Annotated in this window: 54 protein-coding genes (1 of these 54 only partly in view); 27 read left to right on the top strand and 27 right to left on the bottom strand. The window is 63.7% G+C overall.

The features are described from left to right. The 7 genes from infB to CK215_RS27230 form a co-directional block, all read left to right on the top strand. A protein-coding gene (infB, locus tag CK215_RS27260) for a translation initiation factor IF-2 (RefSeq protein WP_095828019.1) crosses the window boundary here: on the top strand, nt 1-1,259 show its end. 1,309 nt of this gene lie to the left of the window's left edge; the window shows 1,259 of its 2,568 coding nt (coding positions 1,310-2,568); its start codon lies beyond the left edge, outside the window; its stop codon occupies nt 1,257-1,259. A gap of 127 nt (nt 1,260-1,386) precedes the next feature. Beyond that, on the top strand, nt 1,387-1,806 hold the full coding sequence (gene rbfA, locus CK215_RS27255) for a 30S ribosome-binding factor RbfA (protein ID WP_095832760.1): 420 nt from the start codon (nt 1,387-1,389) through the stop codon (nt 1,804-1,806). After that, a complete protein-coding gene (truB, locus tag CK215_RS27250; RefSeq protein ID WP_095832759.1) occupies nt 1,807-2,769 on the top strand; it encodes a tRNA pseudouridine(55) synthase TruB in 963 nt (320 codons plus the stop codon). 167 nt (nt 2,770-2,936) lie between these two features. Further along, the gene (gene corA, locus CK215_RS27245; RefSeq protein ID WP_095832763.1) at nt 2,937-4,031 is read left to right on the top strand and encodes a magnesium/cobalt transporter CorA; all 1,095 of its coding nucleotides are present in this window, start codon (nt 2,937-2,939) and stop codon (nt 4,029-4,031) included. Nucleotides 4,032-4,178: 147 nt separating this feature from the next. Further along, nucleotides 4,179-4,490: a 30S ribosomal protein S15 gene (rpsO, locus tag CK215_RS27240; protein WP_275955123.1), complete on the top strand. Its 312-nt coding sequence runs from the start codon at nt 4,179-4,181 to the stop codon at nt 4,488-4,490. A 384-nt stretch (nt 4,491-4,874) separates the two neighbouring features. Continuing rightward, on the top strand, nt 4,875-7,025 hold the full coding sequence (gene pnp, locus CK215_RS27235) for a polyribonucleotide nucleotidyltransferase (RefSeq protein ID WP_095832758.1): 2,151 nt from the start codon (nt 4,875-4,877) through the stop codon (nt 7,023-7,025). Between the two features lie 81 nt (nt 7,026-7,106). Continuing rightward, nucleotides 7,107-8,117: a class I SAM-dependent methyltransferase gene (locus CK215_RS27230; RefSeq protein WP_095832757.1), complete on the top strand. Its 1,011-nt coding sequence runs from the start codon at nt 7,107-7,109 to the stop codon at nt 8,115-8,117. A 70-nt stretch (nt 8,118-8,187) separates the two neighbouring features. On the opposite strand, the gene CK215_RS27225 is transcribed toward CK215_RS27230, so the two are convergent. The 4 genes from CK215_RS27225 to fabA form a co-directional block, all read right to left on the bottom strand. Continuing rightward, a complete protein-coding gene (locus CK215_RS27225; protein ID WP_095777497.1) occupies nt 8,188-9,741 on the bottom strand; it encodes a bifunctional diguanylate cyclase/phosphodiesterase in 1,554 nt (517 codons plus the stop codon). Between the two features lie 102 nt (nt 9,742-9,843). Continuing rightward, nucleotides 9,844-10,656, bottom strand: a complete 813-nt coding sequence (gene fabI, locus CK215_RS27220) for an enoyl-ACP reductase FabI (RefSeq protein ID WP_066996371.1) — start codon at nt 10,654-10,656, stop codon at nt 9,844-9,846. Nucleotides 10,657-10,668: 12 nt separating this feature from the next. Beyond that, complete coding sequence (fabB, locus tag CK215_RS27215) at nt 10,669-11,889, bottom strand: beta-ketoacyl-ACP synthase I (protein WP_066996374.1); 1,221 nt, start codon at nt 11,887-11,889, stop codon at nt 10,669-10,671. A 127-nt stretch (nt 11,890-12,016) separates the two neighbouring features. Continuing rightward, the gene (gene fabA / locus CK215_RS27210; protein WP_027165888.1) at nt 12,017-12,532 is read right to left on the bottom strand and encodes a 3-hydroxyacyl-[acyl-carrier-protein] dehydratase FabA; all 516 of its coding nucleotides are present in this window, start codon (nt 12,530-12,532) and stop codon (nt 12,017-12,019) included. Between the two features lie 241 nt (nt 12,533-12,773). Between fabA and irrA the strand changes: the two genes are divergently transcribed. The 3 genes from irrA to plsY are packed head-to-tail and all read left to right on the top strand — an operon-like array spanning nt 12,774 to nt 14,285. After that, the gene (gene irrA, locus CK215_RS27205) at nt 12,774-13,205 is read left to right on the top strand and encodes an iron response transcriptional regulator IrrA (protein ID WP_066996377.1); all 432 of its coding nucleotides are present in this window, start codon (nt 12,774-12,776) and stop codon (nt 13,203-13,205) included. A gap of 10 nt (nt 13,206-13,215) precedes the next feature. After that, complete coding sequence (locus CK215_RS27200; protein WP_095832756.1) at nt 13,216-13,596, top strand: DUF4260 domain-containing protein; 381 nt, start codon at nt 13,216-13,218, stop codon at nt 13,594-13,596. Between the two features lie 17 nt (nt 13,597-13,613). Continuing rightward, nucleotides 13,614-14,285: a glycerol-3-phosphate 1-O-acyltransferase PlsY gene (gene plsY, locus CK215_RS27195; RefSeq protein ID WP_095828012.1), complete on the top strand. Its 672-nt coding sequence runs from the start codon at nt 13,614-13,616 to the stop codon at nt 14,283-14,285. A gap of 76 nt (nt 14,286-14,361) precedes the next feature. On the opposite strand, the gene CK215_RS27190 is transcribed toward plsY, so the two are convergent. After that, nucleotides 14,362-14,919 (bottom strand): SH3 domain-containing protein, encoded by a 558-nt coding sequence (locus CK215_RS27190; RefSeq protein WP_066996495.1) that lies wholly within the window; start codon nt 14,917-14,919, stop codon nt 14,362-14,364. A gap of 167 nt (nt 14,920-15,086) precedes the next feature. On the opposite strand from CK215_RS27190, the gene CK215_RS27185 reads away from it, so the two are divergent. Continuing rightward, complete coding sequence (locus CK215_RS27185) at nt 15,087-16,088, top strand: D-glycerate dehydrogenase (RefSeq protein ID WP_066996380.1); 1,002 nt, start codon at nt 15,087-15,089, stop codon at nt 16,086-16,088. A gap of 14 nt (nt 16,089-16,102) precedes the next feature. On the opposite strand, the gene CK215_RS27180 is transcribed toward CK215_RS27185, so the two are convergent. The 11 genes from CK215_RS27180 to CK215_RS27130 form a co-directional block, all read right to left on the bottom strand. Further along, a complete protein-coding gene (locus tag CK215_RS27180) occupies nt 16,103-16,516 on the bottom strand; it encodes a DUF126 domain-containing protein (protein WP_095832755.1) in 414 nt (137 codons plus the stop codon). Then, complete coding sequence (locus CK215_RS27175; RefSeq protein ID WP_095832754.1) at nt 16,513-17,766, bottom strand: aconitase X catalytic domain-containing protein; 1,254 nt, start codon at nt 17,764-17,766, stop codon at nt 16,513-16,515. The genes CK215_RS27180 and CK215_RS27175 overlap by 4 nt, the downstream gene beginning before the upstream one ends. Beyond that, nucleotides 17,763-18,251 carry a GNAT family N-acetyltransferase gene (locus tag CK215_RS27170; RefSeq protein ID WP_095832753.1) on the bottom strand — a complete coding sequence of 163 codons (489 nt, stop codon included), beginning with the start codon at nt 18,249-18,251 and terminating at the stop codon, nt 17,763-17,765. Before CK215_RS27170 ends, CK215_RS27175 begins: the two co-directional genes overlap by 4 nt. 4 nt (nt 18,252-18,255) lie before the next feature. Continuing rightward, nucleotides 18,256-19,011, bottom strand: coding sequence for a molybdopterin-synthase adenylyltransferase MoeB (locus CK215_RS27165; protein ID WP_095832752.1), 756 nt, complete (start codon nt 19,009-19,011; stop codon nt 18,256-18,258). A gap of 239 nt (nt 19,012-19,250) precedes the next feature. After that, nucleotides 19,251-20,411 (bottom strand): DNA replication/repair protein RecF, encoded by a 1,161-nt coding sequence (gene recF, locus CK215_RS27160; RefSeq protein ID WP_095832751.1) that lies wholly within the window; start codon nt 20,409-20,411, stop codon nt 19,251-19,253. 86 nt (nt 20,412-20,497) lie between these two features. After that, nucleotides 20,498-21,616, bottom strand: coding sequence for a DNA polymerase III subunit beta (dnaN, locus tag CK215_RS27155; RefSeq protein WP_066996395.1), 1,119 nt, complete (start codon nt 21,614-21,616; stop codon nt 20,498-20,500). Between the two features lie 175 nt (nt 21,617-21,791). Next, nucleotides 21,792-23,264: a chromosomal replication initiator protein DnaA gene (gene dnaA / locus CK215_RS27150; RefSeq protein WP_245299622.1), complete on the bottom strand. Its 1,473-nt coding sequence runs from the start codon at nt 23,262-23,264 to the stop codon at nt 21,792-21,794. A 909-nt stretch (nt 23,265-24,173) separates the two neighbouring features. Continuing rightward, complete coding sequence (gene rpsT, locus CK215_RS27145) at nt 24,174-24,440, bottom strand: 30S ribosomal protein S20 (protein ID WP_066996401.1); 267 nt, start codon at nt 24,438-24,440, stop codon at nt 24,174-24,176. A 245-nt stretch (nt 24,441-24,685) separates the two neighbouring features. Next, on the bottom strand, nt 24,686-25,459 hold the full coding sequence (locus CK215_RS27140) for an enoyl-CoA hydratase (protein ID WP_095832750.1): 774 nt from the start codon (nt 25,457-25,459) through the stop codon (nt 24,686-24,688). 40 nt (nt 25,460-25,499) lie between these two features. Then, nucleotides 25,500-26,390, bottom strand: a complete 891-nt coding sequence (mutM, locus tag CK215_RS27135; RefSeq protein ID WP_095832749.1) for a bifunctional DNA-formamidopyrimidine glycosylase/DNA-(apurinic or apyrimidinic site) lyase — start codon at nt 26,388-26,390, stop codon at nt 25,500-25,502. Then, nucleotides 26,374-27,621 (bottom strand): phosphopentomutase, encoded by a 1,248-nt coding sequence (locus CK215_RS27130; RefSeq protein ID WP_095832748.1) that lies wholly within the window; start codon nt 27,619-27,621, stop codon nt 26,374-26,376. Before CK215_RS27130 ends, mutM begins: the two co-directional genes overlap by 17 nt. 128 nt (nt 27,622-27,749) lie before the next feature. Between CK215_RS27130 and CK215_RS27125 the strand changes: the two genes are divergently transcribed. Next, nucleotides 27,750-28,676: a PhnD/SsuA/transferrin family substrate-binding protein gene (locus CK215_RS27125; protein ID WP_095832762.1), complete on the top strand. Its 927-nt coding sequence runs from the start codon at nt 27,750-27,752 to the stop codon at nt 28,674-28,676. Nucleotides 28,677-28,680: 4 nt separating this feature from the next. On the opposite strand, the gene CK215_RS27120 is transcribed toward CK215_RS27125, so the two are convergent. The 3 genes from CK215_RS27120 to CK215_RS27110 form a co-directional block, all read right to left on the bottom strand. After that, complete coding sequence (locus tag CK215_RS27120; RefSeq protein WP_095832747.1) at nt 28,681-29,301, bottom strand: TadE/TadG family type IV pilus assembly protein; 621 nt, start codon at nt 29,299-29,301, stop codon at nt 28,681-28,683. 130 nt (nt 29,302-29,431) lie between these two features. After that, nucleotides 29,432-30,031 (bottom strand): TadE/TadG family type IV pilus assembly protein, encoded by a 600-nt coding sequence (locus CK215_RS27115; protein WP_095832746.1) that lies wholly within the window; start codon nt 30,029-30,031, stop codon nt 29,432-29,434. 136 nt (nt 30,032-30,167) lie between these two features. Further along, entirely contained in the window at nt 30,168-30,590 is a 423-nt protein-coding gene (locus tag CK215_RS27110; protein WP_066996418.1) for a pilus assembly protein N-terminal domain-containing protein, read from the bottom strand. Between the two features lie 356 nt (nt 30,591-30,946). Here CK215_RS27110 and CK215_RS27105 point away from each other — a divergent pair, with 356 nt between their 5' ends. Continuing rightward, nucleotides 30,947-31,126, top strand: a complete 180-nt coding sequence (locus CK215_RS27105) for a Flp family type IVb pilin (protein WP_095832745.1) — start codon at nt 30,947-30,949, stop codon at nt 31,124-31,126. A 147-nt stretch (nt 31,127-31,273) separates the two neighbouring features. Beyond that, nucleotides 31,274-31,792 carry a prepilin peptidase gene (locus CK215_RS27100; RefSeq protein ID WP_095832744.1) on the top strand — a complete coding sequence of 173 codons (519 nt, stop codon included), beginning with the start codon at nt 31,274-31,276 and terminating at the stop codon, nt 31,790-31,792. Here CK215_RS27100 and CK215_RS31005 read toward each other — a convergent pair. Next, nucleotides 31,789-31,992, bottom strand: a complete 204-nt coding sequence (locus CK215_RS31005) for a hypothetical protein (protein ID WP_141245548.1) — start codon at nt 31,990-31,992, stop codon at nt 31,789-31,791. The genes CK215_RS27100 and CK215_RS31005 overlap by 4 nt on opposite strands. Nucleotides 31,993-32,074: 82 nt before the next feature. On the opposite strand from CK215_RS31005, the gene cpaB reads away from it, so the two are divergent. The 7 genes from cpaB (at nt 32,075) to CK215_RS27065 (ending at nt 40,185) form a co-directional block, all read left to right on the top strand. Continuing rightward, nucleotides 32,075-32,887, top strand: a complete 813-nt coding sequence (gene cpaB, locus CK215_RS27095) for a Flp pilus assembly protein CpaB (protein ID WP_095832743.1) — start codon at nt 32,075-32,077, stop codon at nt 32,885-32,887. Then, nucleotides 32,884-34,413, top strand: coding sequence for a type II and III secretion system protein family protein (locus CK215_RS27090; protein ID WP_095832742.1), 1,530 nt, complete (start codon nt 32,884-32,886; stop codon nt 34,411-34,413). The genes cpaB and CK215_RS27090 overlap by 4 nt, the downstream gene beginning before the upstream one ends. Nucleotides 34,414-34,427: 14 nt before the next feature. Then, on the top strand, nt 34,428-35,165 hold the full coding sequence (locus CK215_RS27085) for a CpaD family pilus assembly protein (protein WP_095832741.1): 738 nt from the start codon (nt 34,428-34,430) through the stop codon (nt 35,163-35,165). 31 nt (nt 35,166-35,196) lie between these two features. Beyond that, complete coding sequence (locus CK215_RS27080; protein ID WP_170950412.1) at nt 35,197-36,480, top strand: CpaE family protein; 1,284 nt, start codon at nt 35,197-35,199, stop codon at nt 36,478-36,480. 30 nt (nt 36,481-36,510) lie between these two features. Beyond that, the gene (locus CK215_RS27075) at nt 36,511-38,010 is read left to right on the top strand and encodes a CpaF family protein (protein WP_095832740.1); all 1,500 of its coding nucleotides are present in this window, start codon (nt 36,511-36,513) and stop codon (nt 38,008-38,010) included. A 131-nt stretch (nt 38,011-38,141) separates the two neighbouring features. Then, a complete protein-coding gene (locus tag CK215_RS27070) occupies nt 38,142-39,155 on the top strand; it encodes a type II secretion system F family protein (RefSeq protein ID WP_066996441.1) in 1,014 nt (337 codons plus the stop codon). A gap of 13 nt (nt 39,156-39,168) precedes the next feature. Next, entirely contained in the window at nt 39,169-40,185 is a 1,017-nt protein-coding gene (locus CK215_RS27065; RefSeq protein WP_066996444.1) for a type II secretion system F family protein, read from the top strand. Between the two features lie 185 nt (nt 40,186-40,370). Here CK215_RS27065 and CK215_RS27060 read toward each other — a convergent pair whose 3' ends face one another. After that, nucleotides 40,371-41,198: a tetratricopeptide repeat protein gene (locus CK215_RS27060; protein WP_095832739.1), complete on the bottom strand. Its 828-nt coding sequence runs from the start codon at nt 41,196-41,198 to the stop codon at nt 40,371-40,373. Between the two features lie 122 nt (nt 41,199-41,320). Here CK215_RS27060 and CK215_RS27055 point away from each other — a divergent pair, with 122 nt between their 5' ends. The 5 genes from CK215_RS27055 to pdeM all read left to right on the top strand — a co-directional run bounded on the left by CK215_RS27055 (nt 41,321) and on the right by pdeM (nt 47,523). Continuing rightward, nucleotides 41,321-42,685 carry a leucyl aminopeptidase family protein gene (locus CK215_RS27055; RefSeq protein WP_095832738.1) on the top strand — a complete coding sequence of 455 codons (1,365 nt, stop codon included), beginning with the start codon at nt 41,321-41,323 and terminating at the stop codon, nt 42,683-42,685. Nucleotides 42,686-42,759: 74 nt separating this feature from the next. Then, entirely contained in the window at nt 42,760-43,110 is a 351-nt protein-coding gene (locus CK215_RS27050) for a MarR family winged helix-turn-helix transcriptional regulator (protein WP_066996450.1), read from the top strand. A 50-nt stretch (nt 43,111-43,160) separates the two neighbouring features. Continuing rightward, entirely contained in the window at nt 43,161-44,030 is an 870-nt protein-coding gene (locus CK215_RS27045; RefSeq protein WP_095832737.1) for an NlpC/P60 family protein, read from the top strand. 228 nt (nt 44,031-44,258) lie between these two features. Further along, nucleotides 44,259-46,790: a ligase-associated DNA damage response DEXH box helicase gene (locus tag CK215_RS27040; protein ID WP_095832761.1), complete on the top strand. Its 2,532-nt coding sequence runs from the start codon at nt 44,259-44,261 to the stop codon at nt 46,788-46,790. A 16-nt stretch (nt 46,791-46,806) separates the two neighbouring features. Further along, on the top strand, nt 46,807-47,523 hold the full coding sequence (gene pdeM / locus CK215_RS27035; RefSeq protein ID WP_095832736.1) for a ligase-associated DNA damage response endonuclease PdeM: 717 nt from the start codon (nt 46,807-46,809) through the stop codon (nt 47,521-47,523). Nucleotides 47,524-47,530: 7 nt separating this feature from the next. Here the strand turns inward: pdeM and CK215_RS27030 are convergent, their stop codons facing one another. Genes CK215_RS27030 through CK215_RS27020 form a run of 3 tightly spaced genes read right to left on the bottom strand, consistent with a single transcriptional unit; the run spans nt 47,531 to nt 52,141 of the window. Continuing rightward, nucleotides 47,531-48,466: a DmsC/YnfH family molybdoenzyme membrane anchor subunit gene (locus CK215_RS27030; RefSeq protein ID WP_095832735.1), complete on the bottom strand. Its 936-nt coding sequence runs from the start codon at nt 48,464-48,466 to the stop codon at nt 47,531-47,533. A 13-nt stretch (nt 48,467-48,479) separates the two neighbouring features. Continuing rightward, complete coding sequence (locus CK215_RS27025) at nt 48,480-49,214, bottom strand: 4Fe-4S dicluster domain-containing protein (RefSeq protein ID WP_095832734.1); 735 nt, start codon at nt 49,212-49,214, stop codon at nt 48,480-48,482. Continuing rightward, on the bottom strand, nt 49,211-52,141 hold the full coding sequence (locus CK215_RS27020) for a molybdopterin oxidoreductase family protein (RefSeq protein WP_095832733.1): 2,931 nt from the start codon (nt 52,139-52,141) through the stop codon (nt 49,211-49,213). Before CK215_RS27020 ends, CK215_RS27025 begins: the two co-directional genes overlap by 4 nt. 278 nt (nt 52,142-52,419) lie before the next feature. On the opposite strand from CK215_RS27020, the gene CK215_RS27015 reads away from it, so the two are divergent. After that, nucleotides 52,420-53,328, top strand: coding sequence for a LysR substrate-binding domain-containing protein (locus CK215_RS27015; protein ID WP_095832732.1), 909 nt, complete (start codon nt 52,420-52,422; stop codon nt 53,326-53,328). 12 nt (nt 53,329-53,340) lie between these two features. Here CK215_RS27015 and CK215_RS27010 read toward each other — a convergent pair whose 3' ends face one another. The 3 genes from CK215_RS27010 to CK215_RS27000 all read right to left on the bottom strand — a co-directional run bounded on the left by CK215_RS27010 (nt 53,341) and on the right by CK215_RS27000 (nt 56,475). After that, nucleotides 53,341-54,597 carry an Hsp70 family protein gene (locus CK215_RS27010; protein WP_095832731.1) on the bottom strand — a complete coding sequence of 419 codons (1,257 nt, stop codon included), beginning with the start codon at nt 54,595-54,597 and terminating at the stop codon, nt 53,341-53,343. 172 nt (nt 54,598-54,769) lie between these two features. Then, entirely contained in the window at nt 54,770-55,558 is a 789-nt protein-coding gene (locus tag CK215_RS27005; protein WP_067322676.1) for a TIGR02186 family protein, read from the bottom strand. Further along, nucleotides 55,558-56,475, bottom strand: coding sequence for a sulfite exporter TauE/SafE family protein (locus tag CK215_RS27000; protein ID WP_066996707.1), 918 nt, complete (start codon nt 56,473-56,475; stop codon nt 55,558-55,560). Before CK215_RS27000 ends, CK215_RS27005 begins: the two co-directional genes overlap by 1 nt. Between the last annotated feature and the right edge of the window lie 198 nt (nt 56,476-56,673).

Below are 56,673 nucleotides of genomic sequence, written 5' to 3'. Positions count from 1 at the left end.
ACAGCGTCATGCCGCAGACGATCGAATCGATCAATCACGCCAAGGCGGCCGGCGTGCCGATCATCGTGGCGATCAACAAGATCGACAAGCGTGACGCCGACCCGCAGAAGGTGCGCACTGAACTGCTGCGCCACGAAGTGTTCGTGGAATCGATGGGCGGTGAGGTGCTGGACGTCGAGGTTTCGGCGACCAAGGGCACCAATCTCGATAAGCTGCTGGAAGCGATTCTGCTGCAGGCCGAAGTCCTCGACCTCAAGGCCAATCCCGACCGCACCGCCGAAGGCGCGGTCATCGAGGCGCAGCTGGACAAGGGCCGCGGTCCGGTCGCCACCGTGCTGGTGCAGACCGGCACGCTGATGCCCGGCGACATCATCGTCGCCGGCAACGAATGGGGCCGTGTCCGCGCGCTGGTCAACGATCGCGGCGAGCATGTGCCGGAAGCGCCGCCGGCAATGCCGGTCGAGGTGCTCGGCCTCCAGGGCACGCCGCAGGCAGGCGATCGCTTCGCGGTCGTCAACAACGAGGCGCGTGCGCGTGAGATCACCGAGTATCGCCAGCGCCTGGCGCGCGAGAAGGCGGTGGCCAAGCATGCCGGCCAGCGCGGCTCGCTCGAGCAGATGATGTCGCAGTTGCAGGCGAGCGGGCTGAAGGAGTTTCCGCTGGTCATCAAGGGCGACGTGCAAGGCTCGATCGAAGCGATCAACGCTGCGCTCGAAAAGCTCGGCAACGACGAGGTCAGGGTACGGATCGTCCATTCGGGTGCCGGCGGCATCACAGAAACCGACGTCTCGCTTGCCGAGACCTCGGGGGCTGCGATCATCGGCTTTAACGTCCGCGCCAATGCGCAGGCGCGCACGGCTGCTGCCGCTGCCGGCATCGAGATCCGCTACTATTCGATCATCTACAACCTCGTCGATGACGTTAAGGCAGCTCTTTCCGGCATGCTCTCGCCCGAGCGGCGCGAGACCTTCATCGGCAATGCCGAAATCCTCGAGATCTTCGACATCTCGAAGGTCGGCAAGATCGCCGGCTGCCGCGTCACCGAAGGCAAGGTCGAGCGTGGCGCGGGCGTGCGCCTGATCCGCGACAACGTCGTCGTCCACGAAGGCACGCTGAAAACGCTGAAGCGCTTCAAGGACGAGGTTTCGGAAGTGCCGGGCGGTCAGGAATGCGGCATGGCCTTCCAGAACTACGAGGACATGCGCGTCGGCGATGTCATCGAGTGCTTCCGCGTCGAGATGGTGAGCCGGACGCTCTAATTTCGGATATACTTGCCGGAGTTCACCGGGCGGCGGCCGCAAGGCTGCCGCCCGAGATCCTTGTTTCGTAGTTGAGACATGTGGCGCGGTCCCATCCCGCGCTTCACGATTTCAGGACTGAAGAAAAATGTCCCGTTCGACAAGATCAGGCCCCTCCCAGCGCATGCTGCGCGTCGGCGAGCAGGTGCGTCACGCCCTATCCGAGACCCTGCAGCGCGGCGAAATCATCGACCCGTTGATCGAGAACAGCGTCGTCTCGGTCTCGGAAGTACGCATGTCGCCCGACCTCAAGATCGCCACCGCCTTCGTTTCACCGCTTGGTGTCGGCGACACCGATGCCGTGGTCGGGGCGCTCAACAGGCATGCGAAATTCATTCGCGGCCGCGTCTCGGGCGCGCTCAGGCAGATGAAGTACATGCCCGAGTTTCGCTTCCGGCTCGATACGTCTTTCGACAATTTCGCCAGGATCAACGAATTGCTGAAATCGCCCGAGGTCGCGCGCGATCTCGACCACCAGAATAAAAACAACGACAAGGACGAGGAATAGGTGGCGCGCCGCGGCAAGAAAAAGGGCCGGCCGGTCTCCGGCTGGGTGGTGCTGGACAAGCCGGTCGGCATGGGCTCGACCGAAGCCGTCTCCAAGATCAAATGGCTGTTCCAAGCGGAGAAGGCCGGCCATGCCGGCACGCTCGACCCGTTGGCTTCCGGCATGCTGCCGATCGCGCTCGGCGAGGCGACCAAGACCGTGCCTTACGTGCAGGATGGCGCCAAGGTCTACCGCTTCACCGTCGCCTGGGGCGAGGAGCGGTCGACCGACGACCTCGAAGGGCCGGTGACGAACAGCTCGGACCGCCGCCCGGCCGAGGCCGAGGTGCGGGCGCTGCTGCCGAAATACACCGGCGTCATCATGCAGACGCCGCCGCAATTTTCTGCCGTCAAGATTGCCGGCGAGCGCGCCTACGATCTTGCCCGCGACGGCGAGACGGTCGACATTCCCGCCCGCGAGATCGAAATCGGCCGTTTGGACATCGTCGAGCATGGTGTCGATAGAACCGTCTTCGAGGTCGGGTGCGGCAAGGGCACCTATGTGCGCTCGCTGGCGCGCGACATGGGTCGCGATCTGGGCTGCTTCGGCCACATCTCCGAGTTGCGCCGCGTCGAGGTCGAGCCGTTCACGGCGGACGATTTCGTCACCGTCGCCGAGCTCGAAGCGGCGCGCTTCGGCGGCAAGACGGATGAGAATTCGGACGAAGAAGCCGAGGTGTCGGTCGATTTCGGCGCCATCGATGCGCTGCTGGTCGAGACCGCCGCAGCACTTGACTGCTTGCCGCAGGTCGCCGTCAGCGACGACGCCGCGACCAAGATCCGCCTCGGCAATCCCGTCATCATTCGAGGGCGCGACGCGCCGGTCGAGGCCGAGGAGGCCTGTGCCACGGCGCGCGGCAAGCTCGTCGCCATCGGCGCCATCGAACAGGGCATGTTCAAGCCCAAGCGGGTCTTTGCCGGTTGACGGCACTCGGCTAGTTTCGGCTCGCAGTTCCAGGAAAACGTGTAACGGTTCTCGTCGGAATTGCATGAAAACCGACGGTTAGAGCAGCGATCTGCTATGACGTCGCGCCCCAGGGGAGCTCATGGCCCAGAGGAATCATGGCCCAGAGGATTATGGCCCAGAGGATTGTGGCAATGGCTGAGACCGTCGGAAAGCGGGCGCCGCTGAAAATCCGCCGGCCGCCGGTCGGCGCTTCGCCCGGCACCTTGATCGCCGATCCGGCGGCGCGGCGCAGCGAGCTTCGGCTGACGTTGATCTCGCCGGAGAAATGCAAAACCATCGACAATGCCAGCATCGACGAGCTCAACACCCATTGCGACCGCTGGCCGGTCGTCTGGCTTGATTGCACGGGGCTCGCGAACATCCCGCTGATCGAAGAGATCGGCCGGATTTTCGACCTTCATCCGCTGGCGCTCGAGGATGTCGTCAACACCGGCCAGCGGCCGAAGGTGGATTTCTTCGAGGACCACGCCTTCGTCGTCATGCGCATGATCGACGATGTCGCCGCGCATCGCTACGAGCAGATCGCGGTGTTCTTCGGCGAGAATTTCGTCGTCACCTTTCAGGAGCGCGAGGGCGACCCGTTCGATCCAGTGCGCAAGCGCATCGCGGCTCCCATGCCCAACCGGCTGCGCTCGCGCGGCGCCGACTATCTCGCCTATGCGCTGATCGACGCCATCGTCGACAGCTATTTCCCGCCGATCGAGACGGTGAGCGAATTGGTCGACGGCATCGAAGACCAGATGCTCAGCACGCCCCACAAGCACCAGATGCGGCAGTTGCACGAATTGCGGCGCGACGCCAATGTGCTGAAGGGCGTGCTGTGGCCGATGCGCGACGCGCTGGCGACGCTGATCCGCAACGACGTGCTCTTCGTGAAGGCCGAGACCAAGATATTCTTCAACGACACGCTCGACCATGCGCTGCGGCTGATCGAGCTGGTCGAGACCCAGCGCGACATGCTGACCGGCTTGATCGAAATGCATCTGTCGCTGACCCAGGCACGCACCAACGACGTCATCTCCTATCTGACCATCGTCTCGGTGATCTTCATGCCGCTCACCTTCCTCGTCGGTGTCTGGGGCATGAACTTCGACCCGGATAGCTCGCCCTGGAACATGCCGGAGCTGAAGGCCTACTACGGCTACCCGGCGGCACTTTTGTTCATGCTGGTCGTTGCTGTCGGGCTCGTCGTCTTCTTCAAATGGAAGAAGTGGCTGTAGCAGCAGAACCCTCTGTTTTTGCGGCAGGACATGCGACAAGCCGGCTTGACAATTAGGCTGGTGTTTTGCGGGAAATTGCACTATATGCGCGGCAGCTTCGCGCCCTGACGCGCTGCTTGCACCGGCCCCTGCTGGACGACATCCCGGCTGAGGGCGTCCCGTTTCCTCGAACAGATAAGGAAAAACACGATGTCGATTACTGCCGATCGCAAAAAAGAACTGATGGCCGAATTCGCGACCGCGAAGGGCGATACCGGGTCCCCGGAAGTCCAGGTTGCCATTCTTTCCGAGCGCATCAAGAACCTGACGGAGCACTTCAAGGACCACAAGAAGGATAACCATTCCCGCCGTGGTTTGCTTGCTCTCGTTTCCCAGCGCCGCAGCCTGCTTGATTACCTCAAGCGCAAGGATGACACGCGCTATCAGACGCTGATCGACAAGCTCGGTCTCCGTCGCTGACGAATTGACCGGCGGGCTCTCTGCGGAGAGCCCGCCGGTCGCGCATTGGCGGACCGGTCGCTCCGGTGCCCGATGCTGGAGTGGAGCGCGCCGCGCGCTCTCGAAATTCGCATTCGCGCATGGCGCGTCTCGGAAACAGGGGTTTCCGGCGTCGTGCGCAAAAGGCCGGCCGACCGGTCGGCCAGACCCGGTTCCGGAAGCGCAAAGGGCCTTTCGGAACCGCCCATGGACGGTCATGGGGCAGGATTGCAGGATGCTCGCTCGGCAATCGCCACCTGTCGAGCTTCCCGTTGTCTTGCCCGTGGCTGCCCGAAGGAAGCCAGGGAAGGGATGCTCCGCGACCGTTGAGACGGCGCGGCCCTTTCCGCACATGAAGGACAAGATATGTTCAATCAACACAAAGTGGAAATCGAATGGGGCGGCCGTCCGCTCATCCTGGAAACCGGCAAGATCGCTCGCCAGGCTGACGGCGCGGTGCTCGCCACCTACGGCGAGACCGTGGTTCTCGCCACCGTCGTTTCGATGAAGGAGCCGAAGCCCGGCCTCGATTTCTTCCCGCTCACCGTCAACTACCAGGAAAAGACCTATGCCGCCGGCAAGATTCCGGGCGGCTACTTCAAGCGCGAGGGCCGTCCGAGCGAGAAGGAAACGCTGGTTTCCCGTCTGATCGACCGCCCGATCCGCCCGCTGTTTGCTGACGGCTACAAGAACGACACCCAGATCGTCGTCACCGTCGTCCAGCACGATCTCGAGAACGATCCGGACATCCTGTCGATCGTCGCTACCTCGGCCGCGCTCACGCTGTCCGGCGTGCCCTTCATGGGCCCGATCGGCGGCGCCCGCGTCGGCTACATCAACGGCGAGTATGTGCTCAATCCGCATATTGACGAGATGGAGGAATCGAAGCTCGACCTCGTCGTCGCCGGCACCGCCGACGCCGTGCTGATGGTCGAATCCGAGGCCAAGGAGCTCAGCGAGGAGCTCATGCTCGGCGCCGTCGTGTTCGGTCACAAGAGCTTCCAGCCGGTGATCGACGCCATCATCAAGCTGGCCGAGGTCGCCGCCAAGGATCCGCGCGACTTCACCGCGCCGGACCATTCGCAGCTCGAAGGCGAGATGCTGAAGGTTGTCGGCGACGAGCTTCGCGACGCCTACAAGATCACCGAGAAGCAGTCCCGCTACGCGGCCGTCGATGCCGTCAAGGCGAAGGTCAAGTCCGCGTTCACGCCGGCCGAAGGCGAGGATCCGAAATATTCCTCCGAGCAGATCGCAAGCGTCTTCAAGGAACTCCAGGCCAAGGTCGTACGCTGGAACATCCTGGACACCGGCTCGCGGATCGACGGCCGCGACCTGAAGACCGTGCGCAAGATCGTCGCCGAAGTCGGTGTCCTGCCGCGTACCCATGGTTCGGCGCTGTTCACCCGCGGCGAGACTCAGGCGCTGGTCGTCGCCACGCTCGGCACCGGCGAGGATGAGCAGTTCGTCGATTCGCTGACCGGCATGTACAAGGAGAAGTTCCTCCTCCACTACAACTTCCCGCCCTATTCGGTTGGCGAAACCGGCCGCATGGGCTCGCCGGGCCGGCGCGAGATCGGCCACGGCAAGCTTGCCTGGCGCGCGATCCACCCGATGCTGCCTTCGGCGGACCAGTTCCCCTACACGCTGCGCGTCGTCTCGGAGATCACCGAGTCGAACGGCTCGTCCTCGATGGCGACCGTCTGCGGCACCTCGCTGGCGCTGATGGATGCCGGCGTTCCGATCGCCAAGCCCGTGGCCGGCATCGCCATGGGCCTGATCAAGGAAGGCGAGCGCTTCGCGGTGCTCTCCGACATCCTTGGCGACGAGGATCATCTCGGCGACATGGACTTCAAGGTCGCCGGCACCGCCAACGGCGTCACCTCGCTGCAGATGGACATCAAGATCGATGGCATCACCGAGGAGATCATGGGCATCGCGCTCGGCCAGGCCAAGGAAGGCCGGCTGCACATCCTGGGCGAGATGGCGCATGCCATCTCTTCCTCGCGCGCCGAGCTCGGCGAATTCGCGCCGCGCATCGAGGTCATGCACATCCCGACCGACAAGATCCGCGACGTCATCGGCTCCGGCGGCAAGGTGATCCGCGAGATCGTCGAGAAGACCGGCGCCAAGATCAACATCGAGGATGACGGCACGGTCAAGATCGCGTCGGCCAACGCCAAGGAGATCGAGGCGGCGAAGAAGTGGATCCACACCATCGTGGCCGAGCCGGAAGTCGGCGAGATCTATGAAGGTACCGTCGTCAAGACGGCCGACTTCGGCGCCTTCGTCAACTTCTTCGGCCCGCGCGACGGCCTCGTCCACATCTCGCAGCTCGCCAATGAGCGCGTCGCCAAGACCTCCGACGTCGTCAAGGAAGGCGACAAGGTTTGGGTCAAGCTGATGGGCTTCGACGAGCGCGGCAAGGTGCGCCTGTCGATGAAGGTCGTCGACCAGGCGACCGGCAAGGAAATCGTTCAGGAAAAGAAGAAGCCGGAAGGCGAGGAAGACGCCGCCTGATCGGCCTGACCGCATGATTGAAACGGGCGCGCTGCAAGGTCGCGCCCGTTTCTATTTCAAGCGCTCTTCAAGGGTAGGTGAATGGCCGCTGAGCCGCTGAAGACGCTGTTCTATCCGTTCGAGGCCGAAGCGCTGCCTTGGCCGCGAAGCGATGCCCGCATCCTGTTTCTTGGCGCTGAGCCTGGTTTCCGTTTGCCCGGCGGCGTCGCTGCGGCGCTGCATCTCGTGCAAGGCTTTCGGCCGCATTTTCGTGCTCTGCAGGCAGCCGGCTATTCGATCACGCCGCAGGCGGAAGGCTCGGCCTTCGATGCTGCCCTTGTGCTGGCTGGCCGGCATCGCGGCCAGAACGAGCTGCGCATCGCCGAAGCCATCGAGCGCGTCGCGCCCGGCGGGTTGATCGTCGTCGCCGGCGGCAAGGAAGACGGCATCGATAGCCTGCGCAAGCGCGTGGGCGCGCTGGCGCCGCTCGAAGCCCACCTGCCGAAGCATCACGGCGTCGCCTTCTGGTTCCGCCGGGCCGGCATCGATGCGGCCCGGGCGCTTCGCGCCGCCAATCCCGATCTGGTCGTCGAAGTCCGCTTCCGCACCGCGCCCGGCATGTTCTCCTTCGATCGGGTCGACGCAGGGTCGAAGCTTCTGCTGGACAGCCTGCCGCAGGAACTTGCGGGCAATGTCGCCGATTTCTGTGCCGGCTGGGGCTATCTGGCGGCCGAAGTGATGGAAGGCTCGACAGGGCTTTCCGGTCTCGACCTCTACGAAGCGGATTTCGAGGCCCTGGAGGCGGCAAAGGTCAATATCCGCGCAACCGCAGTCGAGCCCCGCTTCTTCTGGACCGATCTGCTGACCGAAACGGTCGAGCGAGGTTACGACGCGATCGTCATGAACCCGCCCTTCCACAGCGGCAGGGCTGCCGACCCGGGCATCGGCGCTGGCATGATCCGCGCGGCGTCGAAGGCGCTGAAACCAGGCGGACGCCTGTTCATGGTGGCGAACCGGCAGTTGCCCTACGAACAGGTGCTGGCGGGAGCCTTCTCCAGTCACGCCGAGGTCGCGCGCGATGGCATGTTCAAGGTGTTTTCGGCGCGGCGTTAAAAGCGATTCCAGGTAAAGCGTGAGACGGTTTTCCGTCCCCGTGATTGCTCCAGGAAAAGAACGCAGCGCCCTACTGCAGGCTGACGAGGCGTGCCGGCTCGCGCCTGGCATGAACAGGGCGCAACGCGCCGAGCTCGATCTCGAGCGGCGCGGGGCGGCCGAACAGATAACCCTGCACGACCTCGCAACCGGCGGCTCTCAGCAGCGTCGCCTGGTTCTCGGTCTCGACGCCTTCGGCGATGATGCCGACGCCGAGCGCCCGCGATAGCCCGACGATGGTCGAGACGACAGCGCCCGAGCTGGAATCGGTATCGATGCGGCTGACGAAGGAGCGGTCGATCTTCAGCTTGCCGAACGAGAAGTCGATCAGATAGCTCAGGTTGGAATAGCCGGTGCCGAAATCGTCGACGGCGACCGAGATGCCCATCTCGGCGAGTTGCCGCAGGATGACGGCCGCGCGGTCGCGGTCCTGCATCATCGCCGTTTCGGTGACTTCGAGTTCCAGCCGCGACGGCTTGATGCCGGTCGATGCCATGGTCTGGCGCACGATGCCGACGAAGTCCCTGGTCATGAACTGGACCGGCGAGATGTTGACGGCGACGAAGCAATCCTCCGGCAGGTACTGGGCGTCGCTGCAAGCCTTGCGCAGCACCCATTCGCCGATCGGGTTGATCATGCCGGTTTCCTCGGCGATCGGAATGAATTCCATCGGCGGGATCATGCCGCGTTCCGGATGCTTCCACCGGATCAGCGCTTCATAGCCGACGACACGGCCGCCCTGCAGGTCGAATTGCGGCTGGTAGTGGAGGCTGAAGTCGCCGCGGTCGAAGGCGGTTTTCAGCTCCGATTCAATCCATTGCCGGTGGTCCGCAACGCGGCCCATGTCGGCGTGGAAGACCGACCAGTTGCCGATGCCGCTCGCGCGCGCATTCTGCAGCGCCAGGTTCGAACGGCGAAGGATGAGCACTGGATCGACGCCGTCCTTCGGCATCGCCACGATACCGACGGACATGCTGACCGACTGCAGATGCGTCTGGAGCTGGTAGGGCTCCATCATGCGGTTGATGAATGTTTCGAGGAACCGTTCGAGATATCCCCGGATCTCACGGTCCGGCAAGAGCACGGCGAATTCGCCGGCGCCGAGCCGCCCGATCACGGCATCCTCCGGCATGCTCTCCTTCAGCCTTTTGGTGAAGGCGCGGATCAGCTCGTCGCCATGACTGTAGCCGATGGCGTCGTTGATCTGCTTGAAGCGGTCGATGTCGATATCGATCAGATAGATCGGTTCGCCGGTCTCTAGCGTTTCCGCTGCCGCCGCTGCGACCTTTCCGACGATCGCCTGGCGCGTCAGCAGGCCGGTCATCTTGTCGAAATGGGTTTCCTTGAAGACGTATTCGGCCGATTCATCGATGCCTGCGAAGAAGGACATCGCGGCGCCGCCGGCGGAAAGGGCACAGAGCGCGGCGATGATACCCGCCATCGTCCCGGCAGACATGCCGGCCAGGCCGTCGCCGAAGCCGAAGCGCAACCCCCAGAGTCCGAGGATAAAACTGCCCATGGCCGAGCTGGCGATGGTGATCAGCCGGAACAGCGGTGTTCGCTTCGGGTTGCTGACTGCAGACATGCAAGGTCCCTGAACTACAGGGCCGTTTAGCGGATACCTCCTTAAAATGGGTTTCCGCCAATGCCTCCAATTTTACTGGAAGGTGCTTTTTTCGTTAGCGAATTATTCGCGGGGGCCGTCGTTCTGCTTCAGTTCCTCTAGCGTCGGCATGGAGACGATGTGATAGCCGGAATCGACATAGTGGATCTCGCCTGTGACCCCCGAAGACAGATCGGACAGCAGGTAGAGCGCCGAGCCGCCAACCTCGTCGATGGTGACGGTGCGCCGCAGCGGCGAATTGCGCTGCTGATAAGAGAACATGTGGCGTGCGTCGGATACGCCTGAGCCGGCGAGCGTCCGCACCGGTCCGGCCGAGATGCCGTTCACCCGAATGCCGCGCGGGCCGTAATCATTGGCGAGATAGCGCACGCTGGCCTCCAGTCCGGCCTTGGCGACGCCCATGACGTTGTAGTTCGGCATGACCCGAACCGACCCGGCATAGGTCAGCGTGATCATCGAGCCGCCATTCGTCATCAGCGCGGCGGCATTGCGGGCGATCTCTGTAAAGGAATAGCAGGAGATCACCATGGTGCGGACGAAGTTGTCGCGGCTGGTGTCGGCGTAGAGGCCCTTGAGCTCGTTCTTGTCGGAGAAGCCGATGGCGTGAACGACGAAATCCAGGCCGCCCCAGACTTCGCGAAGCGTCTGGAAGGTTGCGGTGACCGAGGCGCTGTCCTCGACGTCGCAAGGCACGACCAGCGAGGCACCGAGCTTCTCGGCCAGCGGCTTGACCCGCCGCCCGAAGGCGTCACCCTGATAGGTGAAGGCAAGCTCCGCCCCGTGCTCGGACAGTTTCTTGGCGATGCCCCAGGCGATCGAATGATCGTTGGCGACCCCCATGACAAGCCCGCGCTTGCCCTTCATCAACCCTTCCATAAAAGGCAATCCTTATGCGGAATAGCGCTGGAAAATCAGCGTTGCGTTGGTGCCACCGAAACCGAAGGAATTGGACAGGACGGTGTCGATCTTGGCGTTGTCGATGCGCTTGCGCACGATCGGCATGCCCTCGAATTCGGGGTCGAGCTCCTCGATATGGGCGCTCTCGCCGATGAAGCCGCCCTGCATCATCAGGATGGAGTAGATCGATTCCTGGACGCCGGCGGCGCCGAGCGAATGGCCGGTCAGCGACTTGGTCGAGGTGATATACGGCATCTGGTCGCCGAACACCTCGCGGATGGCGCCCATTTCCTTGGAATCGCCGACCGGCGTCGATGTGCCGTGCGTGTTGATGTAGTCGACCGGCGTCGAGACGGTTGCAAGGGCTTGCCGCATGCAGCGCACGGCGCCTTCGCCGGACGGCGCCACCATGTCGTAGCCGTCGGAGGTCGCGCCGTAGCCGACGATCTCGGCGTAGATCTTGGCGCCGCGTGCCTTGGCGTGCTCCAGCTCTTCCAGCACCAGAACGCCCGCGCCGCCGGCGATGACGAAGCCGTCGCGGTTGACATCATAGGCGCGCGAAGCGGCCGATGCTTTGTCGTTGAATTTCGACGACATGGCGCCCATGGCGTCGAACAGGTCCGACATCGTCCAGTCGAGATCCTCGTGGCCGCCGGCGAACATCATATCCTGCTTGCCCCACTGGATCAGCTCGCAGGCATTGCCGATGCAGTGCGCGGAGGTCGAGCAGGCGGACGAGATCGAGTAATTCACGCCGTGGATCTTGAACCAGGTTGCCAAGGTGGCCGAAGCGGTCGACGACATCGCCTTCGGCACCGCGAACGGACCGATACGCTTCGGGCTGCTGTTCTTGAGCGTCGTTTCGGCGGCTTCCACGATGGTCCTGGTCGACGGTCCGCCGGAGCCCATGACGATGCCGGTCCTCTCATTGGTGATGTCGCTCTCGCCGAGGCCGGCGTCCGCGATCGCCTGATCCATGGCGACATGGTTCCAGGCCGCGCCTTGGCTCAGGAAACGCATTGCGCGGCGGTCGATCATCGCCGACGGGTCGAGCGTCGGCGCGCCCCACACCTGGCAGCGAAAACCGTGCTCGGCGAAGGAATTGGAAAAGCTGATGCCGGACTTGGCATCGTAAAGTGAGGCCTGCACCTCATTGGCGTTGTTGCCGATCGACGACACAATGCCGAGGCCTGTCACTACGACGCGTCTCATTCGCAACTCCTTCCGGCGTAGTTTGGCGAAAAACCTAATTGGTTTCCGCCTTCGATCATACGCAAAATAAACTGCCGCGGCGTCCTTGCGCATCCGTCGGACACGCCAGGCCCCGTGGCGATGGCGATCAGGCGGCGGACTGCTTGGACAGGCCCACCTTCAGATCCGTTGCCGCGTATATGGGTTCGCCATCCGCCTTGAGCCAGCCATCGGCGATGCCGAGCACGAGGCGGCCGCGCATCACGCGCTTGAAGTCGACGCCATATTCGACCTTCTTGACCGATGGCGTCACCATGCCCTTGAACTTCACCTCGCCGGTCGACAGCGCCATGCCTTTGCCGGGTTCACCGAGCCAGCCGAGATAGAACCCGGTCAATTGCCACATGGCGTCGAGGCCGAGGCAACCCGGCATGATCGGATTGCCGATGAAATGGCAGGCGAAGAACCAAAGATCCGGCTTGATGTCGAACTCGGCACGGATGAAGCCCTTGTCGAAGGCGCCGCCGGTCTCGCTGATCTCGGTGATGCGGTCGAACATCAGCATCGGCGGGTAGGGCAGCTGGGCGTTTCCCGGTCCGAACAGCTCGCCGCGGGCGCAGGCAAGCAGTTCCTCGTAGTCGTAGCTGGACTTTTGACCCGCCATTAATTCCGTCCCCGTTCTCGTTCCGGGCGGCAGGGCGCCCATGTCGTTGGTTTCCTAACACACTCTGTTTGTGGCCGGAAACCGGCGTTTGCGCTTAACCCGTGCGCCTGCCTGGGTCAATGCGCGCTATTGATCGCATTTGGGCGACAGAATATATGTCGGGTGGTGTCCAGTTTTTGGCATTGACCTCTTTTTGCCATTCTGGACCGGTCTATGGGGCTTGCAAGCTTAGACGGGATAGATGGATTCGGGCTGCCGGAAGGAAAATGTCGCTGTGGACAAGCGGGTTCGCGAAGCCGGCCTGAGGCCGACGCGCCAGCGCATTGCGCTGGCCGATCTGCTTTTCGCCAAGGGCGACCGTCACCTTTCGGCCGAAGAATTGCATGAAGAGGCGATCGCCGCCGGTGTGCCGGTTTCGCTGGCCACCGTCTACAATGCCCTTCATCAATTCACCCAGGCCGGCATGCTGCGCATCCTCGCCGTCGAAGGGTCGAAGACGTATTTCGACACCAACACTTCCGATCACCACCACTTCTATGTCGAGGGCGAGAACCGGATCTTCGATATCGCCAGCGGCCCGGTGAGCGTCTCCAACCTGCCGGAGCCTCCGGAAGGCATGGAGATCGCCAACGTCGATATCGTGGTGAGGCTGCGCCCCAAGCGCCGCGACTGATCTGCCCGCGATGAGGCCCGTCGATCTGGCGATACGGCTCGAATGGGCCGCAATAGCCGCGGCGGCCACTATCTTCTACAAAATGACCGGGGTGTCCTGGTGGCTGTTGGCGCTGCTCATCCTGGCACCGGACCTGTCGATGCTCGGCTATCTCGCCGGGCCGCGGACCGGCGCGATAGCTTACAACGCCCTGCACATTCTGATTGCTCCGCTCGTTTTGGCGCTTGCCGGCATCCTGCTTGCCGGTCCGGTCGCCATCGCTGTGGCGCTCATTTGGATCGCCCACATCGCCATCGACCGTGCTCTTGGCCACGGCCTGAAGCTTTCCACTGGTTTTCAGGATACGCATCTCGGCCGCATCGGACGCGACCGGAGCGGCGCGGCCGGCTAGAGCGGCGAGGTCAATCCATGGTTTTCTGGATAGCGAGCGCGATTGGACTGTCGATCGGTTATCTCCTCGGCTCCACGCCCACCGGTTATCTCGCAGGGAAACTGCTCAAAGGCATCGACATACGCGAGCATGGCTCCAAGTCCACCGGCGCAACGAACGTCTTGCGAACCCTCGGCAAATGGCCCGCTTTGGCGGTGCTCCTGATGGATGTACTGAAAGGTAGCGCAGCCATCGTTTTTGCCCGCTGGTTTTATTCGTGGCTCTATGGATGGCCGGCCCTCACGCCATCGCAATCGCTTGATCTGCAAACCTTTGTACCTTGGGCTGTCTGCTTGGCCGGTCTTGCCGTCCTGCTGGGCCATGCTCGTTCGATCTGGCTGAATTTCACAGGCGGCAAATCCGCCGCGACGGGGCTCGGCGTATTGCTGGCGATGTCCTGGCCGGTAGGCTTAGGTGCTGCCACGGTTTTTGTCTTTGTGCTGGCTGTTTTCCGGATTGTTTCGCTTGGTTCGATGCTGGCGGCGTTGACGGCCATCGCCCTCGTCTGCGGCTTGGAGCAACCTCTATCCTACCGCTTGCTGGTGGTTGCAGGTGGCATCTACGTGATCGTGCGCCATCGCGCCAACATTCAGCGGCTTCTGGCCGGGACAGAGCCTCGCCTGGGGCAAAGCACGGAACCCCGAGCTTAGTGGTTACATTTCAAGACTGTCGGACAGGCCGCCCGGCGGCGGGCCGGGGCTCCCGATATTTATGACCTCGCTGAGATCAGTTCTTGACCTTTTCGCCCGGGTAGGCGCCCCAGACCTGCGACTGGGCGACCCAGCCGGTATGGCCGTCGAAGGTCATCTCGCACCACTGACCGTCGCACTTCTTGATCGAGCCCATCACGCCTGGCTCGAGGATGGCGACAACGGCGGCGTCCTTGTCGGGATCGTCGAGCAGATTGATTCGGCCGCCCTTGCCGCGCTGCCAGGGGGCGACGATCGCGGTGCGGCGGCCCGAAAGCAGCGACTGGTTGATCCAGCCTTCGGAGCCGTCGGCGTCGCGCACGCGGCGCCAGGTGTCGAATTCCTGGATGATTTCCATCGGCAGTCCGGCCTTCATGTACATCCAGTCGACGGAATAGTTGGCGCCCGGACCGACGCGCGAATTGACGCGTCCGGATTTCAGGCTGACGAAGCGCGGCAGCGGCAGGCCGCTCGGCCCCAGCGTCACGGTCTGCGCCGACGTGGCCGCGCCTTGCGCGGATGTCTGCGGCGCCCAAAGCAGAGTGCCGAGAACGGCTGCGCTGAAAGCCAGGCGGAGCGAGGCGAAACCAGACACGTTCATTCCTTTCGGCGCCGGTCCGTGGGAGGAGCGCCCCTTTTTCTTTGTCTTCGGCGGCACCGCTTGTTACAGGAGTGGCTGATACCGCGACTGGCTTCAAGTTTCGCTTGTCTTGGTTAAAGAGGTCTCAACGAGATCGGTTTCGAGGAAGCTTCGGGGAAACAATGGCAGGTAAAAAACGGCCCCTCGTCGTCATCACGCGCAAGCTGCCCGATCCGGTGGAGACCCGCATGCGCGAACTGTTCGACGCGCGCCTCAACGTCGAGGACCGGCCGATGACCCAGCCTGAACTGGTTGCGGCGGTCAAGGAAGCCGACGTGCTGGTCCCGACCATCACCGACCACATCGATGCCGCGCTGATCGCCCAGGCCGGCGAGAACCTCAAGCTGATCGCCAATTTCGGCAACGGCGTCGACAAGATTGACGTCTCGGCGGCGGCCAAGAAAGGCATCACCGTCACCAACACGCCTAACGTGCTCACCGAAGACACCGCCGACATGACCATGGCGCTGATGCTCGCCGTGCCGCGCAGGCTGGCCGAAGGCGCCAACGTGCTCACCGGCGAGAAGAAATGGGCCGGCTGGTCCCCGACCTGGATGCTCGGCCGCCGCATCTGGGGCAAGCGCCTGGGCATTGTCGGCATGGGCCGTATCGGCACGGCGGTCGCCAGGCGCGCCAAGGCGTTCGGCCTGTCCATCCACTACCACAACCGCCACCGCGTGCTGCCGGCGGTCGAGGACGAATTGGAAGCGACCTATTGGGAAAGCCTCGACCAGATGCTCGCCCGGATGGATATCATCTCGGTCAATTGCCCGTCGACGCCGGCGACCTTTCATCTGCTGTCGGCCCGGCGGCTGGCGCTGATGCAGCCGGCGGCCTACATCGTCAACACAGCGCGGGGCGACATCATCGACGAAGAGTCGATGATCAAACTCATCCAGGACGGCAAGATCGCCGGCGCCGGCCTCGACGTCTACGAGCACGAGCCGGCGCTGAACAGCAAGCTGTTGAAGCTCGCCCACAAGGGCAAGGTCGTTTTGTTGCCGCATATGGGCTCGGCGACGCTCGAAGGCCGCATCGACATGGGCGAGAAGGTGATCATCAACATTCGCGCCTTCTTCGACGGCCATCGCCCGCCGGACCGTGTGTTGCCGCTCAGGACCTGAAAACCACGATTTGTTCAGGCGGCGACGCTCACGGCGCCGTCGTCGTCGACTTTGACGGTGCTTCCGCGATAGGCGTCGAACACACCGCGTCCGAGCCGCACCGCCATAGGCGTTTCCCAGCCCATTTCGCGCGCGACGATCAGGCCGAGCAGAAGAATGGCGTCCGGCTCGTGCAGGATAAGGGCTGCCGGCCCGCGGCCGTTGTGGACCAGTTCCATCAGCACTGCCGAAGCCGACGAGGAGCCGATGGTGCCCGGCAGGAACAGCACCCGGCCGAAAATCACCTCGCCATGCTGCGGGTGGCGGACATCGGCGATGCGCCCTGTCTTCGGGTCGACGCCGCCCCAGAAGCTGATCGGCGCCGTCAGCACCAGCGCTTCGCCTTTACCGGCCTTGCCCCGTACCAATATCTCCGCGGCGGCGCTCATGCGGCGAGGTCCGTGAAGCGCGGCTTGCCGGCGACCGCGCTTTCGACGCAATCGGCGAGCGAGGCATAGAGCACCGCATAGCCGGTGTTGCCTGGAGCGTAATGCGCGAACTTGCCCGAATTGGTCATCAGCACGCCGCCGGAAAGTTCCGGCATGATCGGCGTCACCACCACGCATGTGTCGGCAACGATGACGACGCCGCTTCCTTCGAGCCTCTTCCGCCGGCCGTCCTGCTCCAGCAAGGCAAGCACATGACGGCCGGTGCAGGCATAGATCGGCACGGCGAGCCGTCTTCCGGCAATCAGCCGCTCCAGCATCTCGAACTCGGCAAAGGACAGATGCGGGCTGCCAATGGCGGCCGCATCGATGGTTTTCGGCACCGCCGCGGTCGACAGGCCGGCGCGAGCCTTCGCCGCCATCTGCGGCGTGACGTGGATCATCGCCTCCGGTTCAGGCCCGGCCAGAATGGTTTCGACGTTGGGCGCCTCTGGCGTGACGCCTGCAATGTGGAACAGCCCCACCGCGCCGGATGAAGCGGCCGCTGCGCCGAAGGCCTTCAGCGCGTCCTCGCCGGGGTGACTGGCGATTCCGGCGACGACGCCGATCGTATCGCCGACCTCGCGGCCATAGAGGCTGCCCAGCACCGGCCAGGCGATCTCGGAAGCGAGGAAGGAAGGCGATAGGCCCGAGACGTCGAACACCAGCCGCGCCCGGCGGTTCTCGGCCCGGTGCAGGCCATAATCCGGCGCGCGGCCGGTGATGGCGCAGGCGATGTCGAGGAAATCGCCGTAGCGGTTGGTGCGGGCGCCCAGCACCGAATTGCAGAACACCACCGCATTGGACTCGCCCCAGGCGACATCGCTGCCCTGTGCCGGCCTGTGCCCGGCCTGATAGGGCGCGCAGGTCCAGCTTTGCTCGCAGCCGAGCTTGCGATAGGCATCCATCATCCGCCGCGCCATGCCGCGCTGCGGCTCTTCCAGGCGAATGCGCGAGCAGCCCGTCAGGTCGAGCGCCCCGACATTGAGCGTCGAGCGCACTGCGATCCTGGCGCCGCCTTCGACCAGCCGCTCGGCGAACAGCGTGCCGGAATCGCCGTGATAGAGCGCGCCGTCGATATGCGCCGAACAGATCGGGATCAGCCGCGGCGCTCCGAGCAGGCGCGCGCTCTCGGCGACGATGCGCATCGCCATTCCCGCGCCGTCCTTACCGGCGGCGGTTGCCTGTTCCAGCGGGCTGAGCGCGAGGCTCAAGACAGCACCTTGCGCATGGTGATCGAGGTCGGCCTGTCGTAGCCCGCATGCGCGGTGCGCCCGGTCTCGCGAAATCCGAGCCGGGCGAAGGCCGCGTGGTTCGCCGTAAGCTCGATACGCGTCTGCAGCTCGAGGGCCTGCTTGCTGCGCCGGTGGGCAAGATCGTCGAGGGCCTGCATCAGCCGTCCGCCTATGCCTCGCCCCTGAAGGCCAGGCTCGACGGCAAGCTTGCCGACATAGAAATCGTCTGCCCTCTCCATCGCAAAGACGCAGCCGACGATCCGGCCGTTCTCCATGGCCAGGAACGGCGTTTCTTGCCCGGCCTTGCTCTTGAGGTTTTCGGGTGTGAGCTGATGCGCCGAGGATGGCGGGTCGATGACGCCGTCCATATAGGCGAAGGCGCGCCGGATCAGCGCCAGCAATTCGTCCCACTGCGCGAAGTCCGGCGGAAGCTCGCTGACGAGGAGAGTGGCCATCTGATCCATGCGCTCAGACTGCCTTGTAGCGGACGATGTCGAAACGTGCGGTCAGCCCGTCGTAAAGCAGCAGCCGGCCGACCAGCGGCTCGCCGATGCCGGCGATCAGCTTGATCGCCTCCATCGCCTCCAGCGTGCCGATGACGCCCGTCAGCGCGCCGACGATGCCGGCAACGGCGCAGGATGGCACCAGCCCTTCGGGCGGCGCTTCCGGAAAAAGGTCGCGGTAGCCTGGATTGCGCTGGCCATCGGCGCCCGTTTCAAATGGCTTCAGCACCGTCACCGAGCCGTCGAAGCGGCCGACGGCGGCAGTGACCAGGGGCTTCTTTTCCTGGGCGCAGGCATCGGCCAGAGCATAGCGTGTCTCGAAATTGTCGGAGCCGTCGACCACGATATCGTATTGGGCGACGAGGGCAGGGGCATTTTGCTCGGTCAGCCTGAGGCGATGTAGTTCCACCCTGACATTGGGGTTGATGCGCATGATCGCCGCCGAAGCGCTATCGGTCTTCGCCATGCCGATTGTATCGCTGCCATGGATCACCTGCCGCTGCAGGTTGGACAAGGAGACATCATCGTCGTCGACGATGCCGAGCGTGCCGACGCCGGCCGCGGCGAGATACTCGAGCACAGGCGCCCCAAGCCCGCCGGCGCCGATCACCAGCACCCGCGCCCGCTTCAGCTTCTGCTGGCCGGGGCCGCCGATTTCGGGCAGCACGATGTGGCGGGCATAGCGCTCGAGCTCTTCGTCGGTGAGGGCAGCATTCGTCATGGCCGGACCATATAGCGGGCAGGAAACCTTGTCATGCACATGCAAAGCGAAGCCTTGTCACTGACATGCAAGGCGAAGCCTTGTCACTCACATGCAAGGCGAAGCCTTGTCACTGACATGCAAGGCGAAGCCTTGTCATGCATATGCAAAGCGAAGCTTTGTCACTCACATGCAAAGCGAAGCCTTGTCCCGCAGCACAAAGCCTTGCTCGTGCAAGGCGCTTTGAACTCTTCGACAGTTCAGCCGGTCGGGCCGACGCTGCCGTGATCGACCGTCAGGAATTGCGCCCGCCCGGCAAGGCTGGAAAACAGCGCCGCGTCGGTGCCGGTCATGAAGGCCTGGCAGTTGAGCTCTTCGAGGATGAAAAACAGCGCAGCGCGCCGGCCGCTGTCGAGATGCGCGGCGATCTCGTCGAGCAACAGGATCGGCGTCAGGCCCGACATCTCGCCGGTCAGCCGCGCATGCGACAGCACGATGCCGACAAGCAGCGCCTTCTGCTCGCCGGTCGAGCACAATTCGGCCGGCATCGACTTCGGCCGGTGACGGACCGTGAGGTCGGAGCGGTGCGGACCGTCGAGCGTGCGGCCGGCGGCGCGGTCGCGCTCGCGGCCATTGGCGAGTATGGCGCGGAATCGCTCCTCGACGTCGACTGCCGGTGTGACCGCGATTTCGCTTTCCAATTCGCCGGCGAGGCTGATGTCGGCCTGCGGAAACGGGCCGCTGCCCGGCAGCTTGTCGATCATGGCCGCAAGCAGTCGCACCAGCTCGGCCCTGGCCGCCGCGATCGCCACCCCGGTTTCGGCCATCTGCATCTCGATCGCGTCGAGCCAGCCGCTGTCGCGCGAGCCTTCCGTAAGCAAACGGTTACGGCCACGCATCGCCTTCTCGTAATCGAGCGCGCGCTGCCCGTGGCCGGGGTCGATCGCCAGCACCAGCCGGTCGAGGAAGCGGCGGCGGTCGGCGGCCGGCCCTGGAAACAGCCCGTCCATCGCCGGCGTCAGCCAGACGACCCGCAGCCATTCGAGCATATCCTCGGCCGATTTTGCCGGCGCGCCGTTGATGCGCACGCGCCTGCCGCCTTCCGCGGCACCATCGCCGCCGGCAATGCCGGTGCCGATTTCGACCTGACCTTCCGGTCCTTCGATGCGCGCATGCAAGGCAAAGCCGCCATCGCCGCCCTCGCGGGCGACGTCGGCGTAAGGCGCGCGGCGCAGCCCGCGCCCGGGCGTCAGCAGCGAGACTGCTTCGAGCAGATTGGTCTTGCCGGCGCCATTGTCGCCGGACAGCACGACAGCGCCAGGGCCGAGATCAAGCGAAAGTCCCGCATAGTTGCGAAAATTTGTAAGTGTAAGCTTACTTATATAGCTCTGCTGCCGAAGCTGTTTAGCGTCCGAGGTCACGGCGACATGTGAGGCCTGCTAGAGCAATTCCGGGAAAAGTGCATAGCGGTTTTCCGTCCGGAATTGCGTCAACAAAGAGACAAAGCCTAGACCCGCATCGGCATCAGCACGTAGAGCGCGGTCTCGTCGGCCATGTCGTGGATCAGCGTCGGAGACCCGGCATCCGCCAGCATGAACTTGGCTTCCGAACCGGTGAGCTGGGCGGCGACATCGAGCAGATATTTGGCGTTGAAGCCGATCTCGATCGGGTCGGACGAGTATTCGGCCGCCAGCTCCTCGGTTGCGCTGCCGGAATCCGGATTGTTGACGGCGAGCGTGAGCTGGCCGTCATTGATCGACAGTTTCACGGCTCGGCCGCGCTCGGACGAAATGGTCGAGACGCGGTCGACGGCGGCGGCAAAGCTCTGGCGGTCGATAACCAGCTTCTTGTCATTGCCGGTCGGGATGACGCGCTGATAATCGGGGAAGGTGCCGTCGATCAGCTTCGAGGTCAGGATGACGCTGCCGATGGTGAAGCGGATCTTGGTATCCGACAGCTCCGTCGTCACCGCGATATCCGGGTCGTCGACCAGCTTCTGCAGCTCGCTCACCGTCTTGCGCGGGATGATGATGCCGGGCATGCCTTCGGAGCCTGCCGGCGCGTCGATCTCGGCGCGCGCCAGTCGGTGCCCGTCGGTCGCGACCGAGCGCAGCTTCAGCTTGCCGCCCGCCTCATGCGTGTGCAGGAAGATGCCGTTGAGATAGTAGCGCGTCTCCTCGGTCGAGATCGCGAACTGCGTCTTCTCGATCAGGCCCTTGAGCGCCACCGAATCGAGCCGGAAGATGTGCGAGAAGGAGCCGGCTGAAAGCTCCGGGAAATCGGACTGCGGCAAGCACTGCAGGCGGAAGCTGGAGCGCCCGGACGTGACGGTCATCGCGTTGCCGTCCTCGTCGGTCTTCAGCATCACCTCGGCGCCGTCGGCCAGCTTGCGCACGATGTCGTAGAGCAGATGCGCCGGAACCGTCGTCGCGCCGCCGCGCTCGACCTTGGCCGGCGTGGCTTCGGTCACTTCAAGGTCGAGGTCGGTGGCCTTCATTTCCAGGCTGGCGCCCTCGGCGCTGAGCAGCACATTCGACAGAATCGGGATGGTGTTGCGCCGCTCCACCACGCGATGGACGTGGTTGAGGGACTTCAGGAGATTGGATCGTTCCAGGATAACACGCATGACGAAACAGGCTCGCTTCAATGAATGAGCGGGTCACCGGGCAGCGGCGCCCCGCAAAAGCTCCGAAAAGCTCAGAATCTATGTAAGCTGACAGTAAAAACCCTGCAAACGCAAGCCCGCGGCACCGGTTCCAGCCGGTTGCGCGGGCTTTCTGGGGATAAAGCGGGCTAAGCGCTCAGGCCTGCTCGTTGATCAGCCTTCTGAGCAGTTCGAGTTCCTGCGCCAGCGTGTTGTCGGCGCCGGAAAGATCCTCGATCTTGCGCACGGCGTGCAGAACCGTCGTGTGATCGCGGCCGCCGAAACGGCGTCCGATCTCCGGCAGCGAGCGCGGCGTCATCACCTTGGACAGATACATCGCTACCTGCCGCGGTTTGACGATGGTGCGCGTGCGACGGTTTGAGAGCAGTTCCGTCTTCGAAACGTTATAGTGGCGCGCCACGATGCGCTGGATGTCCTCGATACGCACCCGCTTCGGCTCGCCCGAGCGGTAGATATGACCGAGGATCTCGTCGATGCGGTCGATAGTGATCTGCGGCTCGAAGGACTGGCGAAACAGAAGTTGGTTGAAGGCGCCTTCAAGCTCGCGCCCGCTGCCCGTCACCGTTCTGGCGACGTGATCGAGGATCTCATCCGAAATGTCGAGCGAGGTATCGTCGATCTTGGCGGTAGCAAGGCGCAGCTTCAGCATGCCGAGGCGCATGCCGAAATCCGGCGCCGACATTTCGAGCGCCACGCCGCCGTTGAGGCGCGAACGCACCCGCGGCTCCAATGACTCCAGTTCAGACGGCGGCCGGTCGGCGGCGACCACCACCTGCTTGGCGCTGTCGAGCAGCATGTTGATGAGATGGCAGAACTCGTGCTGGATCGACTTGCCCTGCAGGAACTGCATGTCGTCGATGATCAGCAGATCGATGTCGCGCAGCTGCTCCTTCAGCGTCAGCGCATTGTTGTCGCGGATCGCGGTGGCGAAGCGCCACATGAAATATTCCGCCGTCAGGTAGACCACGCGCGATTTCGGATTGTGCCGCAGCGATTCCGCCGCGATCGCCTGCAGCAGATGCGTCTTGCCCAGGCCGACGGTCGCATGGAGAAAGAGCGGGTTGAAGCGCACCGCGCTCGACTGCGATTCCGCCACCGCCTTAGCCGCCGCGAAAGCAACACGGTTCGAAGGGCCTTCGATGAAGGAAGTGAAAGTGTAGCGCGGATCGAGCGGCGACCCCAGCACATTGTGGCGGAACTCGGTCTCCGCCGGCACGCCCTGGCGGGGCGCCGGCGTCCGCTCCACCCGACCGGCGCTCGCGGTGCCGGCGGCAAGCGCGGTCTGGGCCTGCTTGGTCATCTTGCGCGCCGGCGCGATCTCCGGCTCGACATTGTTGCGGCCCTGCCGCGTGGCGGTCCGCACGACGATCTCGATCTTGAGAAGGTCGGGATCCTCGTGCCTCCACAGTTCGGCGATAAGATCAAGGTAATGGCCGTTGATCCACGACCGCAGGAAGGCCGTCGGTACCGAGATGCGGACCATGCCGCGCGACGCCTCGGCAACCTTCATGCGGCCAAACCAGCTCGAATAGACCTCGGCTCCCAGACGCGCCTTCAATTGGGCCTTGACCCGCTCGAACTTCTGTTCAGCGTCGCTGGATGCCGCCATGTCGTCCCCTCCGACGATAGTTGCTGGGAATGGGAGTTCGCCCGCAATCTCCCCTTCGATGCCGCTCTGCATGATCAAGTTCCTTGTCTCTCGTACCCTTTTTCCGCCGGGAGTGCGCCTCCTGCACCCTGGGTCCGGCGACGTTTTTCGCTGCGCCTCTATCGCCGCCGCCGGCGATATCGTTGCAACGTTGCGCAAGGGACCTCTGCCGGCTCTCGCAAGCCGGCTTGATCATGCCAAGACAATACAACACCGCCCGGCGAAAATGCCGGCCCAACGTCGACTGCCATGTACAATTACGCCAGTCCCCTACCCGCACCGAAGAGACAAACCAAGCCGCACGCGGAATTGCTCCGCGTCATGAATTCCGCCATTTTTTGCTGGCCGATTCAGGCTGGGTTAAGGGCAGGTGCCCGTCCCTTCGATGGATGGACATTACCGAAATCGCTGTGGATAGGGCAAGGCCACGTCTAACGGATTTTTAACGAATCTGGTTACCGGAGACGTGTTCAAAGCAGGTGCCACTGCGGCCCATTTTCATAAAGCCATTGTGATTCAAACCCTTTTCCGTGGAATGTGAAAAAGGCCACACCTTCGGAAATTTTCTGAAATAATTCTCTTGACAGCTACTTGTCCCCCGCCGCTCCTCCGCGAGTTGAACAAGCTGTGGATGACCGTCTGTAAGATTTTGAAAAATATATGGATTTTGTGGCAGGCTCATCTATGGCCGTGCCCGCATCCAGCGGTCGTCGACATGAGCGATTATGTATATGCCGGCAAAACATTGGCTACTTTGAAATTCGGCCCAAGCGTCGTTGTCCGACCGTTCTTTTTAAGTACTTGCCGGCAAACGAAAAAACCCGGCCTGTGCGGCCGGGTTCAAGGATAACGGTTCTAAAGGGAAGTCGGTCAGGCCGACAGCACCTTGACCCGCTGGGCCAGCCGCGAAACCTTGCGGGAAGCCGTGTTCTTGTGGAGGACACCCTTGGTTGCTGCGCGCATCAATTCCGGCTCCGCGGCCTTGAACGCTTCCAGCGCAGCAGCCTTGTCGCCGGCGGCGAGCGCCTCTTCGACCTGGCGAACATAGGTGCGGACGCGCGACCGACGGTTCTTGTTGATCGCCGCCCGGCGGGCGATCTTGCGCGTTGCCTTTTTGGCCGAGGACGTATTGGCCATGATGCCTCTCTTCTGATCTGGTGGGCGCCAGCGGGTCGCAGGGCGCAAAAAACAAACGGGCAGCCACGGGCCGCCTCGGTTGGTGCGGCTTATAGTTCAGCTTTTCCGGCGCGTCAACGCCGCTTCGCGGTCTTTTTGGGCCTGAAGCCGCGCCTCGCTGAAACGGGTCTGCGCGCCTAAAGCCGTTGTCTTGGTGCATGCCCGGCTTCTTGCCAAAATCGCGGCACGCATTAGGCCGACAAGCCCTAGCTGTTGCTGAAATTCGGCTTCCGCTTCTCGACGAAGGCGGCCATACCCTCCTTCTGGTCATCGAGCGCAAACAGCGAGTGGAAAAGGCGGCGCTCGAAGCGCAGCCCCTCGGCAAGCGTCGTCTCGAAAGCGCGGTTGACGGCTTCCTTCGTCATCATCACCGACGGCAGGGAAAACTCGGCGATCTTCGCTGCCGCTTTCAGCGCCTCCTCGACCAGCTCGGCCGCCGGCAACACTCGCGACACCAGTCCGCAGCGCTCGGCCTCGGCAGCGTCCATCATCCGCCCGGTCAGGCACATGTCCATCGCCTTCGACTTGCCGACGAAGCGGGTCAATCGCTGCGATCCGCCCATGCCCGGCATGACGCCGAGCGTGATCTCGGGCTGGCCGAATTTTGCGTTGTCGGCTGCGATGATGAAATCGCACATCATGGCCAGTTCGCAGCCCCCGCCAAGTGCGTAGCCGGCGACCGCGGCGATGATCGGCTTGCGCGCACGGGTGAGCTCCTCCCACCCGACAAAGAAGTCCTGAGTATAGGCGTCGACAAAGGAGATCGCCTGCATTTCCTTGATGTCGGCGCCGGCCGCGAAGGCCTTTTCCGAACCCGTGAGCACCATCGCACCGATGCCGGCATCGGCGCCGAACGCATTCACCGCCGCCACGATCTCGGCCAGCACCTGCGAATTCAGGGCATTGAGCGCCTTCGGCCGGTTCAGCGTGATCAGCCCGACCTTGCCGCGTGTCTCCACGAGAATGGTTTCATAGGCCATGGCATCGTCTCCTCGCTTCGATTGAGGAGACCGGTCTAGCTCACCGCTGACAGGTCCGGCAATAGAAGGTCGATCGGCCGCTCTGCACGATGCGTTCGATATGGCCGCTGCAGCCCGGTTTCGGACATGGCTCGCCTTCGCGGTCATAGACCGCGAAGGAATGCTGGAAATAGCCAAGCGACCCGTCTGCCTGGACATAGTCGCGCAGCGAGGAACCGCCGGCGGCGATCGCGTCGGCGATGACCGAGCGGATGGCGGCGGCCAGGCGTTCGCATTGCTCTTTCGCTCTCTTGCCGGAGCCGGCTATGGTGCCGGCTTCGCGCAGCGGCGACAGGCCGGCGCGCCACAGCGCTTCCGACACATATATGTTGCCGAGCCCGGCGATCAGCCGCTGGTCGAGCAACGCGGCCTTGAGCGGCGATCTGCGGCCTTCGAGCAGCGAGGCGAGCAGGGGACCGTCGAGCGCATTGCCGGTCGGCTCGATGCCCAGCCCTGCCAGCATTGGATGCGTGTCCGGCGCGCCTTCGGCAAACAGCATGAAGCCGAAACGGCGCGGGTCGTTGAAGATGACGCGGGACCGCTCGCCCTTCGGGGAGTCGACATCGAATACGACGTGGTCATGCGCCGCGCTCTTCGAGCGCTCGTGATGGAAGCTGCCGGGAATGTGGCCGTTGCCAGCGGTTTCGACGCGGAACGATCCCGACATGCCGAGATGGCAGATCAGCACCGGACCGTTTTCGATGTGCATCGTCAGATATTTGGCGCGCCTGCCAAGCGCCGTCACGGTTTTGCCGGCAAGCCGCTCCGAGAACCGTTCGGGAAAGGGAAAGCGAAGGTCTGGCCGTCGCGCCTCGACATTGACGAGCCGCGCCCCTTCCAGGACCGGCTGCAGCCCCCGCCGCACCGTTTCGACTTCAGGCAGTTCGGGCATGGCCGCCTATCGTCGCGAGGAAAGAGGTGCCGTGGCGGCCAGGCGCAAGCCCGAGATGATCCGCGATGGTTTCGCCGATATCGGCGAAGGTCGGCCTGAGCCCGATGTCGCCGCCCTTCAGTCCCGGCCCTATCCCGATCACCGGAACGCGTTCGCGGGTATGATCGGTGCCGCGCCAGGTCGGATCGTTGCCGTGGTCGGCGGTGAGGATGAGAAGGTCGCCCGACTTGAAGCGCGACAGCGCTTCCGGCAGCCGGCGATCGAAGGCCTCGAGCGCTCCGGCATAGCCGGCGACATCGCGCCGATGGCCGAACTCGGTATCGAAATCGACGAAATTGGCAAAGACCAGATCGCCTTCGCCGGCGTCGTCCATGGCGGAGAGCGCCTTGTCGAACATCGCCATGTTGCCGCCCGCCTTGCGCACCTCCGCGATGCCGCGATGGGCGAAGATGTCGCCGATCTTGCCGACGGCGATGACCTTGCTGCCGCGCTTGGTCAGCCGGTCGAGCAAGGTCGGCTCCGGCGGCGGCACGGCATAGTCGCGGCGGTTGTGGGTGCGCTGGAAGGTGACGCTTGTCTCGCCGACGAAGGGCCGCGCGATCACCCGCCCGATCTTGAGCGGATCGACCAGCCGGCGCACCGTCAGGCAAAGCTCGTAGAGCCGCTCCAGGCCGAAATGCGTCTCGTGCGCGGCGATTTGCAATACGGAGTCGACCGATGTGTAACAGATGGGCTTGCCGGTCCGGATGTGTTCCTCGCCGAAGCGCTCGATGATCTCGGTTCCTGGCGCATGGCAATCGCCGAGGATGCCCGGCACCTTGCCTTCGCGGATGATCGCGCCGGTCAGCTCGGCCGGGAAGGCGGGCACGGTGTCGGGAAAATAACCCCAGTCGAAACGCACGGGCAGGCCGGCAATCTCCCAATGGCCCGACGGCGTGTCCTTGCCGCTCGAGACCTCCTGGGCAGCGCCATGGAACGACGCGGCAAGCAGCGGCGCGTCGAGGTCGACCGTCAGCCCGCTTGCCGTCTTGGCCGCGCGGGCAAGCCCTAGCGAGATCATGTTGGGGGCGGCGAGCGGTCCGCTGCGCAGGCCTTCACGATCCGCACGGCCCTCGGCGCAAGCTTGTGCGATGTGTCCGAATGTGTCGGCGCCGGCATCGCCGTAGCGTTCGGCATCGGCCGCTCCGCCGATGCCGAAAGAATCGAGAACGAATAGGAAAGCCCGCGCCATAGGGGTGCCATCGTGCCAATCTAACCAGCCAGACATAGAGTTCCGCAGCGGCGTTGGCAAATCGGATGCCAGACCGCAACGGCTTGGTGCAAAGTGGTGCGGATCGAGCGAATGCGGCAAGGATGGGCATGGGCGCAAAATCGGCGGCAAGCCAGGCATTGAGGACCTGCGCGGCGGCTCTCGCGGTGCTCTCCGCGGCCCCGCCGGCGCATGCCGACTGGCGCGACGACATCGGCACGTTTCGCATAGGAATCGTCGCCGAGCCCGGAGGAGGCAACACGGTACCTGATCTGGCCCGCTTGACGGATGCCTATACGAACGCTCTCGGCATGAAGGTCGAGTTCGTGGTTGCTCGCGACTATGCGGCATTGATCGAGGCTCAGGCGAGCGGCCGCATACAGTATGCGGTCTATTCGGCGCTCGCCTATGCTACGGCTTCGGAGCGCTGCGGCTGTGTCGAGCCGCTGGTGGCGCCTGTCGATGCCGATGGAGCCGCCGGCGTCCGTTCCGTGCTGGTGACGCGCGACGGCAAAGTGCCGGGCCTCACAGCGATCGCCTCGCATCGGATCGCCATCGCGCCCGCCGACAATGTCGCCGGTTCTCTCCTGCCGCTGACCGGACTGGCCGGCGAAGGGGTGCAGATCGCGCAGGATTCACCTTTCCTGGCGCGCGCCTCGTCGGCCACCGCGGCCGAGGCGATGCTCGGCGACGGCGAAGCCGACGGCCTGTTCGGCTGGGAGCCTGTCGGCGCCGACGGCCAGCCTACCGACACGGGCGGCACCATCCTGCGGCTTGCGGCCGCCGGCGTCCCGAAGACGTCGCTTCGGGTGCTGTGGAACTCGGCTCCGCTGCGATATGGGCCTCATGCGGTGCGCAGCGATCTCGACGCCGAAGCCAAGCGCCGGCTGGCCGTGTTTCTGACCAATCTCAAGTCGCTGACCCCGGATGTCTACGATCTTCTGGAGCCGACGCACTCCGGCGGCTTCGAACTGGCCGTCTCAAAGGACTATGCAACGGCCCTGGCCATCGTGCGGCGGGAAACTGGCGGGGATTAGTCCGTCAGCAGTCGGTGCAAGGAACCGTAGGACCGCGGCGCGGCCTCAGATAGTATGTTTCGCCCATCGATATGTTGTTGAAGGCCGAGGTCAATCCAAGCGTCGACGAACTGTCGGCGGACCAGGTGATGATCGGCTTATAGCCGAGGTCGCTTTCCACCCGGACAAGGAAGGTGTTGCGGATATTCAGCGTTGGCGGAACGGTGGTGGGACTGGTCTTCGCCGCGTCGGCGCTATAGGTGGTGCCCACAAGCTTGCGCGACCAGGCCACCGTCGCCTTGGGCGATGCCTCGTCGGAGATCTGGATCCCGGTGATGATGATCGTCGGCGTGGAGCGGTTGTAGGGCTGCAGCGTCGAGGTGCCGATCTTCATGATCGCGTCGAGATCGGCCTTCGTGACGCTGGTCTGCTGCGTGACGAGATCCGCCACCATGCTGCCGATGCGGCTGACCTTCTTGCTGGTCTCGATGGCCTGCGAGGCTTCCATCGTGATGAAGTACATGATGAGCAGCACCGGCACGATGAAAGCGAACTCGATTGCCGCGACGCCGCGGCGATCGCGGCAAAACCGTGCCGCCTTCGCCACGAAAGCCGAAATTCGTCGCTGTGCCCCCGCACGGTACATATCCTGCCCCCACACCGCCTCAAGTCTCGGCCGGCCGCAATCTTGAAGCATGTTTCCCGAAAGCGGACCCAGTTTCGGGAGACATGCCGACAATCAAAAAGCTAAAGCAGGTCGCGTCACGCGCCCTGCCTTAGTCGTCAAATGGTTCGTTCTGCCAGGTCACCGATGCGAAGTGCAGCGTCTTGCCGCCATTCAGATTGGCCATTTGTTTGGCCAGGAAATCGGTAATCACCGGCCATTTGTAGAAAACCCGCAGCATGTTCTTCGATTCCGCCAGCCCCGGCGACACCGTGAAAGTCGTCGAGCTCGTGCCTGTCAGCACGATTTCGCCGTTCTGGATTTTGAAGCCCGCCGCCGCGGCGTCGGCGAAGGTCGGATATTCGCGCAGGTCCACCAGAAGTGAAGCATCTGACCCCGACCCGGGGCAGTTCGTGGCGACCATGATCTCCAGCCTGTCGCAGATCAGCGTCTTGATCGAGGCGTCGGTGACGTTGGCCTTCTTGAGCTGGCCGGTTCGCAACTGGCGCGCGATATCGTCGGTGGCGTTGGCCATCACTTCCTGGCCGGCGAACGAGATGCAGCTCTCCAGGATGGCGAAAACGAGCAAGGCGAACGGCATGGCCAGCATTGCGAATTCCAATGCCGTGCTGCCGCGCCTATCGCTGAAGAAACCGGGGCGTGGCTTTGCCTCGGCCTTGCCGTCCATGCCACCCTTGGGCGCCCTGCTCATGTTCCGTTCCTGCCGATCCCTTGCAATGTCGGCTGCAACCTATCGACCACCCATTGAGGTCCGGTTTGGATCAGCGTTAAACTCGGTGGGCGGCCCTTAACCCGCTGTTAACCTGCGGGCGCTTGCGTCCTTAAGCTCAGCGGGCTGCGTTCATTTCCGTTTCGGACGTTTTCTCAGCCTCGCTCTTGTACGAGCTTTCGCAGTAGGGCGTGCAGGACATGGTTTGGACTTCGGCGCGTCGATAGATGCGCACCGAGGACGCGGCTTGCCTGACGACCGTCACCTGCTCATCGATGATCGGGCTGCCATCGGAATCGAGCACGACCAGATTGGTCACCCCGAAACCCTTGCCGGTGAGAACGACCGTCGAGGCGTCCTGCACGGCGGCATCGGCTATGGCCGGATTGCCCACGACGATTGTATCGGCCGCGCGCGACAACTTGACGATCTTTGCTTGATTCATGGTGACCTCGATGCCGGCGCCGGCGCTGGCCGGCATGACGGATGCGGCGACAGCCAACAGCGCGACGACTGAAAATGGCGATCTCGACGAGGTCATTGAAGCGCTCCGGAGCGGCAGACTGTTCAACGGAACATGAACGAAATTGGTGAACCGACGGTTAAGCGCCGCATGGCCGCGATAACGATTGGCCGGCTCGGCGGTCTTAAGCCGAGAGCATACGCTGTTTTAGCGAAATCGCGGATGGGCCCGATCTCCACGCTTTTCCTGCCCGCCGCTCCGCCTCTGGAGGTTTAGGCCACGGTTAACCAAGCAACGGGATCGCCTCCGGAAAGGAATCGGTAAGGGTATTTATTAAGCCGATCGAAAGGGCTTCCCCCTAGATTTGGCACATCCGATCAACCGGCAAGAGAAGTTGACGGAAGTGCTGTAACACGTGGAGTAGGAGCTCTCGAATGTCTAACCTCATCGCACGTTTCGTGAAGGACGAATCCGGCGCGACCGCCATCGAATACGGTCTGATCGCCGCCCTCATCGCACTCGCCATCATGGTCGGCGCCGGCCAGCTCGGCACTGCCCTGAATGCCAAGTTCACGGCGATCGCCAGTGCCGTCCAGACGGGTAAGGCCCCGTAATGGCTGCGTGAGCCAATTGCTTTAGAGATGGAAGGGCCGCCTCTGGCGGCCCTTTTTTGCAATCCCGTGATTTGGACCTCCAAGCTCATCAAGCTCTAATCCAGAATACGTAGACTGCAACTTGCAAATTGCGCCATAGGCTGCCCCATGCTTGAAGCCGTAATCTTCGTCGTCTTTCCTTTCTGCATGCTGTTTGCGGCGATCTCCGACATGCTTTCGATGACGATCGCCAACCGCGTGCCGGTGCTGCTCGTGGCGACGTTCGCTCTGGTCGCTCCGTTGACGGGGATGGATTGGGCCATCTATGGCGGGCATTTCGCCGCCGGAGCCCTGGTGCTGGCCGCGACTTTTGGGCTGTTCGCGCTCGGCGGCATGGGCGGCGGCGATGCCAAGCTGCTGGCCGCGACCGCCGTATGGATGGGGCTTAACATCAATCTCATCGGCTACCTGGTCACCTCGACATTGATCGGCGGCCTGCTGACGGTCGCCATTCTGGCCTACCGGAAATCGCCATTTGCGGCCTACACCGGCCACAACCGTTTTCTGCGCCATTTCGCCGACGAGAGCGCAGGCATTCCTTATGGCGTCGCGCTTGGTCTCGGCGGGCTCCTCAGCTTTCCGGATTCTCCGTTGATGGTCTGGGCGCTGGATAGGCTCACGACCTAAAGCATATCGCCATCTTCAGATGCGCTCGGTGCGCTTTGGAGTTTGGCTTTACGCTTGCCCTGTTCCCAAACAGCTTGTTGCCTTCGGAAAATCCGTTTCTGTGACGCGGGTTCTCGCGGCGCTTGGCCGCCTTTTTCTGTTAACGGCAAGCGGTTCGGTCCAATTTGAGTAAACCTTAAATTAATCACGATCGTAAGCATTGCATTAACCTTGTTTTGACGATTGCGGCTGCAAAGTCCGGCTTGGCGAGGTGGTTTGCCTTGAGGCGAAGGGTCCGGACGAATGCCAGCATCCCGACTGATTATTCTGAGCGTGGCCGTGGCCGCGGCGGGTGGCGCGGGTTATGTCGCGAAGAACATGGTAGTGGCGCCGCCGGCTCAAGTCGTCGTCAACGCTCCCAAGCAGCCGGCGATCGCGCTGCAGGACGTGCTGGTGCTTTCCGGCGATGTCGCAATGGGCAGCCAGCTCGGTAACAACATCAGGTGGGAGCAGTGGCCGGCGAGCGGCATCAACGCCAATTTCATCACCCGTGCGGCCGAACCGGACGCAGTCGAAAAGCTGAAGGGCTCGGTGGCGCGTGTAGCCATGTATGCCGGTGAGCCGTTGCGGCGCTCCAAGCTGGTCGGCGAGGGGCAGAGCTTCATGTCCTCGATCCTGCCGTCCGGCATGCGCGCGGTCGCGACCGCCATATCGGCCGATACGTCCGCCGGCGGCTTCATCCTGCCCAATGACTTCGTCGACGTCATCATGACCCGGCGCGCCGACGCCAGCAATGGCGGCAGCGGCTTCAATACCGAGACCATCCTGAAGAACATCCGTGTCCTGGCCATCGATCAGACCATCCAGGAGGACGAGGAGGGCAAGAAGACCAGGGTCGGCCAGACCGCGACGCTGGAGCTCACGCCGCAGCAGGCGGAGATCATCACGGTGGCGCAGCAGATGGCGGACCGCCTGACGCTCGCGCTGCGTTCGATCACCGACACGAATGAGAAGAACCTGGGCGAGGCCGACTATCTGGTGAACGGCAATGGCCGGCGCGGCACGGTGCGGTTGATCAAGTCGGGCCAGGTTTCCGAAGTGGGAGCAAGGAAATGAGGCTAATCGGCAAACTGCCCGTCATCGCGGCGGCCGCAATCGGCCTGTTCCTGATCGGCACCAATGCGCCTGGGCTCGTCGAGGCAAAAGCCGCGAACAGGGCGGCGGGTGTGACGGCCTCGGCTGCCTCGCAGCGTGTCAAGCTCGGCCTCAACAAGTCGGTGGTCATCGACTTGCCGAGCGACGCCTACGACATACTCGTCGCCAATCCCGCGGTCGCCGACGCAGTGACGCGCACGGCGCGCCGCATCTATCTGTTCGGCAAGGCGGTCGGCGAAACCAACATCTTCGTCTTCGGTCCCAACGGCGAGCAGATCGCCAGTCTCGACCTGGCGGTCGAACGCGACGTGGCCGGGCTGGAAGACTATCTCAAGCGCTTCCTCCCGACGTCGCAGATCAAGGTCGAACTGCTGAACGACAACGTGATTCTCACGGGAAATGTCGATACACCGCTCGACGCCAAGCGCGCCGTCGACCTGGCCACCATCTTCGTCTCGGGCGGTGAAGCGACGACTGGCCAATATTCACAGACGGCCGCCGGCGGGTCCGCCAATGGCGGCGTCGACATCAACAATCCCGACCAGGAGCGCCGCGTCTCCAAGATCGTCAATCTGCTGCAGATCATCGGCGACGATCAGGTGACGCTGAAGGTGACGGTTGCGGAAGTCAGCCGCTCGGTGATGAAGCAGCTCGGCGTCAATATGATCGGCAACGGCGGCAGCAACGGCATTTCCTGGGGCGCTCTCAGCGACAATTTCACCGGCCTCGGCAAGCAGCTGTCCAACTCGAGCTTCAATGTCGGGACGTCCTCGATCCAGGCCTACATCAATGCCATGGAATCGGCCGGCGTTATGAAGACACTGGCAGAACCGACGCTCACTGCGGTGTCCGGCGAGAAGGCGACCTTCAAGGTCGGCGGCGAATACAACATGGTGAACAGCGTTTCGGCCAACGTCTCCACCGACAACCAGACGGGTCTGAAGACCTATTCCATCGAGAAAATCGAATACGGCATCGGATTGGAGTTCCAGCCGGTGGTCCTGTCACCCGGCCGCATCAGCCTGAAGGTGCGGACTGCCGTTTCGGAGCCGACAACCGAGGGATCGGTTTCGCTGTCCGACGGCGGGACAAGCCCCGGTATGAACGCTTTGTCGCTGCGTAAGCGCCTGGCCGATACGACGGTGGAACTGCCTTCCGGCGGTTCGATGATGATCGCAGGCCTTGTGCGCGACGACGTCAGGCAGGCCGTCAATGGATTGCCCGGACTGACCAAGATTCCGGTCCTCGGCGCGCTCTTCCGCAGCCGCGACTTCGTGCGCAACGAGAGCGAGCTCGTGATCATCATCACGCCCTATCTGGCGCGGCCCGTGGCGCGCAACGAATTGGCCAAGCCTGACGACAATTTCAATGCGCCGAGCGACGGCGCCGGCATGTTCCTCGGTCGCGTCAATCGCGTCTACGGCACCATGCAGACCGATAGGCCACCTGGCCGTTACCACGGCGTCGTCGGCTTCATCTACAAGTGAGCGGGAAAGCGGACATGTCCAACTCAACATCGAAGGCCATGACGATCGCAGCGGCACAATCCGGCCGCGAACGATTCCGCGGGTCGTCTCCGGTCCTGGCGATCGCCCTTGCGGCGTCGCTCGCCGGATGCGCCAACTTCCATCGCGACAGCGTGACAGTGGGCTCCATTCCGGACGACTACCGCACCAATCATCCGATCGTTATCGCCGAGAAGAACCAGAAGATCGACCTCCCGGTCGGCGCCGGTGATCGCGGCATGACGGCTTCGCAGCGCGACACTCTGCTCGGCTTCCTCGACGGCTACGACAGGAGCGCCGCGCCGGCGCTGACGATCGCGGCCCCGGTGGGTTCCGCGAACCAGGCCGCCGCCCAGGCCGCGAGCCGCGATTTCGCCAGACTTGCGATGGCCGCAGGCGTCAAGCGCAACAATATCATCATGACCTCCTATCAGTCGGCCGTGCCCGAGGCTTCGGCGCCGGTCCGCGTGGCCTTCGTGGCGGTGAGGGCACAGACCGACAAATGCGGGCGTTGGCCCGAGGATCTGACCGAGACTTCCGAGAACAAGCACTACGCCGATTTCGGGTGCTCCTATCAGAACAACCTCGCCGCCCAGATGGCCAATCCCAACGATCTGCTCGGGCCACGCAAGCAGTCCGACATCGATGCCGAAAATCGCGGCGCGGTGATCGACGTCTATCGGGCGAGAGGCATTTCGGATGAGTTCCTCGGCAATTCGGAAGTGACTTACTGAGCCCGCGGCGGATCACGGAAAGAGCATGACGATGAGCAATCTTGCCTACGACACGCCTGCGGATACCGGCGATCTTTCGCAACAGGACATCGCCGCCATGCAGGCGCTGCGCCCGGTGCCGCGCATCTCGATCCAGGCTTTTTGCGAGACCGAAGGCGTCGCAAATCCGATCGGGCGCGCCGGCGAGGATCGTCGCATGGCCAAGGCCCATCTCAAGGTCCATATGGGCGGCATCGCCACCGCGATCGAATTCTACCAGTCGGCGCCGACGCCAAACCTGATCCTGCTGGAATCGCGCAGCGAGCCGAAACAGCTGCTGGAGCAGCTCGCTCAGCTCGCCGAATATTGCGATCCGACCTCGAAGGTCGTGGTCATCGGCCATTACAACGATGTCGGACTCTACCGGGAGCTTATCCGTTCGGGCATTTCCGAATATGTCATCGCGCCGGTCTCGATGACCGATATCGTCAGCGTCGTCTCGTCGATCTTCGTCGATCCCGAGTCCGATCCGATCGGCCGCTCCATCGCCTTCATCGGCGCCAAGGGCGGTGTCGGATCCTCGACGATCGCCCACAACGTCGCCTGGGCGATGTCGTCCTTGTTCAAGTCCGAAGTCGTCGTCGCCGATCTCGATCTCGCCTTCGGCACCGCCAACATCAACTTCGACCGGGACCCCGCGCAGGGCATCGCCGAGGCGGTGTTTTCGCCCGAGCGCGTCGATGAGGTCTATCTCGACCGGCTGCTCGCGCAATGCGCCGAGCATTTGTCGCTGCTGGCGGCACCGTCCACGCTCGAGCGCGTCTATGATTTCGATCCGGACGCCTTCTCCCAGGTCATCGAAACGGCGCAGCGCAGCGCGCCCTTGCTCGTGCTCGACGTCCCTCACGTCTGGAGCGGTTGGACCAAGAGCACGCTGATCAAGGCCGACGAGATCGTCATCACGGCCACGCCGGAACTCGCCAATCTGCGCAACACCAAGAATATGGTCGACATGCTGAAGCGGCTGCGTCCGAACGATCCGCCGCCGAAGCTGATCATCAATCAGGCGGGCGTTCCCAAACGACCGGAGATCGCGGCATCGGATTTTTCCGAACCGCTCGGCATCACGCCGATGGCGGTGATCAATTTCGAGCCGCTGCTGTTCGGCAACGCCGCCAACAATGGCCGCATGCTCGGCGAGATGGATGCCAAGAGTCCGGTCGTCGGCACGATCAACGAAATAGCGCATGTGCTGACAGGGCGCAGCGAGATCAAGGCGAAGAAGAAGGCAAGCCTTGGCGCCATCCTCGGCAAGCTTTCACGCAGCAAGAAATGACGCTCGCTGAGCGGCATCGGGTAGTCGATCATGTTTGGTAAAAGAGGCACAGACGACGGCAGCCGGGCAGCTCCCGAATTCCGTCCGCCAGCACCTCCTCCGGCCGCTCCCGCTCCGGCTGGGACGATCGCTGTCGATCGGCCGGCCGCGCCCGCGCCGAGCACGCCCGCCGCGTCCCCCGTTCGCCGTCCGGTGGAGGCGCCGCCGATGGCGCCCGAGCCGCCGAAAAGGGTCCAGCGCGAGCGCGGCGAAACCTATTATGACACCAAGAGCCAGGTGTTTTCCGCGCTCATCGACACGATCGATCTTTCGCAGCTCGCCAAGCTCGATCCGGAAAGCGCGCGCGAGGAAATCCGCGACATCGTCAACGACATCATCGCGATCAAGAATTTCGCGATGTCGATCTCCGAGCAGGAGGAGCTGCTCGAGGATATCTGCAACGACGTGCTCGGCTATGGGCCGCTGGAGCCGCTGCTCGCGCGCGACGACATCGCCGACATCATGGTCAACGGTTCAAAGAACGTCTACATCGAAGTCAACGGCAAGGTCGAACCGACCAGCATTCGCTTCCGCGACAACCAGCAACTGCTCAACATCTGCCAGCGCATCGTCAGCCAGGTCGGCCGCCGCGTCGACGAATCGAGCCCTATTTGCGACGCGCGCCTTCCCGACGGCTCGCGCGTCAACGTGATCGCGCCGCCGCTGTCGCTTGATGGCACCGCGCTCACCATCCGCAAGTTCAAGAAGGACAAGCTGACGCTCGACCAGCTGGTCAAGTTCGGCGCCATCTCGCCGCAAGGCGCGGAGATCCTGAAGATCATCGGCCGCGTCCGTTGCAACGTCGTCATCTCGGGCGGTACCGGCTCGGGCAAGACGACGCTGCTCAACTGCCTGACCAACTACATCGATCGCGAGGAGCGGGTCATCACCTGCGAGGACTCGGCCGAGCTGCAGCTGCAGCAGCCGCATGTGGTCCGTCTCGAAACCAGGCCGCCCAATCTCGAAGGCGAGGGCGAGGTGACCATGCGCGACCTCGTCAAGAACTGCCTGCGCATGCGGCCCGAGCGGATCATCGTCGGCGAGGTTCGCGGACCGGAAGTGTTCGACCTTCTGCAGGCGATGAACACCGGCCATGACGGCTCGATGGGAACGATCCACTCCAACAGCCCGCGCGAATGTCTGAACCGTATTGAATCGATGATCGCCATGGGCGGCTATTCGCTGCCGCAGAGGACGGTGCGCGAGATCGTGGTCGGCTCGGTCGACGTGATCGTCCAGGCGGCTCGTCTGCGCGACGGCTCGCGCCGCATCACCCACATCACCGAGGTGATCGGCATGGAAGGCGACGTCGTCATCACCCAGGACCTCGTCCTCTACAACATCAAGGGCGAGGACGCGAGCGGCCGTCTGATTGGCGAGCATGTCTCCACCGGCATCGGCCGGCCGCATTTCTGGGATCGTGCCCGCTACTATGGCGAGGAGCAGCGCCTCGCCAACGCGCTCGAGGCCATGGAGAAACGCGCTGACTAGAGCAATTCCAGGAAAAGTGCGTAGCGGTTTTCCGTCCGGAATTGCGTAAAAACAAATACTTAGAGCGGGTCAGCGCTTTTATCAAAAGCTGAACCGCTCTAGTGCATCTGGAGGTGTAGGGGCCCCGGTCGATGTTCGGAATTGACACCACGGTTCTGGCTTTCGTCGTGCTCGCGGGCCTCAGCGCCGGCGCGATAGCCTATGCTTTCCTGTTCAAGCGCATCGATAACGAAAAGCAGGCCGGCAAGCGGCTTGAAACGATCAAGACGGCCGAGACCGACCGATCGGTGGTGAAGGCTACGCGCGACCGCGCCGCGGAAGCGGTCAGACGGCGCAAGACGCTTCAGGATTCGCTCAAGCAGCTCGATGAAAAGCAGAAAACCAATGACCGCAACGTCAAGAAACCGCCGCTGAGGGCCCAGATCCGCCAGGCCGGCATGACCGTCTCCCTCGAGCGCTTCTACATCTACTCGGTGATCTGCGGCATCGTGCTTACGATCCTCGCCTTTCTTGCCGGCGCGCCGTTGCTGGTCCTGCCTGGCGCTCTCTTGGCCGGAGCCCTCGGCCTGCCGCGCTGGTTCGTCTCGTTTCGTCGCGCGCGCCGGGTGAAGGCCTTCCTGGAGGAATTCCCGAATGCCCTCGACATCATCGTGCGCGCGGTGAAGTCCGGTCTGCCGCTCAACGACGCGATCCGCCTGATCGCCAATGAATCCCCGGAGCCGGTCCGCTCCGAATTCCGCCGTATCGTCGATTCCCAGCAGATGGGTATGTCGATCCCCGATGCCACCATGCGCATGTCCGAGACCATGCCATGCACCGAGGCCGGCTTCTTCGGCATCGTCATCCAGATCCAGTCGCAGGCCGGCGGCAATCTCTCCGAAGCGCTGGGCAACCTTTCGCGCGTGCTGCGCGACCGCAAGAAGATGAAGGCCAAGGTACAGGCGCTGTCGATGGAAGCAAAGGCATCCGCCGTCATCATCGGCGCCCTGCCGTTCGTCGTCGCCTTTCTCGTCTATCTGACAAGTCCGAACTACATCATGCCGCTATTCACCACCAGCGTCGGCAATCTGATCCTCGGCTGCTCCGGCGTCTGGATGTCGATCGGCATCCTGGTGATGCGCAAGATGATGAACTTCGAAGTGTAGGGACGCGGATCCAATGACAGACCAGGTCGTCAAGACGCTAACCGATCCTTCGTTTCTTATCGCGCTCCTGGTCGGCATCGCGGTTTTTGCGACCGTCTTCACGCTCATGCCTGCGCTTGGCGGCAATCAGCTCAAGGCGCGCATGAAAACCGTGGCGCTCGAGCGTGATGAGCTGCGCGCCAAGCAGCGCCAGCGGCTCGCCAATGAAGCCGATCGCCGCCGCAAGGGTTTGCGCGAGGAACAGTCGATCGGCATGCGCAACATCGTCGAACGGCTGGATCTCAAGCGCGCGCTTGCCGACGAAGGCACGCTGCAGAAGCTGAAAGTCGCGGGCTTCCGCGGCCAGAATCCGCTGACGCGCTTCCTGTTCTTTCGTCTCATCCTGCCCTTCGTCGGATTCGCGCTCGCGGCGATCTATCTGTTCCTTCTCGGCGGTCTGGCGCAGCAGCCTGCCTTCATCAAGCTGTTCGTCTGCATTCTTGTCGCCTATGGCGGCTTCTATGCGCCGATCCTCTACGTCAACAACCGCGCCACCAAACGCAAGCAGTCGATCCAACTGGCATGGCCGGACGCGCTCGACCTGATGCTGATCTGCGTCGAATCGGGCATGTCGGTGGAAGCAGCGCTTCGCAAGGTCGCCGACGAGATCGGTACTCAGTCCGTCGCCCTCGCGGAGGAATTCGTGCTCACCAATGCCGAGCTCTCCTATCTGCAGGACCGCAGGGTCGCTTACGAGAACCTGGCAAGCCGCACCGGCCTGGATTCCGTGAAGGCGGTGACCCAGGCCCTGGTCCAGGCGGAGCGCTACGGCACGCCGGTGGCGCATGCGCTGCGCGTGCTCGCCTCGGAAAGCCGCGACATGCGTATGAATGCGGCCGAAAAGAAGGCCGCAGCGCTGCCGCCCAAGCTCACCGTGCCGATGATCCTGTTCTTCCTGCCGGTTCTGTTCGCCATCATTCTAGGGCCGGCCGGCATCCAGGTCAGCCAGCGCGGCATCTTTGGCGATCAGCACAATTCCAGCAGCCAATAGGCGAAGCCATCGAAGTCATGACAGAAGCCGCGTGGCAGGCGCCGCGCGGCTATGCTGTTTGGCCTAACCTTGAAGCAATTCCAGGAAAAGTGTGTAACGGTTTTCCGTCCGGAATTACGGAAAAAACAAACAGCTAGAGCAGTTCGCGGTTTCCGTAAGCCGTGACCTCTCTAGGTGCCGGGCGGTCAGTTGGTCGCGACCTTCGCCTTGCCCTTGTCCTGATCCTTGAGCTGGCTCCAGGCGTTCTGCTGCGCAAGCATCTGGCGCAGATAGGCGATGTTGGCCTGCGCCTGCTCCGGCGAAAGCTCCTGCGAGGCGATCTTTTCGGCCTCGTCGAAGCGGCCCTGCAGGCCGACGACCAGCGCCAGGTTCTGCCGCACCCGGCTGTCTGCGTTAGGCTGCTGCGCGGCCGAGCGCATATAGGTCTCGGCGGTGCGCAGATCCCCCTCCAGCACATAGGACATGCCGAGATTGGAAAGGATCGAGGGTTCGTTCGGCTTGAGCTCGAGCGCCTTCCGGTAGTCCTGACGTGCCTCGTCCCGCTGCCCCATTTGGTCGAGGATGGCGGCTTCCGCCGAAACCAGGCGCCAGTCCGGATATTCCGGCGTCTGCGCGCGGCGCACCGCATCGAGCGCCTGCTCGAACTGCCCGTTGGCGGCAAGCGCCTTGCCGTAGGCGGCGAGCACGTCGCGGTCCTTGGGGTAGGCGATCGCGAGCTTGCGCATCACCGCCAGCGACTGGTCGGCGTCGCCATCCATCTGCAGCGCCGCGGCATAGTTGGTGGCGATGCGTTTGTCATTCGGGTTCCGGGCGTAGGATTCGCCGAGCCTGGTCGTGGCACTGTGCAGGTCGCTGGCCGACATCGTTTCCAGGGGCCGGTTGTCGGAGCGGGAAATGGAGCCAGTCGTGAACTTGCTGGTGCTGCCGCAGCCGGCCACGCTGGCCGCCAGCATCGCCATCAATGCCGTGGTGACCAGACGCTTGCTTGTGAAGGTCAACGCTTTGAGCGGCATCGGCGCCTATCTCCATTCCTGCGCGGCCATTAAGCTGGCCGTCTTCCCTCCCACAGAAATATTCTGTTAACCCTAACGGATCGTTAAGAAGCCGACTCGCTGTGCCGGCCGGAGACCATCGAATGCCTGTTGAACTCGTTGACCAGAAACCGGAAGCAGCCTTGCCAGTCTACCTGGTGGGAAAGGATGGCCTCGACGGCACTGGCCTTTCCCCTTCCGTCATCGCCTGGGCACGGGCCAACGGCTTTTCCGGCGAGGCGGGCCGCACGCTCGTTCTGCCGGGCGAAGGTGGCGGTCTCGCCGGCGCGCTGTTCGGCACCGGCGACGGCGAGAGCCAGCTTGCCGTGGGCGCCCTGGCGCGGTCGCTGCCCGAGGGTGAATGGCATTTCGCCCAGGATCTGCCAGCGCCCGATCTTGCGGCGCTGGCCGTCGTCCTCGGCGGCTACGCCTTCACCCGCTACGGCAAGAAACCCGGCTGGGCGTTGCGCTTCGCGCTGCCGTCGGGCGCCGACGGCGCGCATGTGCGCCGCACCGCCGAGGCTATTTTCCTGACGCGCGATCTCGTCAACACGCCGACGAGCGACATGGGGCCGGATGAGTTGGAGGAGGCCGTCCAGGCATTGGCAGCCGGGCACGGTGCCGACGTCTCCGTCGTCAAGGGTGACGATCTCCTGGCGCGGAATTTTCCGATGATCCATGCCGTCGGCCGCGCCTCGGCCGGCGCGCCGAGGCTGATTGACATGACCTGGGGCCCGAGCGACGCGCCGAAGGTGACGCTGGTCGGCAAGGGCGTCTGCTTCGACACCGGCGGCCTCGACATCAAGCCGTCGTCGGGCATGCTGCTGATGAAGAAGGACATGGGCGGCGCCGCCAACGTGCTGGGTCTCGCCTCGATGATCATGGCGGCGAAACGAAATGTGCGGCTGCGCGTGCTGATCCCTGCGGTCGAGAATTCGATCGCCGGCAATGCCTTCCGGCCTGGCGACGTGCTGAGGAGTCGCAAGGGCATAACGGTGGAGATCGGCAACACCGATGCTGAAGGCCGGCTGGTGCTGGCCGACGCTCTGGCGCTTGCCGACGAGGAAAGGCCGGCCCTGCTGTTCGACATGGCGACCTTGACCGGAGCGGCCCGTGTTGCGCTCGGCCCCGATCTGCCGCCCTTCTACACCGGCGACGAGGCACTGGCGTCCGACCTGGCTGCGGCTTCGCTTGCTGTCGAGGATCCGCTGTGGCGCATGCCGCTGTGGCGTCCCTATGACGCGAAGCTTTCCTCGAAGATCGCCGACGTCAACAATGTCACGACGGACGGCTTCGCCGGATCGATCACGGCGGCGCTCTTCCTCAAGCGCTTTGTCGAGAAGACGCCCGGCTGGGCGCATTTCGACATTTTTGCCTGGAACCCGAATGACCGCCCGCACGGCCTGACCGGGGGCGAGGCGCAAGGCATTCGCGCGCTGGAGCGAGTGATCTCGAAGCGCTTCGGGTGAGTGTGACGAGAAAACTGGCAAAAGCCGCCGCGGACTGAAACGGAAGCGAAACAATTTGCCGTCATGGTTGGCAAATGTCGATCTCGATGCGCCCGAGCCAGGCCTTGCGACTGTGGCAGCAGGTATTGCTGTCGCAGGTGCGCGACGACGCGCCCGACCTCACCATGCGCCAGACCGCCATCCTGCTCACCATCTACCTCGATCCGCCGCCGCATACGGTGCGCGGGCTGGCCGCGAGGCTCAACGTCACCAAGCCGGTCATTACCCGCGCGCTCGACACGATGGGCGCGCTGAAGCTGGTCTCGCGCCACCGCGACGAGCTCGACAAGCGCAATGTGCTCATCCGGCGCACGGTGGAGGGCGCGCTCTTTGTCGAGCGCTTCGGCGATGGTATCGTCGCAAAGGCGCATGAGCTGCCCATCTGACCGACAACTCGTCTGTCTGACCGATAAACTCATTTGACTGGACTACCGATTTGACCGCCAGGGATGCCCGCCTTCACGCCTTTCGTTCCGATCTCGCCGATGCCAGGCTGAAGGGGGAAGTCGCCGCCGATCGCTTTGTCGCCGGTCGCCCAGCGCGGATCACCACCGCCGTCGCCGACCTGCGCAAGGCTCCGCGCCCCGATGCCGGCATCAACACGCAGGCGCTGTTCGGCGACGACGTGCTGGTCTTCGAGGTTGCGGAAGGCTGGGCCTGGGTGCAGGCCGAGCGCGACGGCTATGTCGGCTATGTGGCCGACAATGTGCTCGGCGCACGTGAGCATGCGCCCAGCCACATCGTCTCCGTGCCGCGCACCTTCCTCTATCCCGGACCGGACCTGCGCTCCCCGATCGGCGGGCAACTGTCGATGGGCTCCGCGGTGACGGTGACGGGTTCCGCCGAAACGCGCGGCACGCACTACGCACTGTTGCCATCGGGCCAGGCAGTCATTGCCCGCCATCTGCGGCCGCTCGCCGAGGTGGCAGCCGACTTTGTGACGGTCGCCGAAAGCTTCCTCGGCACGCCTTACCTCTGGGGCGGCGTCTCCGGCTTGGGCATCGACTGCTCCGGCCTCGTGCAACTGTCGATGCGCATGACCGGCAAGGATGTGCTGCGCGACTCCGACATGCAGGCGGCATCGATCGGGACGCCGCTCGAGCCGGGCGAGCCGGGCCCTGACTTTTCCGGGCTGCAGCGCGGCGACCTCGTCTTCTGGAAGGGCCACGTCGCGATCATGACCGACGCGAAGGACATGATCCACGCCAATGGCGACACCATGCTGGTCTCGCGCGAAGGGCTGAAGGAGGCCGTCGAGCGGATCGGCTATCTCTATGGCGGCCCGACCGGGTTCCGCAGGCCTTAGCGCCGCCCTAACCTCTCCCCATGGGAGAGAAGTCGGATTGCCCCGATTTGCTCTTCGCAAATCGGTTGGCAATGGGTGAGGGGTAAGTAGGCCGAGCTGGATCACCCTCATTAGTCTCGGCGCTGCGCGCCGGGCCACCTTCTCCCACAAGGGGGAGAGGGGAAGAATGATCCCCTTTTGTTCCGATTTTCCTTGGCGATCGCTTGCCAGCGCGCTACCTCTTTGCGCGTGACAGAGCAGCCGCGCCTCGCCGAACAGAATGTCGCCGTCCTTCTCCCCGAGCCGTTCGTAAAATGGTTCGCTGCAAAAGGCTGGTCGCCGCGCGCCCACCAGCTCGAACTGCTGGCGAAGGCTCAAGCCGGCCAATCGGCGCTGCTGATCGCGCCGACCGGCGCCGGCAAGACGCTGGCCGGATTCCTGCCCTCGCTTACCGAGCTCGCCAGACGTCCGCGCCGCAGGCCCGGTGGGGCGCACCGTGGCATCCACACGCTCTACATCTCGCCGCTCAAGGCGCTGGCCGTCGACATCGAGCGCAACCTCGGCAAGCCGGTCGAGGAGATCGGACTGCCGGTCACCATCGAAACCCGCACCGGCGACACGCCCTCGCACAAGCGCCAGCGCCAGAAGCTTGCGCCGCCCGACATTCTGCTCACCACCCCCGAACAGCTCGCTCTTCTGATTGCCTCGGCCGACGCCAGGCGCTTCTTCGAGGATTTGCGTTATGTCGTCCTCGACGAATTGCATTCGCTCGTCACCTCGAAGCGCGGGCATCTTTTGGCGCTAGGCCTGGCGCGGCTGCGCGCGTTTGTCCCTGAGCTGCAGACCATCGGCCTGTCGGCTACGGTCGCCGAGCCGGATGAATTGCGGCGCTGGCTGGTCAGCCAGGCTTCCCCTGAGGCCATGTCCGAGTTGATCGTCGTCACAGGCGGCGCCAAGCCCGACATCTCCATTCTCGATTCCGAGGAGCGGGTGCCATGGGCTGGCCATTCCGCCCGCTACGCCACTCCGGAGATCTATCGCGAGGTCAAGAGGCACAAGACGACGCTGCTCTTTGTCAACACGCGCAGCCAGGCCGAGCTGCTGTTTCAGGAGCTGTGGCGCGTCAACGACGACACGTTGCCGATCGCCTTGCATCACGGCTCGCTCGACGTCGCCCAGCGGCGGCGGGTCGAGAAGGCGATGGGCGAAAACGCCTTGCGCGCTATCGTCGCCACCTCGACATTGGACCTGGGCATCGACTGGGGCGATGTCGATCTGGTCGTGCATGTCGGCGCGCCGAAGGGGGCCAGCCGCCTGGCGCAGCGCATCGGCCGCGCCAACCACCGCATGGACGAGCCATCGAAGGCGATCCTGATCCCGGCCAACCGGTTTGAGGTGCTTGAATGCCGTGCCGCGCTCGACGCCAACTATCTCGGCGCGCAGGACACGCCGCCTTTGGTCAATGGCGGGCTCGACGTGCTGGCGCAGCATGTGCTCGGCTGCGCCTGCGGTGCCCCGTTCCACGCCGACGCGCTGTTTGATGAGGTGAGGTCGGCTGCGCCCTATGTCAGCCTAGACCGCCCGACATTCGACCGGGTCATCGACTTCGTCGCCACCGGCGGATACGCGCTGAGAAACTACGAGCGCTACGCCCGCATTCGCCAAACCAAGGAAGGCTTGTGGCGAGTATCCAATCCCCGCGTGGCGCAACAGTACCGGCTCAATGTCGGGACCATCATCGAAGTGCCGGCCCTCAACGTTCGTTACGTCCAAGCTGGAAGCAAGGGCGCGGCCTCGCGCGGCGGCAGAGTCTTGGGAAAGATCGAGGAAGCGTTTCTCGAGACCTTGACCTATGGCGACACTTTCATGTTCGCCGGAAGGGTTCTGCGCTTCGAGGGTATCCGCAACAATGAGTGCTTCGTGTCGAATGCTCCCGGAAGCGAAGCAAAGGTGCCCTACTACGGCGGCGGCAAATTCCCGCTTTCGACTTATCTCGCCGAGCAGGTGCGCGCCATGCTCGACGATCCGCAGCGCTGGAAAAAGCTGCCCGAGCAGGTGGCCGATTGGCTGCGGTTTCAGGCGGATAAATCCGTCCTGCCGAAACGGGACGATCTGCTGATCGAGACCTTTCCACGCGGAAACCGGCACTATCTCGTAGCCTATCCGTTCGAAGGCAGGCTCGCGCATCAGACGCTGGGCATGCTGCTGACGCGCCGCCTGGATCGAGCGGGCGCCAAACCGGTCGGCTTCGTTGCCACCGACTATGCGTTGGCTATTTGGTCGCTGGCCGACATGGGCTGGATGTTCAAAAACAAAAAACCATCGCTGGCTGCGCTCTTCGATCAGGACATGCTCGGTGACGATCTCGAGGCATGGTTTGCCGACAGCTGGCTGCTCAAGCGCACCTTCCGCAACTGCGCGCTGATTTCCGGATTGATCGAGAAACGTCATCCCGGCAAGGAGAAAAGCGGCCGCCAGGTCACCGTCTCGACAGACCTGATTTATGATGTGCTGCGCAGCCACGAGCCCGACCACATCCTGCTCCAGGCGACGCGTGCCGATGCAGCGACCGGATTGCTCGATGTCAGCAGACTTGCCGAGATGCTCTCGCGCATCCGCGGTCGAATCGTGCATAAGGACCTGGAACAGATATCGCCGCTAGCCGTGCCGATCATGCTCGAAATCGGCAAGATGCCGGTGCATGGCGAGGCGGATGAAACGCTGTTGATGGATGCCGCCACCCTCGTTGAAGAGGCCATGGGGCCGGAGATGGCCGACTGAGCGAAGGCAAGAGGGGATGGATTTTTCGCTGTCGCGCGCAACGCTGATCGCCGAGGCCGACTTTGTCGGCATCGCCGGCGAACGCGCGGTTTGCGACCGGCGCGGCGTGCTCTATTTCCCCGATCTGCGGCTGCTTGCGGTCTCCGACCTGCATCTCGAAAAGGGCTCGTCCTTCGCCAGGCGCGGCGCGCTGATCCCGCCTTATGACACAGGTGCGACCTTGCTGCGCCTGCAGGCCGTGATCGCCGACTACGGTCCGCGGATCGTCGTCAGCCTTGGCGACTCCTTCCACGACGGCGGCGGCGCCGAGCGCATGCATCTAAGCTTCCGCGAGCGGCTGGAGGCGATGATGGCCGGCCGCGACTGGTTCTGGGTTGCCGGCAATCATGATCCGGATGCTCCCGCCGACCTGCCTGGCGAGACGGTGAGGGAACTCGCGATCGGTTCGCTTGTCTTCCGCCATGAACCATCCAAGCTGCGGGTGGAGGGCGAGATCGCCGGCCATCTGCACCCCTGCGCCCGCATCGTCCAGCGCGGCCGCTCGGTCAGGCGGCGCTGCTTCGCCGGTGACGGCGGCCGCATGATCATGCCGGCCTTCGGCGCCTATACCGGCTCGCTCAACGTGCTCGACCGCGCCTATGCCGGACTGTTCCGCCTGGAAACGCTTGTTGCCTACATGCTGGGTGCGGAGCGCATCTTTGCCATTTCCGGCTCGATGCTGCGGCCGGGCTGAAGCGGCTTCATCTGCCGTAATAGAGCGTGACGGTGTGCTTTGCCTCGGAGAAGAACAGCCAGCGTTCGACCAGCATGCCCGCGAATTGCATAAGCGCTGCAAGCAGTGATGCGGCTGCTGCGAAAGGCCATGGCAAGGCGAAGGCGATCACGAGCAAGATGGCCGGCACGGCGAAGGCCAGCACCTGCGTGATGCGCCTCAGCTTCGCGCTATGCTTGCGCGCAATGCGAAAACCCATCTCCTTGAGCAGGTAGTTTTCTTCGGTGTGCGGCCATTCGATGGACCGCACCGTGCCGCCGGCGAGGCCGGTCGCCGTGTTGGCCGTGGTCGGTATTTCCAGCCGATCGTTGTAGTGCCAGGTCGCAAGCTTCCAGCCCCACCCGGCGAGCGTGGCAAGCAGCGCGCCGACCAGAACCACGGTTGATCCGGCCCCGAAGCTTCGCAGCAGGCCGTTGAGCAGCAAGCCACCCGTCATTACCGAGAAGATAAGATAAGCCGGCAAAGTATAACGGCTGTGCCACTGCGCGATCGGTTTCAGCGAGGCATAGATCATTCCGGTCGTGCAGACTGTCACGACGGCGCCGGCGGCAGCCAGCAGGCCAACGATGGCGACCCAACCGCCGCTTTTGCCCATCAGCACCCAGCCAATGCCGAACAGCCCGGCCGGGATGAAGGTCGCGACCGAGGCGGCCCCTTCGCGCGACAGCCAGGAGCTTCGCCATTGCGAGAAGGCGCGCCAGGCGCGTTCAGGGCGGCCGAGATGGCCGGTCGAGGAGAGCAGGCCGGCCGCGATCAAGCCAAGCGAAAGCGCCATGCCGACGAGCCCGAGCCAGAAATCGGGTGCGATGAATCCCAGCCCGCCAAGAACGCCGAGCAGCGCCAGCAGGCCGTAACCGGCCCCGGTGGCGGTGGTGAAGAACACGACGGAATAGGCGGGATGCATGGCTGCGCGAATTTCAGTTCGAAAGCATGCGGTCGATCCAGCCGAGGAAGCCTCCGTCGGCCCGGATCGGTTCCAGCGCCGGTGCGTCCACCTTCGCCGCGTGCTCGGTACGGGCGCGCGGGGGAAGGTATTTGTTGGTCGGCTGGTAGCCAAGCTCGGGCATCAACTCGACGCCGCCACGCTCTTCTACCAGGTGCGAGATTGCCGAGGCGGGATCGCCCAGATCGCCGAAATGCCGGGCGCTGGTCGGGCAGGCGGCGACGCAGGCCGGCATGCGGTCCTCTGTCGCCAGATTGTCGTTGTAGATGCGGTCCACACAAAGCGTGCATTTCTTCATCACGCCGACATCCATATCGAATTCGCGCGCGCCATAGGGACAGGCCCAGCTGCACAGCTTGCAGCCGATGCACTTGTTCTCGTCCACCAGCACGATGCCGTCGGAGGCGCGCTTGTAGGAGGCGCCGGTCGGACAGACGGTGACGCAGGCTGGCCGCTCGCAATGCAGGCAGGAGCGCGGGAAGTTCACCGTGCGGCCGCCTTGTTCGGTCGTGTGCTCATAGCTGTGCACGCGGTTGAACCAGACGCCGTCGACACGCCCGCCATACGGATCGATGTCGGTCAGCGGCGCCATGTGTCCGCCGGTGTTCCATTCCTTGCAAGCGGTAACGCAGGCCTGGCAGCCGACGCAGGTGTCGAGGTCGATGACGAGGCCGAGCTTCTTCTCGGTTTGGGCGGGCAGGCAGGTCATTCGGCGGCTTCCCTTTTTATGCGGAATCCATCGCCGAACCGAAGCACATCCGGTGACGGCTCGAAATTTGGCGGCTGCCGCAAGCGCTCGAATTGCGGCTCGGTGAAGCCGGCCTCTTCCGCGGCGCATTTGGCGATACGCACGCGCACGTCGAACCATGCCGCCTGTCCGGTGACGGGGTCGGAGTTCGAATAACGCTTGCCGTTGACGGTAGCCGCGGTCTGGTCGCCGATGATGTGATTGAGCAGGAAGCCGCGATTGCTCTCTGCGGCGTCGTCCTTCAGCCCCCAGCTGCCGCGCCGCTTGCCGATAGCGTTCCAGGTCCAGACAGTGTCCGGGTTGACGCCGTCGATCAGCTTGATCTGACCCTTCACGCGGCCGTTGATGCTTTCGATCCACACCCAGTCGTCGTCGGCCAGCCCAAGCCTCGCTGCCGTCCGCCGGTGCACGAACAGCCGGTTCTGGCTGGTGATTTGTCTCAGCCACGCATTCTGCGAGCCCCAGGAATGGTACATATGCATCGGCCGCTGCGTCAGCGCATGCAGCGGATATTTCTGGAGATCGACGGTGTCGTCCTCGAAGGGCGCGTACCAGAACGGCAGCGGGTCCATATAGGCTTCGATCCGGTCGCGCTCGGCCTCCGGCGGCTGCACCTTGCCATGACCGCGCGCGGCGAGGCGAAAGCGCTGCATCGGCTCCGAATAGAGCTGAAAGATGATCGGATCGGCCTTGGAGATGAATCCCATCTGCACGGCAAAGTCGAGATAGGCGCGGTTGCCCATCTTGTAATAGCGCTGGTCGTCGGCGAACCCGTGGTGCCAGAAACCGCCATTGTCGATGTAGCGCTGCAGCTGGTCCGGGTTCACCTCGCCTTTGCCGATCGCGTCACCGTTCTTACCGCGCCAGCCGGCAAGCGGGCCGATGCCGGGCGTGCGCTCGTGGTTGACGATGTAGTCGGCATAGTCGCGGTGTTTCGCCGAACCGTCTTCGTTGGCGAAACCAGGCAGGCCGAGCCGCGCGCCGAGCTCGATCAGCACCGACTGGAACGGCCGGACATCCCGGTCCGGCTGCACCACCGGGTGACGGATGGCATCGCCCGGCCCGTCGGCATGGCTGATCGGCCGGTCGAGCAGGCTGATGCAGTCGTGCCGCTCGAGATAGGTCGTGTCGGGCAGCACTAGGTCGGCGAACGGCACCGTCTCGGAATAATAGGCGTCGGAATAAATGATGAAGGGGATCTTGTAGTCGCCCGCCTCGTCCCTGTCGGTGAGCATACGAACCGTCTCGACGGTATTCATCGAGGAGTTCCAGGCCATGTTCGACATGTACATCATCAGCGTGTCGATCGGATAAGGGTCGCCGGCCCAGGCATTGCGGATGACGCTGTGCATCAGGCCGTGGGCGGCCAAGGGCGCTTCCCAGGAATAGGCCTTGTCGATGCGGATCGGTGTGCCGACCTCGTCGACGAGCAGATCGTCGGGCCCTGAGACGAAGCCGAGCGGCATGCCCTCCAGCGGCGTCATCGGGCGGACGTTCTTGCCTGCGGGCTTTGGCCCCGGCGGCGCGCAACGCGGATAGGGCGGCTTGAAGCGGAAGCCGCCGGGCACGTCCACCGTGCCGAGCAGAACCTGCAGCAGGTGGATGGCGCGGCAAGTATGAAAGCCGTTGGAATGGGCCGAGATGCCGCGCATGGCATGCATCGACACCGGCCGGCCCTTCATCGTCTCGTGCCGGCGGCCGGCCCAATCGGTCCAGGCGACCGGCAGCTCGATCGCCTGCTCGAAGGCGACATGCGCCAGCTCCGCCGCGATCCGTCGGATGGTGTCGGCGCCGACCCCGCAGCGCTCCGCCACCGCCTCCGGCGAATGGCTTTCGTGCAGGTATCGGTCGGCGATCAGCTGAAATACCGGTGCGCAGCGGCGTCCATTGACGGTGTAGTTGCCGGTCAGTGCTGGTTTGGCATCCGGATCGGCGGCATTGACGGGCGCCTTCGCCACCCTGTCCCAAGCCAACAGGCTGCTGTCGCCATCGAGCATGAACAATCCGTCATCGGCGGAACCGGGATCCTGCACGACAAGCACCGGCGCGTTGGTGTAGCGCAGCAGATAGTCGAGATCTATGCGGCCGGCCTTGAGCAACTCATGGACGAGCGCCAGCACGAACAGTCCGTCCGTGCCGGGTCGTATGCCGATCCAGTCATCGGCAATCGCGTTGTAGCCGGTGCGGCAAGGGTTGATCGACACCACCTTGGCGCCGCGCGCCTTGAGCTTGCCGAGGCCGATCTTGATCGGGTTGGAATCGTGATCCTCGGCGACGCCGAACAGCATGAAGTATTTCGTATTGTCCCAGTCGGGCTCGCCGAACTCCCAGAACGAGCCGCCGATCGTGTAGAGCCCACCGGCCGCCATGTTGACCGAGCAGAAGCCGCCATGGGCGGCGAAGTTGGGCGTGCCGAACTGGCTCGCCCACCAGCCGGTCAGCGACTGCGACTGGTCGCGCCCGGTGAAAAAGGCAAGCTTTCTCGGATCGGTGCGGCGGACCGCCGACAGCCGCTCGGTGGCGATGGTGAGCGCTTCGTCCCATTCGATCTCGCGAAACTCGCCGGAGCCACGAGGCCCTGTGCGCAGCAGCGGCTTCCTCAGCCGCGCCGGGCTGTAATGCTGCATGATGCCGGCGCTGCCCTTGCCGCAGATCACGCCCCGGTTCACCGGGTGGTCTTTGTTGCCGTTGATGTAGCGCACCTTGCCGTCCTTGATGTGGACGTCGATGCCGCAGCGGCAGGCGCACATGTAGCAGGTGGTTTTGGCGATGCGGTCGGACACGCTCGGCGAGGTCTCGACGCCGTCGCCTTCGTCAGGCGCCTGGCTGTCGGCCAGCGGCCGCTGCGAGGGCGCGGAGTTTGCGCCGCGTGGTTCAGCTAGGCTCATTATCCGCGAACGCTCTTGCCGCTTGCCATCTTGGCCTTCGTCTTCGGACCGGGCCCGCGCATATAATGCAGCTCAGGATGGTAGCGGTCGCCGGCGAACTGCCGCTTCAGCTGGCGGCTCCAATGCGCGAAAAGGGATTTGAAGCGCCCGATCATTTCCAACCTTGGCGGCAGAACGGCCAATTTTTTCCAAGCTCGGGTAAAAAGTTAGAACAAAGCGATTCATCTGTCTAACAAGCCGCTCTTGTAATTCCGATCGATTTTGCTTCTTAGTTGGCCATGACCCTCGATCAGCTTCGCATCTTCGTCGCCGTCGCCGAGCATGGCCACATGACCAAGGCGGCCGACCTGCTCGGCATCTCGCAATCGGCCGCCTCTGCCGCCATCCGCGCGCTTGAAAGCCATCATGGCGTGCGGCTGTTCAACCGGGTCGGCCGCAACATCGAGCTCGCGCAGACCGGCCACCGCTTCCTGCCCGAAGCCAAGGCTGTTCTGGAACGGGCAGCGGCTGCCCACAACGTGCTGGAGCATGTTTCCCAGACCATCACCGGCAGCCTTTCGATATCGGCCAGTCAGACCATCGCCAGCTACTGGCTGCCGAGGCGCCTGGCGTCCTTCCACGAGGCCTATCCGGCGGTGCGCCTGAGCGTCACCATCGGCAACACGCGGCAAGTGGAAACCAATGTGCTGGACGGCCGGGCCGATTTCGGGCTGGTCGAAGGCCGAACCGAGTCCGACATATTGCGGCGCGCCACGGTCGATGAGGATCGCCCGATGCTGGTCGTGGCGGGCTCACATCCCGAGCTTCCGATGACGCCGGCGGGAAACCTCGACATCAGGTCGTTGCGCTGGATCATCAGGGAGGGCGGGTCGGGCACGCGCGAAGCGCTGGAGGATTTCGCGCGCAGTGAAGGGGTTCCGCCGGCGGAGTTGCAGATCTTTCTTGTCCTGCCCAGCAACGAGGCTGTGCGTCAGGCGGTGGAGGCTGGTGCCGGCGCGACCATCATTTCCGAGCTCGTTATTGCGCGCTCGCTGGCGGAAGGCAGCTTGCGATCCGTGCCGGTCGTTCTGCCGAAACGCGATTTCGCCATGATTACCCATCGCGACCGGCAGGCGAGCCTCGCGCAAATGGCGCTCAAGGCGCATCTCTCCGGCAAGCAGGACGCGCCGCCAACGGGCAGGGGCTAGAGCAAGGAAGCGTCAGGCAAATTTGCGTCGCGCATCAAGCGCGAGCCCAAGCCCGACCGAGCCGAACATATCGCCTTCGATGACCGAGGCCTGCGGCACCAGCGAAAGGATCCGCCGCTTTGCCAGCGGGATCGCCGTCGAACCGCCGGTGAGGAACACGGCGGTGATGGCCGAAGCGGGAACGCCTGCGTCGGCGATCGTCCGACTGACCGTCGCGGCCACCCGTTCGATGTCGCCGCCGATCGTCTCTTCCAGGCCGGCGCGCGTGATCCCGGCCGCGAAGCGTACGCCGGGCAGCGACACCTTCACTTCGGCCCAGGAATATTCTGTCAGCGCGATCTTGGCCCGTTCGACCAGTCCGGCCATCGCATGCCCGTAACGATGCTCGACAATGTGGATGAAGCGGTCGACGAGATCGGGGCGCTCGGCTTCGAAGCGGATCTGCCTCAAATCCGAGATCGCCTTCGCGGTGTAGATGAGATTGATGCGCTGCCAGGTCGCGAGGTCGATGAAATAACTTGCCGGCAGATTGCGCTTGCCGTCCTTGGTCGGCATCAGATAGCCGAGCTCGGGCATGATATGGGCGATGCTTAGCAGCCGGTCGAAATCCGTGCCGCCGATATGGATGCCGCGATTGGCCAATATGTCGCCCTTGCGGTCGTCCGAGCGGGCGCGCTCCGGCGAGACGCGCACGATCGAGAAGTCGGAGGTGCCGCCGCCCATGTCGACGATCAGCGCCAGCTCTTCGCGGGCGACGTTCTGTTCGTAGTCGAGCGCCGCCGCGATCGGCTCGAACTGGAAGGCGATGTGCTTGAACCCTTGTGCGCGCGCCGCCTTTTCGAGCTCGCTTTGCGCCCTGGCGTCGGCGTCGGCATCGTCATCGACGAACTGCACGGGGCGGCCGAGCACGACGCGTTCGACCGGGCCGCCGGCATCCTCTTCCAGCCGCTTCTTCAAATGGCTGATGAATAAGCCGATGATGTCGGTGAAGCCGATCAGGCGCGCCTTGATGCGCGTCTTCTCGTTGGCGAGCGAGCTGCCGAGAACGCTTTTCAGCGAGCGCATCAGCCGGCCCTCGACGCTGTCGGTGTAGTCGGCGATCGCGCGGCGGCCGAAATAGGTGTGGCCGTCCTCGAAGTTGAAGAAGACGGCGCTCGGCAAGGTGGGCTGTTCGCCCTCCAGTGCTACCAGTTGCGCCCGGCCGTGGCGGATCACGCCCACTGTGGAATTGGACGTGCCGAAATCGATGCCGCCGAATGCTGGATGCATAGCAGCCTCCTGTCATTGGTTTCGTCGCAGCGCATCGCCGGCGTCGAAAAACGCGCCGTCATCCGGTCGCCGGACCGCTCTGCCGAATTGAATGTGTGCTTGTCCCCGAGTTGGGAGGCGGCGACTTATCCCAAATCCGGGAACAGGGGAACCCTCATTCGCGCGAAAAACGTCAATCCTTGCGGAAAACGATGCGTCCGAGCCAGCCGGTGAGCATGGCAAGCGACACGGCGAACACGCCGTAGAGGAAGGAATAGTCGTGCGCGACGCGGAAGATCGACTGTTCGAAACCGGACTTGCGGATTTCGAGCTGGGCCGAGCTCTCCTTCACGAACATGCCGCTCTTGAACAGGAAGGCGCGTGCCTTATGGGTGCCGACCGGGATGTTGGGCGCGAGCCGGACGGTGGCGCGGAACAGGTTCTGCGACAGGAACTGGACGCCCCCGACATTCTCGCTGTAAAGGCCGGTCGCCGTCTTGCGCTCACGAAGTGCCGAGGTGAATTCCTCGATCGTGATCGGGCTGTCGCTGGGCTCGGCCGGTTGCATGTAGAGGTTCGAAGCGCCGAGAGACAGCTGCTTGTAGCTGTTCGGCTCGGTGATGTCCTGCAGCGGGCGGGTCGTCGCCACCGAGTAGGATACCGGCACGTTCTCGAAAGTCTCCGATTCCAGATTGATCCAGACGCCGAGCACCCTGTCCTTGCGGCGCACGACGACGGGGCGGGCGGGACCCTCCAGCACGACGATGACATCGTAGCGTCCCTGGCGCGCGATCAGCGGATCGGGATTTTCGAGCGAGCCGAAAATGGTGAGGTCAGCGCCGGAAAACCCGGCGGTAATCGAAATGGCGTCGGTCGACAGGCCGATCTGGATGCTTTCCGTCGCCGGCGTCTGTGCCGCCGCCGGCAGTGCTGCGGCAGCGAGCGACAGGATGGCGGCTGCGAACGCTCTCAACGGCCCCATCAGGTCAGGCCCGCGAGCGAATAGCGATTGGGAGGCGTCACGAAAAGGTCGATGGCCAGGCGGATGGCGACGGCCAGAACCAACAGCGCCAGAAGCGCCCGCAACTGCTCGCCGCGCAGCCGCTGGCCCGCCTTGGCGCCATATTGCGCGCCGGCAACGCCGCCCGCCATCAGCAGGAAGGCCAGGATCACGTCGACCGTCTGGTTGGTCGTGGCATGCACCAGCGTGGTATAGGCCGAGGTGAAGATGATCTGGAACAGTGAGGTGCCGATAACGACGTTGGTCGGCACCTTGAGCAGGTAGATCAGCGCCGGCACCATGATGAAGCCGCCGCCGACGCCCATGATCGACGACAGGAAGCCGATTGCCGCGCCGAGGCCGAGCACCGGGATGATGCTGACGAACAGCTTCGAGGCGCGGAAGCGCATCTTGAACGGCAGCCGGTGAATCCAGTTGTGCTGGCCGGATTTCTTCAGCACCGGCGCCGCGCCGCTGCGCGAGGCGCGCAGCGCGTTGACGCTCTCGACCAGCATCAGCCCGCCGACGGTGCCGAGCAGCGCGACGTAGAGCAGCGAAATGAAGAGGTCCAACTGGCCGAGCCGGCGCAGCAGCGCAAAGACATAGATGCCGGCGGTCGAGCCGACGATGCCGCCGGCGAGAAGCACTCCGCCGAGCTTGAAGTCGAGCGTGCCGCGCTTGAAGTGCGACAGCGCGCCGGAGAAGGAGGAGGCTATGACCTGGTTGGCCCCCGTGGCCACCGCGATCGCCGGCGGGATGTTGTAGAAGATCAGGAGCGGCGTGATCAGGAAGCCGCCGCCGACCCCGAACATGCCCGACAGGAAACCCACCGCCGCGCCCATCGCCAGCAGCACGAAGACGTTGACGGAAATTTCCGCGATCGGGAGATAGATGCCCACCCGTCTGTCTCGATCAGTTTGCCTGTCGGCGAATGCCGCCGTCCCCGGCAGTTTCGCACCAAAAAGCCAATTTTTTCTTGCGCGGCGGGGGGGGGGGGGGGGCGCCCCCCCCCCCCCCCCCCCCCCCCCACCCGCGCAAAAGAAGGACAGAAAAAAGGGGGGGGGCGCGGCGCCGGCGCGCCCCCCCCGCGCGGGTGT

It is taken from the genome of Mesorhizobium sp. WSM3864, from assembly GCF_002294955.1.
Classification (GTDB): domain Bacteria; phylum Pseudomonadota; class Alphaproteobacteria; order Rhizobiales; family Rhizobiaceae; genus Mesorhizobium.
Note: the sequence above shows the minus strand (reverse complement) of the source record. Positions and strands in the feature narration are given on the sequence as shown.

Bases quoted from the DNA above. Each gene is read 5' to 3' on its own strand.
- rbfA (WP_095832760.1), top strand. From the start codon at position 1,387: ATGTCCCGTTCGACAAGATCAGGCCCCTCCCAGCGCATGCTGCGCGTC.
- pnp (WP_095832758.1), top strand. From the start codon at position 4,875: ATGTTCAATCAACACAAAGTGGAAATCGAATGGGGCGGCCGTCCGCTC.
- CK215_RS27230 (WP_095832757.1), top strand. From the start codon at position 7,107: ATGGCCGCTGAGCCGCTGAAGACGCTGTTCTATCCGTTCGAGGCCGAA.
- CK215_RS27225 (WP_095777497.1), bottom strand. From the start codon at position 9,741: ATGTCTGCAGTCAGCAACCCGAAGCGAACACCGCTGTTCCGGCTGATC.
- fabI (WP_066996371.1), bottom strand. From the start codon at position 10,656: ATGGAAGGGTTGATGAAGGGCAAGCGCGGGCTTGTCATGGGGGTCGCC.
- fabB (WP_066996374.1), bottom strand. From the start codon at position 11,889: ATGAGACGCGTCGTAGTGACAGGCCTCGGCATTGTGTCGTCGATCGGC.
- fabA (WP_027165888.1), bottom strand. From the start codon at position 12,532: ATGGCGGGTCAAAAGTCCAGCTACGACTACGAGGAACTGCTTGCCTGC.
- irrA (WP_066996377.1), top strand. From the start codon at position 12,774: ATGGATTCGGGCTGCCGGAAGGAAAATGTCGCTGTGGACAAGCGGGTT.
- CK215_RS27200 (WP_095832756.1), top strand. From the start codon at position 13,216: ATGAGGCCCGTCGATCTGGCGATACGGCTCGAATGGGCCGCAATAGCC.
- plsY (WP_095828012.1), top strand. From the start codon at position 13,614: ATGGTTTTCTGGATAGCGAGCGCGATTGGACTGTCGATCGGTTATCTC.
- CK215_RS27185 (WP_066996380.1), top strand. From the start codon at position 15,087: ATGGCAGGTAAAAAACGGCCCCTCGTCGTCATCACGCGCAAGCTGCCC.
- CK215_RS27180 (WP_095832755.1), bottom strand. From the start codon at position 16,516: ATGAGCGCCGCCGCGGAGATATTGGTACGGGGCAAGGCCGGTAAAGGC.
- CK215_RS27170 (WP_095832753.1), bottom strand. From the start codon at position 18,251: ATGGATCAGATGGCCACTCTCCTCGTCAGCGAGCTTCCGCCGGACTTC.
- CK215_RS27165 (WP_095832752.1), bottom strand. From the start codon at position 19,011: ATGACGAATGCTGCCCTCACCGACGAAGAGCTCGAGCGCTATGCCCGC.
- dnaN (WP_066996395.1), bottom strand. From the start codon at position 21,616: ATGCGTGTTATCCTGGAACGATCCAATCTCCTGAAGTCCCTCAACCAC.
- dnaA (WP_245299622.1), bottom strand. From the start codon at position 23,264: ATGGCGGCATCCAGCGACGCTGAACAGAAGTTCGAGCGGGTCAAGGCC.
- rpsT (WP_066996401.1), bottom strand. From the start codon at position 24,440: ATGGCCAATACGTCCTCGGCCAAAAAGGCAACGCGCAAGATCGCCCGC.
- CK215_RS27140 (WP_095832750.1), bottom strand. From the start codon at position 25,459: ATGGCCTATGAAACCATTCTCGTGGAGACACGCGGCAAGGTCGGGCTG.
- mutM (WP_095832749.1), bottom strand. From the start codon at position 26,390: ATGCCCGAACTGCCTGAAGTCGAAACGGTGCGGCGGGGGCTGCAGCCG.
- CK215_RS27130 (WP_095832748.1), bottom strand. From the start codon at position 27,621: ATGGCGCGGGCTTTCCTATTCGTTCTCGATTCTTTCGGCATCGGCGGA.
- CK215_RS27125 (WP_095832762.1), top strand. From the start codon at position 27,750: ATGGGCGCAAAATCGGCGGCAAGCCAGGCATTGAGGACCTGCGCGGCG.
- CK215_RS27120 (WP_095832747.1), bottom strand. From the start codon at position 29,301: ATGTACCGTGCGGGGGCACAGCGACGAATTTCGGCTTTCGTGGCGAAG.
- CK215_RS27115 (WP_095832746.1), bottom strand. From the start codon at position 30,031: ATGAGCAGGGCGCCCAAGGGTGGCATGGACGGCAAGGCCGAGGCAAAG.
- CK215_RS27110 (WP_066996418.1), bottom strand. From the start codon at position 30,590: ATGACCTCGTCGAGATCGCCATTTTCAGTCGTCGCGCTGTTGGCTGTC.
- CK215_RS27105 (WP_095832745.1), top strand. From the start codon at position 30,947: ATGTCTAACCTCATCGCACGTTTCGTGAAGGACGAATCCGGCGCGACC.
- CK215_RS27100 (WP_095832744.1), top strand. From the start codon at position 31,274: ATGCTTGAAGCCGTAATCTTCGTCGTCTTTCCTTTCTGCATGCTGTTT.
- CK215_RS31005 (WP_141245548.1), bottom strand. From the start codon at position 31,992: ATGCTTACGATCGTGATTAATTTAAGGTTTACTCAAATTGGACCGAAC.
- cpaB (WP_095832743.1), top strand. From the start codon at position 32,075: ATGCCAGCATCCCGACTGATTATTCTGAGCGTGGCCGTGGCCGCGGCG.
- CK215_RS27090 (WP_095832742.1), top strand. From the start codon at position 32,884: ATGAGGCTAATCGGCAAACTGCCCGTCATCGCGGCGGCCGCAATCGGC.
- CK215_RS27085 (WP_095832741.1), top strand. From the start codon at position 34,428: ATGTCCAACTCAACATCGAAGGCCATGACGATCGCAGCGGCACAATCC.
- CK215_RS27080 (WP_170950412.1), top strand. From the start codon at position 35,197: ATGAGCAATCTTGCCTACGACACGCCTGCGGATACCGGCGATCTTTCG.
- CK215_RS27075 (WP_095832740.1), top strand. From the start codon at position 36,511: ATGTTTGGTAAAAGAGGCACAGACGACGGCAGCCGGGCAGCTCCCGAA.
- CK215_RS27070 (WP_066996441.1), top strand. From the start codon at position 38,142: ATGTTCGGAATTGACACCACGGTTCTGGCTTTCGTCGTGCTCGCGGGC.
- CK215_RS27065 (WP_066996444.1), top strand. From the start codon at position 39,169: ATGACAGACCAGGTCGTCAAGACGCTAACCGATCCTTCGTTTCTTATC.
- CK215_RS27060 (WP_095832739.1), bottom strand. From the start codon at position 41,198: ATGCCGCTCAAAGCGTTGACCTTCACAAGCAAGCGTCTGGTCACCACG.
- CK215_RS27055 (WP_095832738.1), top strand. From the start codon at position 41,321: ATGCCTGTTGAACTCGTTGACCAGAAACCGGAAGCAGCCTTGCCAGTC.
- CK215_RS27050 (WP_066996450.1), top strand. From the start codon at position 42,760: ATGTCGATCTCGATGCGCCCGAGCCAGGCCTTGCGACTGTGGCAGCAG.
- pdeM (WP_095832736.1), top strand. From the start codon at position 46,807: ATGGATTTTTCGCTGTCGCGCGCAACGCTGATCGCCGAGGCCGACTTT.
- CK215_RS27030 (WP_095832735.1), bottom strand. From the start codon at position 48,466: ATGCATCCCGCCTATTCCGTCGTGTTCTTCACCACCGCCACCGGGGCC.
- CK215_RS27025 (WP_095832734.1), bottom strand. From the start codon at position 49,214: ATGACCTGCCTGCCCGCCCAAACCGAGAAGAAGCTCGGCCTCGTCATC.
- CK215_RS27020 (WP_095832733.1), bottom strand. From the start codon at position 52,141: ATGAGCCTAGCTGAACCACGCGGCGCAAACTCCGCGCCCTCGCAGCGG.
- CK215_RS27015 (WP_095832732.1), top strand. From the start codon at position 52,420: ATGACCCTCGATCAGCTTCGCATCTTCGTCGCCGTCGCCGAGCATGGC.
- CK215_RS27010 (WP_095832731.1), bottom strand. From the start codon at position 54,597: ATGCATCCAGCATTCGGCGGCATCGATTTCGGCACGTCCAATTCCACA.
- CK215_RS27005 (WP_067322676.1), bottom strand. From the start codon at position 55,558: ATGGGGCCGTTGAGAGCGTTCGCAGCCGCCATCCTGTCGCTCGCTGCC.